Consider the following 46,895-nt stretch of genomic DNA (forward strand, 5'->3'; position numbering starts at 1 on the left):
ATATATAACTGGATTTTATGTATTTCATCTTTCAGTTTGATCCACATGTGCTGGGATAGATGTATTTGTTGTTGTTAACTTCATCAGTAATCGGCTTTTTTACGAGTATTCCCTAATTTAACTGCGTGATTTCCATTAAGATGCGATATAACCCGATGTTTCCTCAACAATAAATGTAGGAAATCCATTTGTCATCACCATAGTAACTCATCATAATCACTCACCATAATCACTCAACTTAGTCACAGCCAGTCAGCCCGGAGAAGCTTACATTTAATCAGGCGCATGCTTTGCGCTACTGGGCGAGGTTGTCGGCCGCATTTCCGTTCAGTCTTATGAATCCTTTACTCACGGGTTGGCTCCAATATTTGAATGTCAAATACATGAATGTCCACCAAAACATGAATTGTATTGAAATTACGATCGTGATATACTCTAAAAAGAAATCGGTTTCTATATGGGTTGATAGCAAGTTTTTTGACAATAACGTTAATTCAGAAAGTATGCAAAGTATCCTGGTTACATCATTACAATTTCTCATTGTTGAGTACTGGGCTAAATCGCGCAATTTCTAGAACTTGACAAGCAATCTGTCTTATTGGACATTATCGTGACATAAGGAGCGGATAGTAAATGAACAATAATGAACTGTTTACTTTTGCGGCTTCTCCCGAGCGTTTGGGAGTTCCATCGTCAGCAATCCTGAACTTCCTTGAGCGGATAGAAAGTGAGCGAGTTTGTATGCATGGTTTTCTGGTGCTGCGTCAGGGGCAGATTGCTTCCGAAGGTTATTGGGCACCGTACACGGAAGATAGCATGCACCGGATGTATTCGGTCAGCAAGAGCTTCGTATCCTTGGCCGTTGGTTTGATGATTGACGAAGGGAAACTGCGGCTGGATGATCGGGTGGCCCGTTATTTCGACGATTTAATACCAGAAGACTTGCATTCCTATTTGGCCGATTCAACTGTGAGGGATTTGTTGATGATGTCCACTGCACATTCTTACACGTCCTATACGCGAACAGATGCTAATTTTGCCAAGACATTTTTTCTGAAGAAGCCTTCGCATCCCCCGGGAACTGTATTTTCCTATGATACTGCAGCTACGGTGATTTTGAATGCGATTGTGGAACGAATAAGCGGCGTCCCTTTCCTGGAGTATATGCGTGATCGTCTGCTTAATCCGGTCGGGTTCACGAAGGAAGCCTGGTGCATCCGTACGCCGGAAGGCACTTCATGGGGAGGTTCCGGTGTCATCTGCAAGCTGAAGGATATGGCAAAGCTGGCATATGTGTGTTTGAACAAAGGTTCATGGAACGGCGTGCAATTGATATCGGAAGATTATATACGCGCAGCGACGTCGAAGCAAATCGACAACTCGCTTGCAGGCAACTACGGTTACGGGTATCAGATATGGATGGAACAGGATAACGGTTTTTCTTTTAGAGGCATGGGTTCCCAGCTCGCGCTATGCTACCCCGAACGGGATCTGCTCTTCGCTTGCATCTCCGATACCCAGGGCCAGGCTAATGGAGAGGCGGCGATCAGGGCGGCATTCCGGGAGGAAATTTGGGCACACATCAGGGATTCCCCCTTGCCTGAGGACACGGCGACTTACGCTAAGCTGCAGAACTGTATCGGGAATCTGGGGATTCTCCCACAGCTGGGGGAACGCTCCTCTTCTTTCACGCAGAAGATCCACGATCAGTGGTATATCCTTGAAGATAATCCGATGGAGATCTCCCGTATGCGTTTCAAGTTCTATGGAGACGAAGGCGTGTGGGAATATTCAAATGCATCCGGAGCGCATACACTCGCCTTCGGCGTTGGAAAAAATGTTGGCGGTCCTTTCCCACAGAACAATTATTTCGGAAATCAGATCGGCTTCATCCCGGGCAGCCATTATCAATGCCTTGCTTCCGCTGCATGGGTCGAAGAGCATAAGCTGAATATGCTGGTCTATGTGACGGATATTTATTTGGGCAGATTTTCCGCATCGTTCGCTTTCGAAGACAATAGGATTTCCGTACATATGATCAAAGCGGCCGAATGGTTCCTGGATGAATACCAAGGCTTTGCCGGCGGAGTTCGGATGGAAGAGACAGAACACACACACTGTTAATTAGATTTGACGGCTCGGCAATAGTGGCCATTGACAGAATTTGATACGGGGAAGATTTTGACGAAGAAGTTGCTGGATGCATCGAGAATCCGCCGACGGCGATAATTGCCTGTAATGACCTGCGGTGATGATTCGGCTAGCAGTAAAGCACAAGCTTCGCGGCTAACCAGCTGCGAAGCTTGTGCTTTTTCGGTGTCATGCATGCTCGAAGAGAATAAATATCGCTACGTCACGAGTGACACTGCTGAAGTTGCTATGTTGAAGTCGCTATGTTGAAGCTGCTACATTGAAGTTGCTATGTTGAAGTTGCAGTGTTGAAGTTGCTATGTTGAAGTTGCAGTGTTGAAGTTGCAGTGTTGAAGTTGCAGTGTTGAAGTTGCTACATTGAAGTCGCTATGTTGAAGCTGCTACATTGAAGTTGCAATGTTGAAGTTAACATGTTGATGTTCTTTTGTTGAAGTCTCTGCGCGTCATATTTTTTTCAGCATTTCGAAGATGTGCAGATCGTTAATCATGTGCACCACCTCGGAGGTGGAAGGCAGCCCGAACTTCTTCAGAATGCTTGTAATCTGCTTCTTGATCGTATCCTGCTCGACGCTTCTCTCCCGGGCAATTTCCTTGCGCGTCTTGTTCTCGCACAGCAGCTTCAGCACCTGCAGCTCGCTAGGCGTCAGCTCGGATATAATCTGCAGCGTGTGGAGCAGGCTGCTCTCGGTCTTCTTGATCCGCATGAACTCGGTGCGGATCTTCTCCGCAATGATAGGCCTGATCGGCGACATGTTGGCATGCGCAAGCCGAATCGCCTCCACAATCTCGACCGGCTCGGCCGTCTTCAGCACATAATCGACGATGCCGCTCTGGAAGGCGGCGAATACGATGCTGTCGTCCTTGTGGACGGTGAGCATGATCATCTTCACCTCAGGCAGCTTCTCGTGAATTTGCTTGGCCGCCTCGATACCGGCGAGCCGGCTCTCCATCTCGATGTCCAGCAGGACGATATCCGGCTGGTGCAGAGCGGCCGCCATGACCGCTTCATAGCCCGACTTGGCCGAGGCGGCGAGCAGCATGTCATCCTGTGCGCCCAATATGCGCTCCAGTCTGCGGCGGTGCGCTTCCATATCGTCGGAGATAATGATTTTGATCGGTCCGCTTGTCATGATGACGTCCCCTCTTTCATGATGCTAGTAATCCCACAATCATAAGTCGTTCGTCTAACGGATCTCGGCGAGCTTATTATGCAGGCATACGTCCTGCTGAATAAGCTAACGGATCTCACAGCACTTATTTACCGGAACACGATTGATTTTCGGCCAGAACGGCAGAAATAAGCTCAGCTGCATCCGTTAGCCTGCAGAATGAGGCAGTTTGTAGCGAATAAGGCTAGTCAGATCCGTAAGAATCAAGCCAGGCAATGGTCACATGCGAACTCAAGGCACTATAGTGCATCACAGTGCACCACAGGCGAACTCAAGGCACTATAGTGCATCACAGTGCATCACACTGCACCACATGCGAACTCAAGGCACCGCAGGGGAATGATTTATTCCCCCCTGAGCGCCTATCCTATCCGTTAATCAAAGGCAGGAGGATGCGGAATACAGCCCCTTCCCCTGGCTTGCTGTCCACTTCGATTTTGCCGTCATGACCGCTGACGATCTGATGGCAGTAGGACAAGCCGATGCCCCAGTTGTTGACGGACGATTTGGTCGTATAGAACGGGGAGAACACCCGCTCCAGCTCCTCGTCGCTCATGCCGGGACCGTTGTCCGCGACCGATATGACGCCCCAATGATTGTGCCGCTCCGTTCCAATGCGCAGCGTTCCCTTGCGGCCGGATTGGCGCAGCGATTCCACGGCGTTCTCGATCATATTCGCGACCGTCTCCTCCATATGGCCGGGGTCCATGTAGACGAGCAACTCCTCCGGGTGATAACGTGCGATGATCTGCGGCTCGTATTGCAGATGCCGGAATCGGTTCATCGCCTTCTCCACCGGCAGCGACAGCGGGTGGGGCTGCAGATTCAACTGGATATGTCCCAGCTTGTTGGCGGCATCGTCAATGCTGCGGAACGAGCGCTCGCATGATTCGAGCATGAGACGAAGACTGTAGGCCGTATCCTCGTCCGAAGCATGCTTGTCCCGCAAATACTCCGCTTCGGAGCGAATGGCGAGCAGATGGTTTTTCAGCGCGTGCGTGAAGGCGCGTACGCCGAGATTCGCAGTGTCGATGCTGTTGTCAACCCGCATGTCCCGGGAACGGTGATAGGCTTCGATCGAGCGGTAACGGAAGAGCAGGTAAAAGATAAAGGCGAACGCAAGTACGACGACGTAAGGAAAGACGGAGAACAACAGCTTGGCGTCGATAATTTGCGGATGCACATAATTGATATAGCCGTCCAGATACGTGGCCCTGACCAGATTCCTGGGCGCCCAGGAGAACATCATGTAATGGATCGCGATAATCGGCATAACGGACAGCGTCTGCACCAAGGCGTAGCGCTTCAAAAACTTGATACGGGGAAATCGGATATAATAAATGGCGAACAGGCTCAACGCGATCATCGGCATGCACCAGTTCATCCACTGCATGATATGTTCGATCCATTGCAGCACATCTCTCCAGATGACAGCGGACGAAGAGGCGTGCGCCCGATTCTGCAGCGCCAGCTGCACCCAGGGATCGAAGAAGCCGATCTGAAGCAGAAGCAGCGCGGTTAGCAGCCCATATATCGGCTTGCTATGCAGCGCGCGGAAGCGGGTGAACGAGAGCGCGAAGCACAAGACGGCGTAATTGTACAGAATGACCCCGCCGTTCAGCATGCGGATCAGCAGCTCCGGGTGAAGGTTGGCCAAGACGAGATAATTCCATGTGCCCGGGCTGAAGTCGAAGAACGCCTGCTGAATCCGGTAATAATAATTGAACTTGCCGATGTACAGAACGAGAGCCACGAACGACAGCACCCATCCCGCAATGACTCCGAACAGGAAGCGGGTAGACAAGCTGTCCCGATTCCGTACAATGAGAAGCACGAAGAAAACGAGGCAAAGAAGCATCACATAGATCATATCGTTCACTCCGAAAGGCGAGATATAGTCCCGGGGGGGAATAAAACTTTCCACTTACCGGGCCGTGTAAGCGCTTATACAATAAAGCCGTAAACTCATCTTAATCGAAACCGAGGGGGAAAGCAAAATGAAAAAAATATGGACCGCCGGCATGGCGTTCATTTTGACAGTGGGATTGCTGGCGGGCTGCAGCGGGGGCAACGGCAATTCGCAGGAGGCAACAGGCGGCTCGCAAGGCGGAAGCTCTTCGTCGGAAGGCAATGCAGAAGGTGGCGGCGGGACGGAGCAAGTGACATTGAAGATGCCCGTGCTTCCTGACGATCTGGAAGCGTTCAAGGCGGCATACGCCGTATTCCAAAAAGAGAATCCCGACATTGCGATCGAATTCGAGACGTATCCCCAGAAGCAATATTACGAAAAACTGAGACTGCAATTGTCCGGCGGAGCCGACTACGACCTGTTCGCCGGCAATCTGGACGTCATGCTGGACACAGGCATTCTGGAGCCGCTCGACGGCTATCTGAAGGACAACAATACGGATATGTCCGGCTACGGCGTGCTGTTGGACAGCATGAAGATCAACGGTCATACGTACGGGCTGCCATACCGCAAGTCGAACTGGATGCTCTATTACAATAAGACGCTGTTCGACGAGTACAACGTGCCTTATCCAAGCGAGGATATGACGTGGGAGGAATTCCGCGAGCTGGCGAAGGCGATGACGCACGGCTCCGGAGCGGACAAGGTGTATGGCGCCTATATGCAGCAGTGGCCGCAGACCTGGTATATGCAAGCGGTGCAGAAGGGCAGCACGATTATCGACAAGGATCTGAGCGAATTCAAGAACGCGCTGCAACTGCGCATGGATATGGAGCAGGAAGGCTCCATTATGAGCTGGTCCGAGCAGAAGTCGACGGGCGCGCATTACAACGCCGCCTTCCAGAAGGGGAATGTCGCAATGAATCTGATCGGCGACTGGCATGTCGCGCAGCTTCGTCAGGCCGAGGATGAAGGCAAGATCGACTTCGACTGGGACGTCGTGCCGATCCCGCATCCGGAAGGCGTATCCGCCAACACGAGTCTTGCGCTTCCCGTCACGCTGATGATCAACAAAAACTCGAAGCATAAGGAAGCGGCGTTCAAGGCTGTCGCCTTCATGACTGGCGCGCAAGGCGCGGAGGTATTCGCCTCCAGAGGCTACTTGACGGGCTTTACGAACGAAGAGATCAAGAAGGCGTACATCGGCGAAGGCAGCCGCAAGCCGGCCAATCTGCATTACTTCCTGGAGCAGAGGGAGTATCCGGAATATCCGATGCTGCCGGGCGTCAAGAACATTATCGTCGGCCAGATCTACACCCAGGAGGGCGAGCTGGCGCTGGCGGGCGAGCAGACGGCGGAGCAGGCGATCAAGCGGATCGAAGAGCGCATTCAAGCGGAATGGGCCAATAAATACGGCGAGGATTTCCAGACGAAATAAACAAGACGGCCGTTAAGCTGAAAGCGAAGGGGAAGGCTTCGGATGGCTGAAGCCTTCCCCTTCTGTCTTTCCAAACTGATGTTGAAGGAGGATGACAATAATGAGAAAGCCGCTGTCCGCGAATGCGCGAAACCGGCTGATCGGTTACTCTTTTTTGCTGCCCAATATTTTAGGCTTTGCGGCGTTTATTCTGCTGCCGGTGCTGGCATCGTTCGTCATGAGCTTCGCGGAATGGAACGGCTTCGGCACGATACGCTTTGTCGGAGTGGACAATTACATCCGGTTAATGGGGGATGCGAACTTTCGCACCTCGCTGATGAACAGCATGCTGTTCACGGTCGTATCCGTTCCGGTGACCTTGTTCCTGTCGATTCTGATTGCTATCGCGCTGAACAAGGGGCTGCGCTGGATTCCGCTATTCCGTACGGCGATCTTCCTGCCGCATATTACGGCTACAATAGCGGTGGCCATCATCTGGCAGCTGCTGTTCAATCCGTCGATGGGGCCGATCAACGAATTGCTGCGCGCCGTTGGCATCGACTCGCCCCCGGGATGGCTATCCTCCACGGATTGGTCGCTGCTGTCGGTTATGATCGTCTATGTGTGGCATTCCATCGGCTATTACATGATTTTATATTTGGCGGGCTTGCAAGGCATACCGTCCCAGTTGTATGAGGCTGCGGAGATCGACGGGGCGGGTGCTGTGAGGAAATTCTTCAACGTGACGCTGCCGATGCTGTCGCCGGTTATCTTCTTCACGACGATTATCGGGGTCATCAATTCGTTCAAGGTGTTCGACCTGATCTTCATCCTGACGCAAGGCGGTCCCGGCCGCTCGACACATGTACTCGTCTACGACATTTACAACACCGCATTCAAGTCGTTCGATTACGGCTATGCCTCCGCGATGGCTTACGTGCTGTTCGTCATTATTCTGCTTATCGCGGTCGTTCAGTTCATCGGACAGAAGAAGTGGGTCAACTACTAACAGGGAGAGGAGGCAACGCCATGAATAGCTATTTGGAGCAAAAAAACGATAAACCGCTCGTAAGCCGCAAGGCCGGCGCAGCGATAAAGAAGGCGTTGTTGTACGGCGTCATGTTGGCAGTCTCGCTGTCGATGATCATCCCATTCGTGTGGATGCTCTCCGCATCGCTCAAGAAGGAGTCGGAAATATTCGGATTTCCGATTCAATGGATTCCGGAGACGTTCTATTGGAGCAATTACGTGGAAGTGTGGACCCGTGTGCCGTTCCTCACTTACTACATGAATACAGTGAAGCTTGCAGTGCTCGTTACGCTGTTCCAGATCGTCACTTGCTCGCTGGCCGCTTACGCATTCGCCAGAGTGCGCTTCCCGGAGCGGGACAAGCTGTTCTTCTTGTACATCGCTACGATGATGATTCCTTATCAGGTGATGATGATTCCGCAATTTATGCTGATGAAGCAGTTCGGTCTGGTCGATTCGCATTGGGCCCTTATTTTGCTCGGTGCCTTCAATCCGTTCGGCGTCTTCCTGTTCAGGCAATTCTACATGACGATACCGGAAGAGCTGTCGGAGGCGGCCCGAATTGACGGATTGAGCGAATTCGGCATTTATTGGCGGATCATTATGCCGCTGACGAAGCCGGCTATTGCCAGTCTCGTCATCTTCACCTTCATGCACTCCTGGAACGACTTTCTCGGTCCGCTCATTTACTTGACCTCAGACAACTTGTACACGCTTCAGCTCGGCATGCAGCACTTCCAGACAGAATACAACACCGAATATGCTCTGCTCATGGCAGCGGCGGTATCCGCGGTTATTCCGACAGTGCTTGTCTATGTGTTCGCACAGAAGTACTTCGTGGAAGGCATGGCCAGCGCCGGAATCAAGGGCTGAGGAGCGCTTGCCCCGGGGTATGTTCATATCTGACACATGGGGTGCGGAATCGACTTATCGCCTGCCGCGGACCGCTTCATTATAATGAATGGAGCTAGGAAAGGGGGGATTGCGGTGCTGCCGCAAACAGCTCAATTAATATATAGCAACCCGCTGCGCTCGGCGTCGGATACGGCTGGCTTCCGGCTGGAAGGGGAGGCGCGCGTCTCGTTCCCCGATGGGGTCATGAGACTGGAGAATACGCTTGATCCGTCGCTTGGGCAGCAATCCAACTTCGTCTATTGGTGTCCGGAGACGTTCCCGTCCGATATCGCCATATCGTGGGAATTCCGTCCGCTGCGGGAACCGGGCCTCGCGATGATGTTCCTGTCGGCTTCGGGTCGGCAAGGCGAGGATTTGTTCGATGCCGGCCTTGCGGAGCGCAGGGGAGAATACGGCCAATATCACAGCGGAGACATCAATGCATTACATGTCTCGTATTTCCGCCGAAGATATCCGGAGGAACGGGCGTTCCATACGTGCAACTTGCGCAAAAGCTACGGGGCCCATCTCGTCTGTCAGGGAGCCGATCCCATTCCGTACGCCGCCGATGCCTCAGCTCCGTACAGGATGCTGATCGTCAAGTGCAAGGAGAAGCTGCAATTGTTCATACAGGAATTGAAAATATTCGAATGGCAGGATGATGGGTTCTCTTGGGGGCCTCTGCTGGGCGGGGGCAAGCTGGGATTCCGGCAGATGGCGCCTCTCGTGGCGGAATACGCCAATCTGCAAGTGTACGATCTTGGGGAGGGAAGGTGAGTCCGATGGATGTCATTGCGCATAACGGCTATGTGTTCTCCTTCGAAGGAGACGTTCCGGAGCAGCTAAGCGCGAGCCCGGGCTCCCGGCTTAGCGTCAGCCGCCTGCATTGCCGGGATGGAGAGCAATCGCTGCGCTGGGACTATCGCCCGGGAGACCGGCTGATCGTCCGTGCACGTATCGGCTACCGGCCGTACGTCTCCAATACGAGGGATCAAGCGATATCGACGTTCGGTCTCTGGATATACTCGGAACAACCGATGAGCGGCAGATTGCAGTTCATATTCGGCAGAGGAGAGCGGGAGGACTGCGCGTTCTCCTGCGGCTTGCAATTCCGAGGCTGGCGAACGGCCAGAGTCGCCTACGCCCGGGATATGGAAGGCGCTCCTGCGGAGGATATGGACACGCTGACGATTCTCGCTCCTGAAGAGGAGGAAGGGACGCTGTTCCTCGACCAGATCATCTCCTGTGCGCCGGTCGATCCCAGGCATCATACGCGCGACGAGCAGGTGCCGTTCGTGAATATGGGGGCGGACGAAGCGGCGAACAGCCATTGGCTCGCTCTGCTGCGCATGGATCGGGCGCTAAGGAGCCGGTTGGCGGAGGAGATGGCGCGGCCGTATGTTGCGGCGGCCGGCTCTCAAGTCGCGGCGGCAAGTCGCAGCGCGGCTTCCGAGCGAGAAGCGCTGGAGACGATGAAGGAACGCTGGGACGAGTGGCTGCTGGACAAATACCGGGACAAGTCTCATTCCTTGGCACAATTGGAAGCGTTCTATCTGGCACTTTGCATTCAACGCAGGCATGATGGGTTAACCGGAAGAACGATCGATGTCGTCCATGTGAAGGATTTCTACCCGTCGTCCGAGCTGAAGAGGCTGCTGGCCTTGAACGATGCGGCGGATCTTCGTCAGGTGACGAACTTCCTGCTGGAGCTGGCCGTTACTTACCGCCAGAGCGGCGACGCCGAGCTGAAGGCGAAGCTGGGACGATGGTTCATCGACACGATGGATCATCTTGAAGACCAGGGCTGGGCTTGGGGCAGCAGCCAGGGAACGGTTCATCATCTGGGCTATAATCTGACCGGCTTATATCCCGCGAGCTATATGATGCGTGAAGAGCTGCGGGAAGCGGGCAAGCTTGAGCGCACACAGCGTGCGCTTCGCTGGTACAGCGGTCTGGGGCGGATCTGCCTGCCGGATGAGGAGACGGAAGGCAACGCGGATATCTTCAATACGACATTGACGGGCATGATATGCTCTCTGTTGCTGATCGAGGAAGAGGACAAGGCGTTCATTCTTATGAAGCGCATGAAGCGGTGGCTGGATCTGAGCTGTCTGCCGGCCCGCGGATTGCGAGCCATGTTCAAGCCCGACGGCGCGGCTTATCATCATGTCAATCATTATCCGGCCTATGCGCTCGGCGGCTTGCAGGGATTGGCGCCGATCGTACGCCTGCTTGCGGGAACGCCTTTCGGCTTGTCCGTCCCCGCGCATGAGACAATCCGCAAGGCTCTTCTCGCGATGCGCTTCTACAGCAATAAGAGAGAATGGCTGCTGGCCATCTCGGGGAGGCATCCTACGGGCAAGTGGGCGCTCGATCCGGAAGTATACGCGGAGATGGCATTGGCAGCAGTGCCCGGCGGCGACAGCGATATCGACCGCGTGATGGCAGCGGCTTATCTGCGCTTGCTGCAGCCGGGCGAAGAGACGGAGACGAGCCGTTATGTTCGTGACCGCGGCGTAGCGGCGGAGTCCGATCCCGTCGGTCACTGGACGATGAATTTCGCATGCGCCGCGTATCATCGGAGAGGGAATTGGCTAGCGGGCGTAAGAGGGTTCAGCCGGTACGTATGGGGCAACGAGACTTACGTGAACTGCAATCTGTACGGCCGATATATCGCCTACGGCCACCTGCAAATATTGGGAGGCGGCGATCCCGTCAATCATCGGGAGAGCGGCTTCGTGCCGGAAGGCTGGAACTGGAACCGGTGGCCGGGAACAACCGCCAAGCATCTTCCCTATGAAGAGCTTCGCGCGGATGTGCGCAATGTCGACCGATTCAGCGGATTCGAGGAGATGACGCTGTCCGACGAAAGCTTTGCCGGGGGAACAAGTCTGGACGGGGCCGACGGCGTATTCGCAATGAAGCTGCATGAGCATGGGAAGTATGACGGCAGCCACCGGGCGCGTAAATCCTACTTCTTCTTCGACCGTCTGATCGTTGCGCTCGGCTCGGATATCGAGAACGACGATGGCGAGCATGCGACGGAGACGACGTTGTTCCAGCACGCGCTAAAGCGGCAGAGCGATCCCACTGTCATTGGCGGGGAAGATGAGGTATGCGCATTCCCGATGCAGACAGTCAGGGAGACAGGCGATGCGTGCTGGCTGATGGACGATTGCGGGAACGGCTACTATGTGCCTGCAGGCCAGACTCTCGGCCTGTCGCGGACCCGACAGACGTCTCCGCATCAGAAGGACGATTCGCCGACGGAGGGGGATTTCGCCACGGCATGGCTGAGCCATGGCGCGGCACCGAGCGGCGGCCGGTATGAATATGCGGTCGTTGTCCAGTCCGATCCGGCAGGGATGGCGCGCATGGCGGAGTCGATATCTTCTGCCGCGACTGCGCCGTACAGCGTACTGCGCCATGACAGGGAAGCTCATATCGTGACGGATCGCCGCAGCGGAACGACCGGCTATGTCCTGTTCGAGAAGACGGAGAATCTGGGAGCGGGCTTGCTGCTCGGCGGGGATACGCCGTGCATCGTCATGCTGCGGGAATGCGATGGCAGCGGGCTTAAGCTTAGTGTAGCCGATCCGGATCTGAGACTGTACGAAGGCGTGGAAGCGGATCAGCTGGAAGAGGACGGCTCGCAGCGGGAGGTCAGTCTGTATTCTCGCGAGTGGGTGCACCATGACGGAGCTGTACACGAGCTGCAGTTGTACTTGGAAGGCATATGGCAGCTGGAACCCGGACATGAACAACTTCGCTTGCAGCACAAGCCAGAGGAGAATGTAACGATCGTGTACGTCAGTTGCAAAGATGCCATTCCTGTAGAGGCGCTGCTGAACAGAAGCCGCACATAGCTGCGGCTCCGGTTCCGGGAACGGGCGGGAGTAAGGGCTGGCCTATCTGGTCGGAATAAAGGCTGGCCCGGCCAGCCTTTGCCATAGGACGTCGTCAGGCTTCTTCTCATCAACATAATGAATACTCCCACCACATACCGATGCTATCGCTTCGGCTGAAGTGGGGGTTTCTGATGTATCATTCCATTTTTCAGGATGCTTGACTAATTCGGATAGAAAGTTGTGGGGGTATTATAAGAAGCTGCGGAAGAGAGCCGATTGGTCTCCCGTGTGGTGCAGGAGCGGACGCTTGCCACAGAGCTATTGGCTCGAAAAGGGTTACTACTTAGGTCCATTCGGTACGAGGTACGCTTGGCGGGGCTATGTGACCAAAATGAGCGATAGCGCACAATTCCCACTACTTTTCCGAGTCTATGTGACCAATTTGAGCGATAGCTCCTACTTTTTGGCGGAATGAGGCTCGCTTGGCGGGGCTATGTGACCAAAATGAGCGATAGCGCACAATTCCCACTACTTTTCCGAGTCTATGTGACCAATTTGAGCGATAGCTCCTACTTTTTGGCGGAATGAGGTACGCTTGGCGGGGCTATGTAACCAAAATGAGCGATAGCGTACAATTCCCACAACTTTTCCGAGTCTATGTGACCAATTTGAGCGATAAGCCCCTACTTGCTCCAGTAGCTAAGTAGTATCCGATAAGGTTGAATTTGCAGACTAGCGGTTGCCCTGGTTATAGTGCCTGGGAAGTGCGATATCGGGTGTCACGGCGAGAAAGAAATAGGCCTCGTTGCGACCGTTACAGCAAAAAAAAGCGGGATTTGAGACGCAATAAGCTCGATGGCCACCGTTAAAACAGTCGTATGGAACGTCCGAAGAACGAATGGGAAAACCTGTCTCCCATCAGGGAGGATTAGTTGGGCTTATAATGCCTGCCGATAATGGGCCATGCTGCAGGGATGGCGATGCGATAGAGAGAAGCTATGCGTCCTTTATTCTGTAAGCGCTTACTGATTGTAGGGGTGAAGCTTCGGAATGCAGAGGAGAGCAGAGCGTGTTGAATAAGGGGGTTGATCTGATGGCAACCGGCAAATCAAAGCTGGAGAACGGCAAATCGAAATCGATATCGGTGTTCTACAAATACTTGCTTTCTTACACGATTGTGCTCGTTGTTCCGCTGCTTGTGCTGGGCGTATTCGGCTATCATCAGCTGGAGGAAGCAATGAATCGGCAGGTGAGAGACAATCAACTGCAATTGCTGGAGAAGCTGGAGGAGGATGTGGACGGCAAGTGGACGCAGATGAACGAGATGGCGGGCAGAATGTCCGTTCATCCCATGCTGACGCCGTATTCGATCCCGGAGTATTTTTCGTCCGCTTTCACGTCCAATCCATTCGTGGATTATTTGATATCGGGCAAGTACTTGAGCGAAATCGTATATTACATTCGCGGAGAACAATATTTGTATTCCTCGGCGAGCACATACCCGCTATCCATGTTCCTGAACGAGGTGTATCCTTACCGCCAGTGGGAGCAGGAGGAGTTCATGGAGGCGATGAACGGAACGCTCAGACCGTTCCTGCAACCCGCCGAGCCGGCGGCGCTGTCCCAGTCGACAAGCGAACGCTACATTACTTATATCGTCCCCGTACCGCTAGGCAGCACCAATCCATACGGTACGGCCGCTTTCGTGATTAAGGAGAAGGAATGGCTGGACGCCGACCATTATCTGTCGGAATACGGGCAGGGCAGTATACTCGTATTCGACGCGGACCTTCGGTTAATTGCCAGCCATGGACAGAGCGATCTGGCGGGGAGCGACGGCATGGAACAGTTCCTTCGTGAGGAGAAAGGGCAATTCGCCATTCGGGAAGAGGGCGGTACGGCGTATTACTGGTCTCAGCAGACATCAGCAACCACCGGCTGGACCTATGTGGTGACGATACCGGTCGGCAACGTTATGAAGCCGATCGACGACACCGTTCGCTCCTGGCTTCAGGCGATGGCGCTTATTCTCGCATTGGGCGGATTCCTTACGTTCGGAGCGCTCTATTACAACTATTATCCCATCAAGAAGCTGGTCAACCTTGCCGAGAAGTATTGGGAGCGTCCCGAAGGAAGCAGGAACGAGCTGGAAGCGGTCGGCTCCGTTATCTCCCGCGCCGCGGAATCGAACAGGGCGCTGGGCCGGAAGATGGAACAGAGCCGCGACGCCGTAAGGGAGCATATGCTGTCGGAGCTGCTCAAGGGACAGATCGAGGACGTCAAGGAATGGAACAGGCATGGCGAGCTGTCCGGCATTCAGCTGAATTGGGAACGGGTGCGCGTCATGGTGCTGGAGGGCGAATGGCTGGACAGGGAGAGCAAGCGGAAGCTGTCCGAGGAGCTGTACGGTCAGCTTAACGAGCATATTCAAGGCTTCTGCAAGGATACGTTGGAGGAGCACCGGCTCATTGTCGTTCTAACGCTCGCCTGCAGCGATGCGGCGCTGGAGCAATGGATCGGCCGGCTTCACCGGCATCTGCAGGCATCGTTCGCCAAGCCGGTCGTGCTCGGCGTAGGGAACGAATACGACAGCTTGAAGCATGCCGGCCGCTCCTGGATCGAAGCCAGTACGGCGGCGGATTACAAGCTCGTCAAGGGCGGAGACAGAGTCATCTTTTTCCGTGAATTGGGACTGCTCGAGGAAGGGGCGTCTCCATATGCCAGACAGGAGCTTGACCGGCTCAGTCTGCTGATCAAGCAAGGGGAGACGACGAGCGCCGGTGATACGGTCAGAGCGATGATGGAACAGATCCGACTGGCGAATACGACGCTCGTCATGGCCCGCTGTCTGTGCTACGACATGATTATTACCGTCATGAACGTCGTGCATGAGCTGAAGCTGGAGTATCCGCGGGCGCAGCTGCAATTCCCCGAAGTATGGACGTTGATGAATTTCGATACGATTGAGGAATTGACCGAACTGATGACGCAAGCATGCACGGGCCTGGCGGAGACGGTTCGGCTCAGCGCGCCTGAGGAGTCTGAGGGGATGATCGACAAGATGGTGGCGTATATTCGGGCCAACGGCAAGAGCTTTCACTTCTCCGTCCAGCAGATGGCGGATGATTTCTCGGTATCGACTTCGTACTTGAGCCGTTACTTCAAGGAGAAGACGGGCAGCACACTCAGCGAGTATGTGCATCAATACCGGATCGAGCAGGCGAAGCGGCTGTTGGTGCAAGACGATCGCCCCGTGAAGGAGCTGATTCAGCATATCGGCTATGCCGATCCGTCCAGCTTCACGAGGAAGTTCAAGCTGGCTGTCGGCATGACGCCTGCGGAATACCGGAAGTGGAAGAGCGCGGACAGGTAAGCGGCTAGTTCACATTTCACCAACGACAGGCGCTTGCTGCATTTCGCACACCGTATCCGCATTTCGCTTATAGCCGGTTGCCGCCGATATGCTTTACATTCGAGAGGAATCATCCGCTGCGGCGGATATCGGCCTGACGAAGGTGACGCCGAACGATAGGCGGAATCCTGCAGGCCATACATGAGCTTGAAGCTGAGGGAGGTGAACCATGTGGAAAATGAAACCGCTATCAAGGGCGAGGTTGAACGAAACGCCGATCGGCAAGCGCGGAAAAAATCCGAAATGTCGGCGGTCAAGAAAATCATGGCTTCCTATCAGCTTTATTTGCTGGTGCTGCCTACGATCGCTTATTTCATCATTTTTCATTATATTCCGATATACGGGGCGCAGATCGCCTTCAAGGATTTCATCGCGATTAAAGGCATAGAGGGAAGTCCCTGGATAGGCTTCGAGCATTTCGAACGTTTTTTCGATTCCTATCAGTTCTGGCTGGTGTTGAAAAATACGCTCGGCATTAACGTATACGAGCTGCTTGTCGCCTTCCCGGCACCGATCGTGCTGGCGTTGCTGCTGAATGCCTTGAGCAATGCCCGCTTCAAGAAGTTCGTCCAGACGGTGACGTATGCGCCGCATTTCATCTCGGTAGTCGTCATCGTCGGCATGCTGAACATCTTCCTGTCGCCGCATAACGGCATCGTCAACGAGCTGATGAGGATGTTCGGCGCGGAGCCGATCTTCTTTATGGGCAGTCCGGAGTGGTTTAAGACCATCTTCGTCTTCTCGGGCATCTGGCAAAATATCGGCTGGTCGACCATCATTTACTTGGCTGCGCTTACGTCGGTCAATCCAAGTCTGCACGAGGCGGCCGTCGTAGACGGCGCAAGCAAGCTGCAGCGCATCGTGTACATCGATCTTCCGTCCATTCTTCCGACGATCGTCATTTTGCTGATTTTGAATATCGGCAACTTTATGTCCGTCGGCTTCGAGAAGGTGTATCTCATGCAAAATTCGCTCAACGTGGACGCATCGGAAATTATTCAAACCTATGTGTACAAGGTGGGCTTGCTCAATGCGCAATACGGTTACTCGGCGGCGATCGGATTGTTCAATTCCGTCATTAACTTTATTCTGCTCCTGTCAGTGAACCGGCTGGCGAAACGATTGAAGCAGAACAGTCTATGGTAGTGGAAGACGATTCATGTTCATGGCGCAAGACGAAGGAGGTGAACGAAGTTGAATTATTCGAACTCGAGGTCGGACAGACTATTCGACTGGATCAATTACGCTGTGCTGGCGCTGCTGTCCCTGTCGGTCATTTATCCGCTGTATTACGTTGCCGTCTCTTCATTCAGCGAACCGAATATGGCTGGCGGAAGTCTCCTGTTCTTGCCGAAGGAATTCACCCTTGAAGGGTACAATCGCATCTTCTCGGACGCATCGATATGGATGGGCTACCGGAATACACTGCTGTATACCGTACTCGGCACCTCCCTTAACATTGTGCTGACATTGACGGCGGGCTATGCGCTGTCCAGGCGAGACATGTACGGCAAAAATGTGTTCATGTTCCTGATCGTGTTCACGATGTTCTTCGGAGGCGGACTTATTCCAACTTACTTGCTCGTCAAGGATCTGAGCATGGTCAATACGATCTGGGCGATGATTATTCCCAATGCCGCTTCGGCGTTCAACATCATCATTACCCGCACCTTCTTCCAGACGACGCTTCCCGGCGAACTGCTGGAGTCGGCGCAAATTGACGGCTGCTCGGATATCCGCTTTTTCCTGCGGATCGCGCTCCCGCTGTCGCTCCCGATCGTTGCCGTCGTCACCTTGTTCTACGCGGTTAACCATTGGAACTCTTACTTCAACGCATTGATATACCTGAAGGATTACGAGTTGCAGCCGCTGCAGATTATTCTGCGCAACATTCTGATCAGCAACGAGATATCGGAGATGTTCGTGGAGGAGGTGCATGATCTGGCCGAGCAGCAGAGAGTGCTGGAGTTAATGAAGTTCGGCGTCATTGTCGTGGCCAGCTTGCCGGTGCTCGTGTTGTACCCGTTCCTGCAGAAATACTTCGTCAAGGGCGTGATGATCGGATCGCTCAAGGAGTAGCGGATGCAGGGGATGGGGCAAAGGGCTTGGCTGCAAGAAGCTACTATTATAATGGGAGGTTATTTCATGAAAACTCGAAAGTCGTGGTTAAAAAGTACAGCCGGTACGGTCATGCTGGCACTGCTGCTCTCTGCCTGCAGCAGCGGTAATGCCGTGAATGAGCCTGCGGGGAACGGACAGAATAGCGAAGGGACCGCGGGTGAGCAGCAAGGTAGCAACTTCAATGTCGAGGGCTACCCGATCGTGAATGAGAAGGCGACATTGAAGCTGGCGGCGTTCCAATCGCCGTCCGGCAAGCATATGAACGATTACTTGTTCTTCAAGGAAGCGGAAGAGAAGACGAATGTGCATATCGATTGGGAGTTGAACCCCGGCGGCAGCGCATGGCAGGAGAAGAAGAATCTGTTGTTCGCGAGCGGCGAGCTGCCGGAAGGCTTCTATGGCCACGGCATCCTGAACGAAGCGACCGATGTCGTGAAGTACGGCTCGCAGGGCGTGCTGATTCCGCTGGAGGAGCTGATTGAGCTGCATGCGCCCAACATCAAGGCGCTGTTCGACGCCAGACCGGATTACCGGAAGGCGCTGACCGCTCCCGACGGGCATATTTACGCGCTGCCGACGATCAATGAAGTGTACGCGGTATCGAAGCCGGCGCTGTTCATCAACAAGAAGTGGCTTGATGCGGTGAATATGCCGCTTCCGGAGACAACGGATGAATTTTATCAGGCTTTGAAAGCGTTCAAGGAGCAGGATGCGAACGGCAATGGCAAGGCGGATGAGATTCCGCTGACGTTCCGCGCGGAGGACTGGAATGCCGATCTCGCTTCCTTCTTCGGCTCATTCGGTCGGGTAGACCGCCGCAACCATATCGTCCTGGAAGAGGGTAACGTCATCTATACGGCGGCTCAGCCGGAGTACAAGCAAGCGATCGAATACTTCCACACGCTGTTCAAGGACGGAATTGCCGATCCGGAGAGCTTCACGCAGGACAGCAAAGTATTCTCCGCCAAGATCAGCCAGAACGATACGGTCGGCGCTTTCATCGCCTGGAACTACAACAGTGTCGGTCTGCCTGAGGACAACGACTTCGTGCCGCTTGCTCCAATGAAGGGACCGGATGGCCATCAGCAATGGGCGGGCTTCATGCCGGGCATCTTGTTCAAGGGCTCCTTCTCGTTGACGAGCGCAGCCAAGCAGCCGGAGGTGGCGATCCGCTGGATCGACTACATGTACGATCCCATGGTCAGCATGCAAGCCGTGCATGGCGTAATCGGTCCCAATCTGGAGGAGCAGGCGGATGGCACATACAAGGTGCTTCCGGTGCCGGAAGGGAAGACCTCCGACGAGTTCAAAGAAGTGCCGAAGACGGCGATGAGCGTATGGGCCCAGACGGAGGATATGCAGGAGAAGGTTGTAAGCGAGAACCAGCAGAAGCTGCCGAAGACGGAGCTGGATGCGCTCTATGAGCCATATCTCGTCTACAATGAATTCCCGAAGGTATACTTCACCGCCGAGGAGGACAGTGAGATCTCCCGCTACATGACGGACATCGGCACTTATACGGATAAAATGTACGCTTCGTGGATGCTGAACGGCGGCAGCGACAAGGATTGGGACGGCTATCTCAAGAAGCTGGAGGATATGGGACTTAGCAAGCTGATCGCAATCTACCAGCAGGCCTACGACCGTTACCAGGCCGGGGAATAGCAAGCATTCATCAACGACATAATAGATTGTACGATCTAGGTCATCCTCGCGCGCCTGTCGACACGTGGCATCAAATAACGGATCATTTATCTAACTGGATTTCATGCTACTGTTACGGCCGAAAATTGCGGTTTTGTGCGATAAAGCCTAATTTACCTGCACAAATTCCATTTGCAGCGTACAACAAGACCGATTCGGCATCAGTAATGACATGGAATCCAATTAGCAGTTATCATCATTGCCGTGTTTCGAATGGATCTGTTAGCTCATGCTAAAACGAGTTGCTGTTCGATTCCATCCCTAATGCGGGAACTTGCAACGGCATGCGCCGCCGGTTGGCGCATGCCGTCTCTTCTGCTGTCCAGCGGGTGGAACAATTCTTTCCCCTTATAGGGGATGCGGCAGGCCGTTATAATGAAGTTATTGGAACGGAGGGGAATGGCAATGAGCAGTGGAAGGCCGAATATCATCTATGTATTCGCCGATCAATGGCGCAGAGGGGCAATGGGATGTATGAAGGACGACCCCGTCATTACGCCGGTCATGGATCGCTTCGCGGAGGACAGCCTGCTATTCACCCAAGCGGTGAGCTGCACGCCGTTATGCTCGCCGCACAGGGCGTCCCTGATGTCCGGACGGTACGCCATGTCTACGGGCGTCTATACGAACTGCAAGCTGGGCGAAGAGATTATGCTGTCGCCGGACGAAGTGTGCATCGGCGACGTGCTGAAGCGGGAAGGATATGCGACCGGCTACATCGGCAAGTGGCATCTTGACCTGCCGGAGCAGAACGTCGAGCAGGAGCCCGCTTCCGGAGCGCGGCATTGGGACGCTTATACGCCCCCGGGATCGAAGCGGCACGGATTCGACTTCTGGTATTCGTACGGCGCATACGATCAGCATCTGAATCCGCATTATTGGACAGACTCGCCGGATATGATCAAGGTGCGCCAATGGTCGCCGGAGCACGAGACGGATGTGGCGCTGCAATTCCTGGAGGAGCGGAGCCGAAGCAAGGAGCAGCCGTTCGCCCTGTTCGTCTCCTGGAATCCGCCTCACTCGCCGTATGAGCTGGTGCCGGAGCGTTATCGCGAATTGTACGAGGAGCTTCCGCTTAAGCTTCGCCCCAATGTATCGGCGCTTGACCCGCTGCAAGTGCATACGGGAGAGACTGTACCTGGCGGCGCTGAGCGTCTGCATCGGATGACGAAGGATTATTACGCGGCGGTAAGCGGACTGGACGAGCAGTTCGGAAGGCTGCTGGACGGATTGCGCCGTCACGGCTTCGACGACAACACGATCGTGGTGCTGACGTCCGACCACGGAGAGCTGCTCGGCTCGCATGGCCTGATGGCGAAGCATTCGTGGCACGAGGAATCGATCGGCATCCCGTTCCTGATCCGCTGGCCGGAGCGGATTGCCCCGGGCACGACCGACGAGCTGCTGAACACGGTGGATATTATGCCGACACTGCTCTCGCTATGCGGGCTGGATGTGCCGGATACGGTGCAAGGCGAGGATCTGTCGGCGGCAATTCGAGGTAATGCCGACAGCAGCGGGGTTGTCCATGCCGGACGATGTGAGCGTTACGCTTATATTAGCGCCTTCCCGGGCAGGAAGGAAGCGATAGACGCCTATCGCGCGGCCGGGCTGGACAACCGGCGTTACGGCTGGCGGGGGTTGCGCTCGCGGCACTATACCTATGTGGTGAACAAGGGCTATGCCCCCGGCGATGCAACAGAGCGATTGCTGTACGATCTGGAGAGAGATCCCCACCAGCTTGAACCGCTGAAGCTGGATCGGGCGGATGCGCATCCCGTTGCCGATCGGATGGAGCGGGAGCTGGCGCTGCGACTGAAGGAGACGGACGACGAATTTACATTATGACGCTATCGGGAGAGGGAGGAATATAGAGATGTGGAAGCAAGCAATTGAGGACGCGGTCGCGAAGACGCAACGGAACGTGTCGGCACATGGACTGACTTACCCGCACATTGACAACGATCAGAAGTATGACTGGGGAGAGAACAACGACTGGATTGAGGGCTTCTATACCGGCATGCTCTGGCTCTGCTACCGCTATACGGGGGATGAAGCGTTCAAGAAGGCCGCTATGGAGCAGGGGAGTGACTTCCGCAAGCGGCTCGACAACGATATCGCGCTGGAGCATCACGATATCGGATTCCTGTACATGCCGTCGGCATTCGCACAGTGGAGACTGGCGGGAGACGAGTCGGCGAAGCGGCTGGCGCTGGACGCCGCCGACAAGCTGCTGGGACGGTGGCGTCCGAAGGGGAACTATATTCAAGCTTGGGGGCCGGCCGGAGATGAGAAGAACGGCGGACGCATTATTATCGACTGCCTGATGAATCTCCCGCTGCTCTATTGGGCGTCCGAGACGACCGGCGAAGCGAAATACAAGGACATCGCCTTCATTCATGCAGAGCAGAGCCTGCGTTATCTGGTGCGGGGGGACGATTCCTCCTATCATACGTTCTACTTCGATCAGGAGAGCGGCATTCCGCTGGGCGGCGGTACGCATCAGGGCTATCACGACGGTTCAACGTGGACGCGCGGCCAGGCTTGGGGCGTATACGGCTTCGCCTTATCCTATCGCTATACGCGCGACCCGCGATTCCTGGAGGCCTCGCGCCGGCTGGCCCGTTACTTCATCGCGCATCTGCCGGAGGATCATGTCGCGTATTGGGACTTCGACGCGCCGATTGAGGCGGGAACGCCGCGGGACAGCTCTGCGTCGGCCATTACCGCTTGCGGCTTGCTTGAGCTGATTGGACATCTGGAAGAGGGAGATGGAGAACGGGCGTACTTCCAGGAGCATGCCCGGCGCATGATGGAATCGCTAGTGAAGCGCTACGCGACCATCGGCGAGGAGGCAGCGGAAGGGCTGATCCGGCACGGCTCCTACAGCGTGCGCACGGGCAATGCGCCGGACAGCTGCATGATCTGGGGCGACTATTATTATCTAGAAGCGCTGTTGCGACTGGAGCGGGGCTTTGCAGGCTTTTGGTATGAGATCAAGTAGAATCCCGCTGTGAAGGCGAGCAATCCCTGAAGCAGTTGTAGATGCTTCAGGGATTTTTTCATCTAATAGTGATAGTCATAGATAAATTGATTTTGCTTTCGATAAGCGGCTTGAGGAGTCGTTCTCATCATTACATTCCGGATGCGACATAGAAGAGGATGTTCAAGCTGTGCCATTACCCCTACTCGTCTGGACATGTTGACGAATTTTTTGGCTCTATGCAATCGCTTTACCTGATAATCCTGTAATCCATGATCCGGGTGGCGGGCTAGAGACAACCCTAAAATGTAGGCATCTTCAATGCCTTGACACGCCCCTTGCCCCAAGTTGGGCGTCATTGCATGCGCAGCGTCTCCGACAAGAGCGATATTGTCAAATACATATTGGTCAATGGCAGGTAGATCATAAATATCATGCTTAAGGATATGTTGGTTTTCAGTAAGCTCTAATATGTCGGTTACCGGCTGGGGATAGTTTTTCAGGCGTTCGATCAAATCTGATACACTGTATTTGGCTATGAGGGGATCATTGGGCCGGGCGTTAATCAGCCAGTACCAGTATGCCATTGTTTTAGAGATCGGCAAGTAACCGAAGCGTCCGTTCGGCCCCCATAATTCATGCAGTTCCTGTGCTATATTCAGACGGTTTTCGATCAGAGCAACTCCCCGCCAACAAGTATAGCCAGCATAACGGGGCGATATTTTCGGGAGCAATTGCTTTCGAATGACAGAGTGAATGCCGTCTGCCGCAATTAATATGTCTCCCGAGACTTCTTCGCCATTATTCATGTACACGGTGACGCCATTTGAATGCTGCTGATAGCCAGCAGCTTCCTTCCCCAAATAAACAGGGACCGTTTTTAATGCCTGAAGAAGAATGTTATGCAGATCCGCACGGTGAATCGCAATGGTTTGTTTCGGGTGATTTTCATTAAGCCTTGACAGGCTCTTTCCTTTATCAGAGAAAATAACAAAACGATCGAGGAATTGCCCATGCTTTATCAGCTGTTGCGTCATTCCCCACTCTTCAAAGATGCGAACGACGTTTGGAGCTAAAATGATCCCTGCTCCGACGGGTTTTAGCTCTGCCGTCTTCTCAAATACCCGTACATCCATCCCAATCCGTTGAAGGGCTATGGCTGTACTTAAACCGGCGATTCCGCCGCCTAAAATAATGACTTTCTTCATATAGAGATGGACCTCCTAATTTGTCAGAAAGACATAAATAAATGTAAAACTAAGCAACAGACAAAGGGGAGTATAGGCGACTGTATCCATTTTGAAAAAGAAAGTCTTTCGTCGTTTTTTAAATAGACCTACATAATTGAAGTCACCGATAGCTCTAAGCCCAAAAACGAGGAAACAGAAAAAGCAAAGGATACGAGCTAAATTCGCTAACCCTGCAAATGGGATAAGAGAGCTTTGAATGCCTAAAATGAGGCATGCACTGAATAGGCAAAGGGCCACTAAAAGAGTTGCCCATTTCCCTGGGGTAAACTTGCGTTGATGATGATCATCTTGAGGAATAACGGCATGTATTCCTTTTGTTCCTCCGAATGCCCAATAAACATGAATGAAAGCGAGTAGGAGCAGGATTAGACACGAAATGATGGGGAGTATGATCATAGTTAGTCCTCCTTCTTCACAATAAATTGTTCAAGAAGCAGTGAAATTCTTCGGTTCACACTGTGAAGAAGTGCGGCTACGGATTGCTCATCATGTGCCCACATCATCACCGTTGAGAAGTAAGTTCCCAGAAGGATCGAGGCGATGTCCTCAAGCTCGCCATGTGCTTTCATTTGCTCGCGCTCCATTTCTTCCTTCAACAAATGTAGGATCAGGTCTTTAAGCTGTTGAATCGCAATGATTTCATCATCCATAATCACCGAGGATTTGAATAGCTCAGCTACAGCAAATTTCATTAACTTTGGATAGTCTTCGAGCCTTGTCGTTAATCGATTGAATAAGGCAATGATTTTCTGTTTTGCATCCAGTTCCATACGCTCTTGGATAGTGGTTATTCGTTCCATTTGCGATTGTCCAACATATAGAAGGACGGATTCCTTCGTGGAAAAGTAGTTGTAAAACGTTCCTTTGGCAATTCCGCATGCTTTCGTAATTTCAGACACGCTGACTTCGGCTATTCCTTTTTCTGAAAACAATTGCATAGCCTCGAAAAAAATCTTCTCTTTTAAATCTTTTTTTCTAGCTTCTCTCAGCACATGAATCACCTCGGTAAAATAATGACCAAGGTCATATTATGACCTTGGTCATTATTTTATCGCAATAGCGTATAGGTTTTCAACTTGTCGAATCATAAAATGCCAGTCATCAAGGGAAGAAGGCTATATGATAGTAAAAATGTAAAGTACAGACAAGATAAAGCAAAATGCTTACATTGGCTTTTGATGCATTTGTTTTAGAATGAAAGTTAAGGATGAAAAACGGTATCTGGAGAGGGAAATGTTAAATGACACCTAAGGTTGAAATCGCAGCGTATTATTTTCCAAATTATCATGAAGACTTGCGCAACGAGATTTGGCATGGAAAGGGATGGACGGAATGGGATCTAGTGAAAAGGGCAACCCCTAGATTCGAAGGGCATGAGCAGCCGAAAATTCCTGAATGGGGGTATGAGGATGAATCGAATCCCACGGTCATGGAACGAAAGATTGCCGCTGCTGCCGATCATGGACTGACCTCTTTTATTTTCGATTGGTACTGGTATGAAGACGGTCCTTATCTCAACAAAGCGCTCGAGAAAGGTTTCCTTGGAGCAGCAAATGTGGAACGTCTGAAGTTCTGCTTGATGTGGGCCAACCATGATTGGTCGGACATTCATCCCGCTCCAAGAAACAAGCCTTATCATACACTTGCCAAAGGGGCCGTTTCGAAAGAAGCGTTTGTCGCGGCTACGGACTATATGATTGAAAACTACTTTTCGCATCCATCTTATATGAGAGTGAACGGCGGGCTCTATTTCTCTATTTATGAATTAATGAGCTTGATCAAAGGAATCGGAGGAAGTCTAGAGATTACCAAAGAAGTGTTGAATGACTTTCGGGCAAGAGTTCATCGAGCGGGTCTAGGCGAGCTTCATCTGAATGCCGTTGTATGGGGAATTCAGAATCTGCCTGGTGAGGAATTGATATCGGATGTGAATGGTTATCTCGATAAGCTTGGATTTGATAGTATCACTTCTTATGTATGGATTCATCACAACGAAATGCCTGATTTTCCTTGCACAGATTACGCGGTTTTCAGGGAAATGAACATATTGGATTTTAAGTTGTTCACAGATCGGTACAGTCTTCCCTATTTCCCTAATGTCACGGTGGGCTGGGATCCCAGTCCAAGAACGATTCAATCAGATCGGTACGACAACATCGGATATCCGTTCACTCCCATTTTGTCCCATAATACGCCGGCAGAATTCAAAAAAGCATTAGAAGCCGTGAAACACTTTATGGAATCAAGCGAGCGAGCGCCATCTATGTTTACGATTAATGCATGGAATGAATGGACCGAAGGCAGTTATTTGGAACCGGATACCGTCTATGGAATGCAATACTTGCAAGCGATTAAAGAGGTCTTTCTGCGATAAATAAAATATCATTGTATAAGGGGATGAGAAGAATGACCCGTTTTAAGAAATGGTGTGTCACAACGGTTTCTTCGCTATTTATGGTGTCTCTCTTATTTTTATTATCCAGTATGGTATTCAAATCGCTTGTCCTTGCGAATTCATACGAGACGGAAACTTGGAAAGTAGTAGAAATAACACTCACTAGCAGCAATACATATGCCAATCCTTATCTTGACGTAGATGTCAACGCTACATTTAGCGGACCCGATAATACGGTGATGACAGTGCCCGGCTTCTGGGATGGCGGTAACACATGGAAGATCAGATTCGCTCCGACAATTGCGGGGATATGGTCATACGAGACCTTATCTTCGGATCCAACGAATGCGGGGCTTCATAATCAATTCGGTACCGTAACGAGTAGTGCCTATACGGGTAACTTGGATATTTACAAGCATGGATGGAGTTTAAAGAAAAGTAGCAATAATCGTTACTTGACGTATACGGATGGGAAGCCGTTTTTCTGGCTTGGTGATACCCATTGGATGGGATTGTCCGGTAGAGAAAGATTGTTTTCCTCTAATGACGGGAGATGGGCCTCGGAGTTTAAGGGAATGGCGGATACTAGAATTTCTCAAGGATATACAGTATATCAAATGAATTTTTTCTCGGGTGAAGTAGGCGACATTAGCTTGAACGGGACGATGAACGAAGGCGGACATCCGTGGAATCGCACTGGTTACGCGAAAGGCCAATCTTCATTTTCGTACAACCTGGCCTCTTCAGCCTCAGGTGGATGGGATTATGCGGCGGGCAAGGCGATTGATGGAAATATCGGAACAAAGTGGGTTGCGGCCAATGGTTCATTCCCTCAGTGGATGTATATCGATTTAGGGCAAGTAAAGACGTTAAGCAAGGTGGAAACGCAATTTGGCATTTGGGATTCATGGCACTACCAAATCGAGGGCTCTGCGGACGGGATCAGTTATTCTACGATTATAGATAGAACATTCGGAATCACTGGGGATGTGTTTACCGATTTGACGACGGCAAGCGCTAGGTACGTCAGACTGCAAATTACAGGTTCGGGATCATCCACTGCCTCAGTGAAAGAATTCAAGGTTTACGATTCCTCTAACGAATTGCTGAATAATCAGGGATTATTTAAAGAGTTGAATCCGTCATTTTGGCAAAATGCTGATCTAAGGATACAGTATTTAGCGGAAAAAGGATTTATCACCGCTCTAGGCCTGGATTGGGGCAGGGCAATGGAGGCAGCCAATAAGGATGATTATAAAAAAATAGCGAAATATATCGTGGCTCGTTACGGAGCATATCCGGTTATGTGGTATACGGCAGGAGAATATGATCTGGGATACTCCGAAGGCTGGAAAGAAGTCGCTTCCCATATTAGAGATAACGATGCCTATAATCGTGCTCTTACGCTTCATAATACAGTTAACAATTACAACAGCTACCGCAATGAAACGTTTTATGATATCGACTTCCTGCAAGGAGGGCACGGGGGATTAAGGGCTAATAGCTATTGGTTGGACCAATATGCGGAATCGCCGACGAAACCTATCATCGAAGCGGAATTCAACTATGAGAATATATTGAACATACCATCTTTCTATACGAGGGAAGTAGCCTATAAATCGTTGTTTAACGGGGCGGCGGGTTATGTCTATGGGGCCAATGGCATATGGCAAGCGACATGGAATCCAGAAGATGAGTGGCAAGCCAACCAGAATAGTCCAACTCCTTGGTATGTAGCAATCGATAATGAAGCTGGCGCGCAAATGCGGTATCTGAGAGATTTGTTTACTAGCCTTGACTGGGCTTCGCTTTCTCCTGGAGCGGCAATCGCATGGAGCGGAGCGCCATCGGGGACGCAAGAGCCCGCCCAATTAGCCAATGAGGATCGTTCCCTCGTGCTGGCTTATCTGCCTTCCAACGTAAGCGCCTATACCGGTATAGTAAACGGGTTATCGCCGTCGTCCACCTATATGGCGCGTTGGTTTAATACGAGGAACGGTAATTATACGATGATAAGCGACGGCTTTCTTCCAAATGGGTCGGGGCAGTGGAGTATTCCGGCACAACCTGACTCTACTAAAGATTGGGTCATCATTATCCAAAACATAACGGACAGAGTCCAAAGACCTGTTCTAAGCATGTCCGGCGGGTCTTTCACAGGAAGCGTGAATCTTTCGTTGTCTACCTCAACGCTGGGGGCTTCGATTTATTATACGCTCGACGGATCAACTCCTACTACAAACAGTACGCTATATAGCTCCGCTATCAGCTTGAGTGATTCGAAAACGCTGAAGGCCATCGCTGTCAAATCGGGTATGACCAATAGCGTAGTGACAACGGAATATTACAATAAGCGAGTTGATTCGCTGCCAACGGCAAGTGAAAGCGGCGGAATGTATACATCCTCGCAAGTCATAGCTTTATCTACGATAGAGAGCGATGCTCAAATTTTTTATACATTAGATGGAAGCGTTCCAACGGATACAAACGGTTTGAACTATCATTCGCCAATTGAGATTGACCGGACGATGCCCCTTAAGGCAATTGTGAAGAAGAGAGGACACACAAGCAGTCCGGTAATGTCACATACGTATACGATTCTTTCGTCGGATTTATTATCTCAAGGCAAACTAGCGACCAGTTCGTCAGCCAATTCGGGGAACGGAGCTTCGATGGCGGTTGACGGTAATACTTCAACGTCTTGGGTGGCATCAAGCGGATCCATGCCGCAATGGATAAAGATCGATTTGGGAGATGTTTACGATCTTACTTACATGGAGCAAACCTTTTTGACGCCGTATTTGACATGGAAGTATAAAATTGAAGGCTCAAATGATGATGTTACTTATACGACGCTTGTGGATCGTACGACGGTTGGAGTCAAAGGTGTAAACCTATTAGAACGATTAAGCGGCTCGGCCAGATACGTCAAGCTGACGATAACGCAATCGTCCACAGGGGATTGGGCGACAAGCAAGGAGCTGAAGATCTATGGAAAAAGGTTGCCGGGTGCGTTGCTCTCACAAGGCAAAACGGTCACTAGTTCAACCTCAAATCCTGGGGCGGAAGCATCAAAAGCATTGGACGGAAACTTCATGACTTATTGGTGCGCGACAAGTGGAGCAATGCCGCAATGGTTAATGGTGGATTTAGGCCAACCTTATGAGTTAGCCTACATCAACCAAATCTTTTATACACCGAATTTAACATGGAAATATAAAATCGAAGGTTCGCTAGATAATATGACGTACTTCACGCTTGTCGATCGAACCGGGACGGGAGTGAACGGAACAGACCTTATCGAAAGCGTAGACGCTACGGCAAGGTTTGTGAAATTGACCGTAACTGAATCATCAACAGGTGACTGGGCGACAAGCAGAGAATTCAGAGTTTATGGGAAGCAAGCGGCGTCCGCCTATTGGAAACTGGATGAGGGCTCGGGCGCAACCGCAAATGATTTCTCCGGCAATCTTAATACGGGGACGTTGGTTAACGGCGCTTCCTGGACAACTGGAATTGTAAACGGAGCAGTAAGTCTGGACGGAATGAACGATTATGTGAATATTCCTGATAGCGTCAGTCTGGATGGTATGGGCAGACTGACTGTCTCGGCTTGGGTAAACTTGTCTCAACTGCCAGCGACTAATTATTTTCCTGTGGAAAAGTCTTCCCTAAGCGGAGCTTACCGATTTGTAATTAATTCCGCGGGGAAAGGTCATTTTGTCATCGCCACAGACAATAATGCCTGGTATTCCACCGGAACGGTGGCTGATTTCACAACCGAGATTTCTCCGAATGTTTGGTATCATCTTGTTGGCGTATATGACGGTACGAATGTACTGGTGTATGTAAACGGACAATTGGCAGGAACAGGCGCGCAGCCGATATCCGGCAGCGTCGTGAACGAGGCTTCCCCGCTTCGATTCGGATACATGTACGGAAGCAATGGCGAATATTTGAAGGGGAAAATCGATGACGTGAGAATATATGGCATCGCGTTAACCCCGGCGGAAGTGCTGCACTTATTCCAACATGGCTCCATGTAAGATGAATGCACGATACCGATTCGACATAAATTCAGCTATTGAGGAGAATGCAAGGATGAACAAAAACATTGTTATCGAATGGAATCATAACCCGAGAAAGGGTGAAATCGTTGTCCAATCAGGAAGTATAGTATATGGCGAGTTTGTAAAGGGCGAGGCGCAGCATGGGGATGGCCGGCTTCTATTCGGCGAGGGTAGTTCCTTCCGCCTGGAGCTGGAGATTGAAGCGCCGAATACCCCAATGACTGCTGACAAACCGATCGTTACGGTCCATACTGCCATCCACTCATTCAGTTTTTTTATACAAGACGTAAACATGAAATGTCCCATTTTTATTCCTTCCTATGGCGTTGTGGTAACCGAAGGGCAGGACACCCGTTCTTATGAACAAATTGAGAAGCGAACGAAGGATATGGAACTTTCAACGAGCTTGAGGAAGATCGAGCGAGAACCTGAGGAATCGTTTGAAAATGCGGCGGTTATGACGAGGAGCCTGACTGCGCCAACTTGGCTGGGGTTGTCCAGAGACGTGCGCATTTTCGAAGTAGGCTTGCGGAACGTGGATGACACCGAGAAGCTGTGGGATTGGATTCAACCCCGGTTTCACGGTGAACCGACCACCCTGCCCGAAAACGAGAATAAGCAGGTGCGATACCACTACATGCTCGGTCGTGGTATCGGCTGTGAGGAACGCATCTCGCGAAGGTTGGACGAAGGAATACATCCCATATTGCATGGTCGAATCGAGGAAGACGAAATGGTCTATGAGACGACATCTTTTGTCTCCTTGGAACATCAAGAATTACGGCCAGCTAATATAAAAGGCACCCCTTATCTGGTTGCTGATGGGTACGGACATGGTTATATGCTTACGGAAGAGCAGCAGGCCGAGCGTCAGAGACAGTTGGCCGAAGCCATAAATGAGGAGGAAGAGACAGTGCTTTACACCCGGGCCAGTGCGACGAATACGGCATCCGTCCCGAGGTACGCATGGTTCAAAAATCCGATTCCGAATGCGAACGTACTAGCTCAAAGTTTGCCTTACGTCTTCGACGGTGTATCCGGATACGCGATGTATACGGCTGATCGAATTTATTGTGTAAGCAGGCTGAACGGAGAGCCGTTGGCCAACGAAGAAATGGCGATATTGCTTCTTCCAGGGGAAACGGCCGTTTTCGAGTTGTTTGTTCCGCATCGTCCAATCTCCAGGGAAAGAGCCGATGCGTTAAGCGGACAAAACTTCGATAAACGGTTGAAGCAATGCCGCGAATATTGGAGAGGCAAGTTTTCCAGCGCCACTCAGGTTCGTCTTCCGGAGAAGAGGCTGGAGGAAATGATTCAAGCTGGACTGCTTCAATTGGATTTGATCACTTATGGCACCGAGCCGGAAGGAACCCTCTTGCCGACAATTGGTGTCTATACCGCAATAGGTTCGGAAAGCGCGCCGATCATTCAATTCATGGATTCATTCGGGTGGGGCGGCATAGCCGCAAGATCGTTGCAATTTTTTTTAGATAAGCAGCATGACAACGGTTTTATCCAAAATTTTAACGGTTACATGCTTGAAACGGGCACTTTCCTCTGGTGCGTCGGGGAGCACTATCGTTATAACGGTGACGATTATTGGATCAGCCGCTATAAAACCAAATTAATGAAGGCGTACGAATATATTGTGGAGTGGAGAGAACGGAACAGGACGGAAGCCTTTATCGACCGCGGATTCGGAATGATCGACGGCAAGACCGCCGATCCGGAAGATCCCTTTCATTCTTTTATGCTTAACGGTTACGCCTATATGGGATTAAGCCGATTGTCGGAAATCTTCAAAGCTTCCGATCCGATTCTATCCTCATCTATCAATGAAGTGGCGGAAGCCTTCAAGCTCGACATCAGAACGGCGTTTACGAGCTCTATGATCCATTCACCCGTCGTGCCAATCGGCAATGGAACCTGGGTGCCAACGGCAGCCCCCTGGGCCGAATATCGCGGTCCTGTAAGCTTGTTTGCCGGGGGAGGAAAATGGCTTACGCATGGTTCGGCTGTAGGAAGGGATTCGTTGCTTGGACCTCTTTATTTGGTCTTTCAAGAGGTGCTGCAGCCGGACGAACCTTCGGTTTGCCATATGCTCGATTACCATAATGAGCTGATGTGCTCCCGCAACGTAGCGCTAAGTCAGCCTTACTATAGCGTCCACCCTTGGATTCATCTGAAGAGAGGGGAAGTCAAGCCTTTCCTGAAAGCCTATTACAATGCTGTCGCATCGTTGGCCGATCGCGAAACCTATACATTCTGGGAGCATTATTGGCATGCAAGCCCACACAAAACGCATGAAGAAGCCTGGTTTCTAATGCAAACCCGCTGGATGCTCTATATGGAGGAAGAGGAAACGTTAAATCTGCTGCCGGGAATTCCGCGAGCATGGCTGGAACATGGGAAAGTGATCGACATTCAGGGCGCGAGAAGTTATTTTGGCGTATTTTCACTAAAGGTCGAATCTTTTCTTGAGGAAGGATATATATCAGCCCGAGTTGATTGTGATCCTTTAAGAAAACCGCGCTCTATAAATATACGTTTGCCGCATCCGGAAGGAATACAGGCCATGCGCGCAGATATTGGAGTGTATTGTCCAGAGCGAGAAGCAGTAACAATAGATGACATTGCAGCGGGAAGCGTTGAATTTAAATTATATTTTGAAAGACAGGTGTAAGTCATGGAGAAATATCCATTCATTCCCGTTGCGAAGTCGATTCAAGAAAAGAAGGGTCAAACTTCATTGCGAAACGCTCATATTGTGGCGGTAGATGCTGAATTAAAGCCAATTATCCCCATTCTTGAAGAAGAGTTTGCGCTCTTGATTGGTTCAGGTTTGGAAAGACAAGACGAAGAAATCGTGAAGATTGAGCTTATTATAGACGGGACTTTGCGGGAAGAGCAAATGAAACTCACAATAGGTCGTCATATTGTTGTTCAGGGGGGAAGCTATTCAGCTGTAGCGGGAGGCACGGTCCTGCTGCTGCAGCTAGCAACGGATGCGGGAGAAGTGCCAAATTGCATTATTGAAGACGAACCAGATCTTCCATATAGAGGACTTATGCTGGATCTGGCCAGACATTGGCATTCTATCGATTGCGTGAAGAAGGCTATCGAGCTATGCCGATTTTATCGATTGTCACATTTGCAGTTGCATTTATCGGACGATCAATCGTTCACCTTCCCATTAACCTGCTTCCCTAATATCGCTACTCCTGGTAGGCATTACACAAGACAACTGTTGGATGAACTGGTGGAGTTTGCGCATCAACGCGGGATCGAGCTTGTCCCGGAGATCGACCTTCCGGGGCACTCTGAAATTCTGAATCGGTCTGAGCCGGAGCTATTTACTTCCGGAATAGGCGGCGAACATGAAAATGCCATATGTCTAGGGAATGCAGCCGTCTATGAAGCCGTAGAACAAATCATGAGCGAGCTTTGCGAGGTGTTCAAATATTCCCGGCATATCCACCTTGGGTGCGATGAAACAAAGATGAGTATTTTTGAGCAATGTCCAACTTGCCGAGAGCGCATGAAGGAATTGGAGGTGACAAGCGCGGAAGGATTGCTCCGATCCTTTATCGTTCGTGCAGCCGAAATGGTCGAGCGCAATGGCAGGAAGCCGATCGTTTGGGAAGGTTTCTCCCCTGAGCCTGGAATCGAGATTCCAAAAGACATAACGGTTGTTGCCTGGGAATCCTATTATCATTCGGCCGATGAACTGGCTGCGGCAGGTTATCCATTAATTAATGCATCATGGCAGCCGCTTTATGTGACGCCTAACGCAGGCTGGTCTCCTGAACATATTTACGGTTGGAATGTACGGCGATGGGAGCATTGGTGGGAAAAGTCGAAGGCGCATCTCTCTCCCATTCAGCTGGATAAAAGTGCAAACGTAATCGGCGCACAATTTTGTTCTTGGGAGAACGAAGAGGAGAATGTGCTCGATTTATTGCGTCTTCGCGTTCCGACCATGGTCGAGCGCATATGGAACGAGGAACGGAAAATAAGGTGGGAGCAATTTTCTGAAAGGTTGGACAGGCTCGACATCAAAGCAATGAGACTAGTAGAAGGCATTATACGAGATTAAGAAAAATTCAGCCTAGAAATAGTAAAATGAACGAATTCTACGAATCGCAAATTGGTGTTAATTTATTTTCATGGCTAATGTTTAAATGAGCCAGAACAACATAATGGGGGGCTTACAATCATGAAGAAATCATGGATGCTGTTGCTTGCGCTCACGATGCTAGTAAGCATTATCGCGGGTTGCGCGGGAAAAAACGAGAAGAAAGAGATTCCGAAGGCAAGCGATCCGCCCGCGGAGGAATCGGGCGCTCCGGTGAGTGACTCGGCTAACGAAGAAGCCTTCACCATTCGCCTTGGAGCTTGGTTTATCGACGATCGCCCGCATATGCAGCAATTCAAAAACGATGTTGACAAGCGCTATAAAGAAAAGTATCCGAATGCCACGATACAATGGGATATTTTGTTGGGCGCAACGTACTTTGATAAGCTCAAGGCGGAGCTAGCTTCGGAAACAGCTTCTGACGTCATGTTCATCCAAGGGTTGGCGCAATATGCTGAAGCCGGTTATTTAGCCGATTTGTCGGATCAGCCGTGGGCTAGTCAGCTGCAGCCCGGCGGGAAAAAAGACGCCATGCATCTGGGGAAAACATACGCGGTTCCGATGGGGCTAGCGACCAGCGGCGTATGGTACAACAAAAAAATCTTCTCCGATCTCGGAATATCCGCGCCCGCAAACGCAAAGGAGTTTATGGCTGCAGCCGAAAAGATTAAAGCGGCGGGAATAACGCCTGTCGCGGCAGGATTTAAAGACGCGTGGACGGCATCATTGTTTTACGGCTTGTGGTTGCAATCCTATGGTTACGAAAGCAGTAAAACGTACGGCAAGGATCTATATGACGGCACCAAAAAAATCGATGGCCCGGAAGTGCAGGCCGTCATGAATCACATTCAAGAAATGGCGCAAAAAGGATATTTCAACAAAACGGCATTAAGCATCGATTGGCCACAATCAGCAGAGTTGTTTACTTCAGGACAAGCGGCGATGATCGCTCAAGGACCATGGATGCCGGGAACCGCGCAAGAAAACTTCAAGACAAAAGGCCATAACGAATTCGAGATGGGCTACATCCCATTATCTACGGAATCGGGCTACTACAACTTGTCGCTTGGCGCTGACGCTTCTCTGGGCATAAACGCCAAAACGGAATTGATGCAGCCTGCCAAGGATTTGATCGCAACCATTGTTAGCCCTGAGATTTACGGTCCGTACAATGTAGGCAACGGCAACATTCCAGCCATTAAAGGAATTGATGTTACGTTTCCGGATGCGGCTATGAACGATCTGCTTGCTGCGGTAAATAGCGGAGAAGCAAACTTTGGATTCGGTTCATATATTGCGCCGTCGGTAGATACCGCGTTAACGGAAACGGTCACGAAGATCTTATCTGGCCTCAAGTTTAACACTAACGATCTTGCGGAAGTTCAGAAGGTGCTGGAGAAAGATAAAGGCGTGGTCATACTGCCGCCGGAATAAATAATGAACAAGTCCGGTCAGTCCTCTGGCCGGACTTGTCCGTAAAGGTGAGGAAACTTCATGATGAACAAAAAAGCATGGATAACCGGACTCATGTTTGTATTTCCAGCAGTTATAATTTTCTCTATTTTTGTCTATTATCCCTTTATTTTAAGTATCTATTATTCCTTTACGGAATGGGATTCGATTCGTCCGCCGAAATTCGTAGGATGGGATAACTACGCATTCCTGTTCGAGGATTCCAAGATTAAACAAGCGGCGAAAAACACGTTATTATTAACCGTATTCGGCATTCTTGTTCAGAATTCTCTTGCTCTGTTGCTCGCTATTTTATTAAATCGAACATTTCGGACTCGTTCCTTTTTGAGAATTGCGTTCTATATGCCAGTGGTCGTTAGTCTTGTCGTCACCTCGGTCGTATGGGGCAACATTCTTCAATTCGATGGAGTGATCAATTCGTTGCTGAACGTGATCGGCTTGGAGAGTTTAACTAAGGATTGGCTAGGGAACATCTCGACCGTTTTCCCATCGATCATATTGCTGTCGCAATGGCAAGCGCTCGGTTATTGCGCAGTTATCTATCTTGCCGGTCTGCAAGCCATTCCAGGAGAGATCTATGAAGCCTCTACAATAGATGGCGCCAGCGGATTCAAGCAATTCAGGTATATTACGCTTCCCCTCTTAATGCCGTCTGTGACCATCGTTGTGTTTATGACCATCGTTGGAGGGCTTAAATTTTTCGATATCCCTTATGTTTTGACGAATGGCGGCCCCGGAACGGCGTCCTATACCATCACTTTGGCCATCTATAATGCCGCTTTCCGTGGAAATACGTATGGGTATGCAATGGCAGCTGGTATTACGCTTATGGTATTCATTATGCTTGTCACTTTCGTTCAATTAAAGTTTACACGAAAACGGGAGGTAGAGTTATAATGAAGTTGACGTCCAATACGGAGGGCCAAAAAGCCGGAATTTTTACAGAAATCATTATGATCGCATTTGCGCTCATTTTTCTTTATCCGATTTTCTACCTGGTTACGACTAGTTTCAAGAAGCCTGAACATTTTTACGATCCACTATCTCTTCCGACGTCGTTATATTTGGGCCACTACGAAAAAGCGTTCGCGAAAGTGGATGTGTTGCAAGGATTCTTGAATACGGGAATCATTACATTTGGTTCACTTATTTTGATCGTAATTGTGTCCTCCATGGCAGGGTATACGATCGCCCGAATGCCGCACAAGTTTTTCCAGGGTCTCTTGTTATTCTTTCTGTCTGGCATGGTCATTCCTTTGCAGACGGGAATGATTCCGCTGTTTAAGCTGGCGGTAGCGACGCATTTGATTGATACTAGAACTTTTCTGATCTTGTTGTATACGGCGGGAGCGATACCATTTGCCTCATTTATCTATACGGGTTTCACAAAATCGATTCCGAGAGAAATGGAAGAATCAGCGAGTATGGATGGCTGCGGAAAGTGGAGAACCTTTTGGACCATTATATTTCCATTGCTGCTCCCGGCTACCGGGACCGTATTTATTCTAAACATATACGGATTTTGGAACGATTTGTTTAGTCCGCTGCTATTTCTGAAAGATCCGAACAAGCTGACGCTTATGTCACAAATTGTGCAGTTCAAGGCCAATAATCAATCCGTCGATTATGGTCCGGTATTTGCGCTTAGTGTCATTGCGACGCTCCCTTTATTTCTATTGTTCTTCTTTACTCAGAAATACATCTTCAGGGGCCTTGTCGTTGGCGCGGTTAAAGGATAAAAGGTCAATTACAGGGGGTAGAGGGTCATCCTGCAGCTTATTCGCTCTAAGATCTTGTACAAGATGGTGGTTGTCTATTCCTTGCTTACATTAATTCCTCTACTCATCATCAGCTCTACTTTTTATTTACGTTCCAAGGAAGTGATTGAAAAAGGAATTGTTCAATCCCGGACGGTTAACCAACTGGTAGCCGAAACGGGAGAGAAAATCGATCGGTTGTTGCTGCAACACGAGCAGAAAATGAAGGATATTATAAACAACGCTTCTGTTGTTCGCCTTTTGCATAATGATTTGATGCCGGAACGTTACCCATTGGATACGGAGGAGCGAGCATTCGTGGAAACGATTGTCGAAGAACTGTTGGCATTGGAATATGAGAATATGCGTGAAAATATTGGAGATCTCGTCGATGCCATCGTTTTGTTCAATAAACAAGGAGATGTCTATTCGCCAGACCCTTCTTGGACGATAGAGTTCAGATCGGCGCTTGAACTAATGCCTTATGAAAGAGAAGGAGAGCCTGCATGGGCTTTTTTTCTCGATAAGGGGAGAATAATTGGAGCGGTAAAACGATTCGGCGGAGGGGAAAACGTTGAATTGGGTATGCTTGCCGTCACTTTAAACGAAGACAAAGTTCAAAAGCTATTTTCTGAATTTCCTAGTCATTTTCAGATTGTTACGAAGTCCAATATTATTTTGTCAAGCAACGAGCCGGACAAACTTGGAAAACTATATCGAAGAGAGGAGAACCCGAACAAGATCGAGCATGCTTACCAGTCGTCGGTATCCGAATATCGATATATTGGGTTAGAAGAAAGAGGTTTGGCGATACAACAAATCGATCGTCAAGCCTGGTTCTCCATCAGTATCACGATCGGCGCATGGATATTGGTTATGGTTATTACTTTTTTTATTCTTCGAAGAATTACCCGACCGATTTTAACGTTAAGCCGGTTGATGGAACTCGCGAAAAAAGAAAACTACCAATTGATCGAGAACATACACACAGTCGATGAAATTGGTATCTTGGCCCAAAGCTATAATAAACTGATTTCCCGTACTAAACATTTGATTGAAACGGTGTACATGAGCGAAATTAAGCAAAAAGAATCGGAATTAAAGGCGATTAGAATACACTTTAATCCACACTTTTTATATAATACGCTGGAGTATGTCAGTATTTTGGCCCAACAGAATCGAAGCAGAGAAATCCCTTCAATCGTTCACAAGTTGTCGCGTATCTTTCGGTTTTCTATTTCCTCTGATGAGCCGTTTGTTTCGCTGGAATTGGAGCTTGTGTTTAGCGAAATATATTTGCAAATACACAAGCATCGTTATGAAAATCGATTAAACTATAGCATTGAAATAGCGGAGGAATTAAAGAGCTTGCTCATTCCTAAGCTTATTCTTCAGCCTGTAATTGAAAACGCGTTCATTCACGGCATTGACCATTTGCCCGACAATGGAGAAATCTCGATTAAAGTATACGAGAAGGAATACCGGCTCTATGTTGATATTACGAACAATGGCCCAAATCCGGAAGAGATAGAGTCCGTCCAGTCTGCTGGTACCGGGACGGGACTTGCTAACGTACGTTCCCGAATTCGATTGCATTTTGGTGAGGAATATGGACTGGAGCTTCTGAGGAACGATAAACGACTTACGGTGGCCAGAATTTGTTTGCCTATTATGTTTCCCAATAACTAGAGCGAGGTGGTCGAATTGAACGTTATTGTTGTGGATGACGATCATTTGATACGAAACCATATCGTGGAAATCATTGATTGGCAATCGCTCGGCTGCACTGTCGTCGGCCAAGCTGAAGATGGGGTTGCGGCGCTGAAGCTGCTTTCCGAGCGGGATGTGGATTTGCTCATTACCGATATCCGCATGCCGGGGATGGATGGATTGGAGCTGATACGGAGATCAAAAGCCGTTGCGCCTCAATTATCTGTGCTTCTGCTGTCCGCGTACAATGAATTCGATTATGCAAAACAGGCGATGAAATTGGGAGTAAGCGATTTTATCACGAAACCGTTTCTACCATCAGAATTAATTGAATGCGTGCGTTATGTGAAGACTCACAGCCTAGAAGGCAACAGTGAGTGGATTAGACAAGATGAAACGATTCAAATGTTGCAGAACCCAGAGTGCAGCAAGGAAGAGAAAGAACAAAGGTTGGATAAGGTAGGGTTATTGGCTCGTCCGGTTACTATGTTGGCGCTGGAAATTGACAATATTGAGCTTCTCTATCATTCAGGTATGCCGTTCTCTAAACTTGCGCTCAGGGAAACGGTTATAAATTTGTTGAAGGAGTTTTTAATCCATCATTGGGCTGTCTTATCGCAGGAGGGGTTGCACGTTTATGTCTTCTCCGGTCCCGATATGCGGGAGAATGAATTCCGGGATTTACTGTTCGAAGCAGCGAGACAATTGCTAAAGCTATGCAATGAGAGGTTCTCATACAGCATATCTATCGGAATTAGCAGGTTAGTGCCTTCATTACTTTATTTGGAGGATGCCGTAAAGGAAGTTCGGCAATGCCTTGATTATCGAATCTTGCTGGGCAAGGGGTCCATCATTTCCTACGAGGCGATTATATCGGCCGATATCTGGGGAAAAGTAGGAGAGCGGGAATGGAATCTGGTCGAAATTCAAAGAATGTTCAAATCGGGCTCTGACGTGGACGTATCTCTTTTTATCCGAAATTGTTACAAGGAAACGCTGCAGAAGGGAATGAGCAAGCAGCAGGTTCAACGGATGGTGTCAGACCTATTGGATATAGCGGAGAACATTCTGCTAGATTACTCAGTAGAATACAATTGGTTTGAGATTCGCAAAACCGTCATGCAATTTAACGTGCTCTCGGATTTGCTTCGGTATTTGGAAGAACAATTAAAGAATATGACGGTAGCGATAAGGGAGCAGATAAAGGACCCCCAGTATCGAATCGTCCTGCAAGTGCAAAATCTCATCAAGTTCCATTATCATGAAGAAATTACGCTGCAAATGATCGCGGAGCGCCTTTATATGAACTACTCGTATCTGAGCAGAATACTGAAGCAAAAATCAGGGAAGTCGTTTCGTGAGCTTCTATGGAGCTATCGGATCGAAATGGCTAAAAAATTGCTGGCTGCGGGAGATAAAAAGGCGTTCGAGGTTGCCTACGAGGTCGGTTTCAAGGATCCTGCGCATTTCAGTCAGTTATTCAAAAAACATGTAGGCGTCAACCCTATGGAACATGCCGTTCTAAATCGGCAGCAACTATTGGAGCGACAAGATATCTAGCGTCTTCAGAAGCAAACCAAGTTTGCACATCTGCTAGACTCATCAACGTTTATCCGGCTTGAGGAGAAGATGTATCCTATCTATTGCGGGGAATGTTTCGAACTTTGTATTGGCGATAGTGGCATCCCATGCCGATTAGAACTTGATCGTTATTGGTAGGCGATTTTATATGGTTCCAGTTCTCCTTGTATTAAATTCTAGATAACGAATTAATCATCAGAGTAATCAGGATGGTATACACCACTACATCTATATGTCAGCGACTGCTACTCAAGCCATGTAGAGTGCGTAGTGGGGGATATGTCGGGCCGATACCTAGAAGTCTATAGTTATCAATATTCGGTGAAGTATTTCTCCTTTGCACAGGATACGAGCGACTCTAAAAATAAGGTGTTGCGAGAGCGGGCAAATACAATTTGCGCAAGGAGCCGTTCCGCATCGGTGCGCTGGCCGGATCGCTGACGGATAAAATGTTCGTGGAGCTGAAGAAGAGGGTCGTCTGTGCGGTCGAGCTAAGCGCGGACGCGTTCGTGTTCGGGGATGAATTCCGCATCGTCCAAGTGCTGACCAATTTGCTCGGCAATGCGATCAAGCACACTCCCGAAGGCGGCCAAATCCGCATCAGCACGGAAGAAGGGCCCGGCAGCGGAGTACCGGGCGCGAACGGATGCGTGCGCATTGAAGTGTACAACGACGGCGACCCGATTCCCGAGGCGGACTTGCCGTATATTTGGGATACGTTCTACACCGTCGACAAATCGGGAAGCCGGGAAATCGGCGGCGGCTCCGGCATCGGTCTCGCCATCGTCAAAAACATACTGACGCTGCACGGCAGCGACTTCGGCGTCCGCAACGTAACCGGCGGCGTGCTGTTTTACTTTACGCTGCCATTGGTGGACGAAGATGGGTAATCGGTCAAGCGATGGATGTCGGAGCGCCGAACGGACTGCCGTACTCCGGAATTGCCGCCAACAGAGCGCGCGCCTCCGCATCGTCCATCGTACCGAACTTCTCGACGGCTGCGGCGATTTTCGGGAATAGTTGTATATCGCCGGCGCTTGCGAAGCCGTGGATGCCTTCATGGGATAAGGCGTAATGAACGCAAGCGTCGATCGTCCGCTGGTCGTCGAATGGCTCGTACCAGGTCGCATGATTGCGCGTCTGGCCGACCGCCCACGGGCCTTTCGCCACAGCCTTGATGACCCGCAGCGGGACTTCCCTGCGCTTCGTTTCTTCGACAAGAGCATCGAACGATTGGCGGTATTCCGGCAATCCGTACAAGTAATAATTGAACGGTGTAAGCACCGTCTCGAAGGCGAAGCGGCGGAGCGCCTCCAGATGGACCGCGGGTGCGGAATGCCCGTGCCCGGTTATGCCGATATGGCGCACGAGCCCTTCTTCCTTCGCTTCGAGCGCCGCTTCCAGAGCGCCTCCCGCCGACATGCATTTGTCCAGCTCCTCGATCGTGCCGACCGCATGAAGCTGCAGCAGATCGATCGTATCGGTGCGGAGCCGCGTAAGCGAACGGTATATTTCCTCCTTCGCTTCCTTCCATCCGCGATGTGCCGTTTTCGTCGCCAGAAATACGTCTTTGCGTATTTCCGGCATCCATTTGCCAAGCCTCACCTCCGAATCTCCATAGCTGGCTGCCGTATCGATGTGGTTGACTCCGTGCTCCAGCGCGAACGCGATCGAACGGTCCGCCTCGTCCTGGGTTACGCTGCCCAGCTTCGCTCCGCCGAACAGCAGCACCGAGCTCTCGAAACCGATATTTCCCATCTTTCGCCTCAGCATGTATACCCGCCTCCTTTATCCCTACTATACGCCTTGAATCCCGGAATGAAAAGCCCCTCCGAGGATCGCGATCCATATAACCGTTCGTATGTTAAACTGCGGTGTATTCATGTATACTGAAGGTACATGTACCCAACATTACCTTTTATCTCATGCCGGAAGGAGATTCATCCCAGAAGTATGCGCAGAGCAAGCGATTTTCTGTACGTTCGATTATATAAGACGTTGAAAGAGCAGATTTTAACCGGACTGATCAAGCCGGGAGAGTATTTATTGCCGGAAAACGAATTGTGCAAATATTACGGTTTAAGCCGGAATTCGGTTAGAAAAGCGCTGGAGGAGCTGAATAAGGAGGGACTTGTCGTCAAGCGGGTCGGGTTGGGCACGATGGTGCCCGCCGATGTGTCGTTTCAACACGGCTACCGGAAGACGCTGCGCATCGTCGCCCCTTTTCCGGCCTATTTCGTCGATAACGGTCTGCACGTCATCTGCGACGCATTCCGCCAAAAGTACCCTCATGTAGACGTCCATGTCCTAAGCTTTCCCGCGGATAAGTTCATCGAATCGATTCGCCGTAGCGACCGGATGGGATTCTGCCCGGACATCGTGCTGATCGGGGAAAGCCAGCTGGCGGTTGCGGAGGAACAAAATGTGTTTGTCGATCTGGGGCCGGCAGTCGGCGGTTCGCTAGACGGGATGTATCCGAAGCTGCGTGACTCGTTTTGCCCGAACAATGCGATTACGGCGGTGCCGATTACGTTCTCGCCGACTTGTCTCGTCTACAATCCGGAATTGTTTGCCGCCGCGGGCGTTCCTTTGCCGGGTCCCCATTGGACCGTCGACGATTTCACATCGGCCGCCGAACGCGTCACATCGGCAACCGACGGCCGGATCGACCGATTCGGCTTCAGCCTGTTCCCATCGCTTAGCCGATGGCTCGTAGTGGCCCTGCAGAACGGGATGCGGCCCGACTCCGGGGACAATCGGCCCAAGATCGCCAAGGCGCTCGACAAGCTGCAGGATTGGCTTCACCGCAAACGGATCGCCACCGTGTACACGGAAAGCAAAAACTTGATCAACCCTTTTACTTACGGGAAATCGGCCATGACCTTGACAACGCTGTTCGAGATGTCGACTTGGACGGAGCGCGGCATCGATTTCAAGCCGGAAATCGCGCCGCTGCCGTTCGGCGAGACGAAGTCGACGCTGATGCAGGCCAACCTGCTGCTCGTACCGAGTCAATGCGCCGACCCCGGCCTGTCGTCGGAGTTCGTAAGGATGGCGTTGCAGGTCGATGTACAGCGGACGATGTGCGAAAGTACGAATTTTTTGTCCGTTCTCGAAGCGGTGAACGATGCGACAAGATCGGAAGCTTATATGCACGCCATCAACATCGGCGGCGGCTTGATCGACAACAACTATTTTCTGCATGAGCTTCTGGATCATCAGATGGACCAGACCGACCTCATGGCCGAGATGAGCCTGTTCTGGCTTGGTCTGGAGGACCCCCGCACGATCGCCGAACACTTCTGAGCAGGCGATTTCCATAGAGCCTTTCGCATGAAGAGCGTGACACGCAGGGTATATTATTCGATCCCGAGCAACGCGGCGGCATGCCCCCGGCACAAGGCGGCGCGCTTATCCGCCCCAATATCCGCTGCGGCGAGCTGCAGGGCAGTCGCTTCCGGCACCTGGATCGGGAAGCAGGAACCGTAGCCGAGCCGGTTCTCCAAGCTGCCGCGGCTAAGCGAAGCAATAGCGCCTATTGGCCCATTCGTAAACCATAGGTCGAGCAGCACCTTATCCGTCTGATGCCCCGCGTTCAGATGCTCGCTCACGCTGTCCCATTCCCGGGCGCGCAATCCGCCGAGAATGACCGGCATATCTTCTCCGGTCAGATGGAGCAGCTCCGCGATCTCGTGAAACGGTACCTGCACGATCGGAAACCCAGGATGGACCAGCCTATCATCCTCCAGCCTCGCACATATATGGAGCGGTAGCTGCCGCCCGCTAAGCCGCGCGATCAGCTCCGCCACCTGCGGCGACGTCAAGCTGTACCCGTGATAGCCCGGAACAAGCCTGATACCTTGCGCACCTTCCTTGACGGCCCATTCGAGCTCCGGCTCCCATCCGGGCTCCGCCGGATTGAGAATCGCGAATGGCAGAAGCCGCTCATCGCGGGCCGCCTCGCGAAACAGCTCCTCGTTGCCGGAACGCGTGTCGAAGCCGAAGATCGAAGCGATGTGGCTGACGCACATCGCGCTTAATCCGAGCCGGTCCGCCATGACGCTCATTTCCTCGGCTGACGCCCGAATTTGCAGCCGTGTCGGCCACTGGCCCATGAACGCCGTCAAGTCGATCGCCCGCTCCTTCATAAAGGGCTCGAGCAGCAGCATGGCGGGATGAGCAGCATCCTCGCCGCGAACCGCCTGAACTATCCCGAACGTTGATTCCGTGCTACTCGTCATCGTCCAAACCTCCAGTCGACTCCACAAATTCATCGCAGGCGCGTTCGAGCCGTACATGCGCTTCGGCGACATCTTCATCCCGATGGCTGTAATTGACATACGAGACGTTCCATACCGCCTCCCCCTGCCTCCACAAAAATCCGCTCACATCGTAGCGCCGATACGTATCCATGCACGCCTTCGCCGCCGCAAGCGACAGCGTCTCGCCTCCGAAGGTGGAAGAAATGACGACTTTGCCCGGCGAGCAGTATGACATCACTTCTTTGCGTCCGGCGTATACGGACAGCGGCATCCCGTTCGCGATTCCTTTGCTGAATACGGCGAGGTCGGGTGTTACGCCGAAGTATTGTTGAGCCCCGCCGATAGCGATGCGGAAGCCCGTGACGATCTCGTCGAATACGAGCAGTGAGCTATGCTTGTCGGCAAGCGCCCGGACGGCCGGATAGAACGTGTGGCCGGCTTCCATCGAGCCGTAATCCGCCGCGATGACGATCGCGGCAATTTGTCCGCCGAACTCGTCGAGCAGCCGCTCCAAGGCCGCGATATCGTTCCAGCGGCAAGCATGATGGAGACTGCTCACCGCTAGAGGCACGCCCGGCAGCATTTGCGCCGTCCGTCCGGGCAATGCCGCTCCGCCGACTGCGTTGCTGTTCAGCCACCCGTTGTAGCCGATCTGCACGATATGGTCGCGGCCCGTATAAGCGCGCGCCAGCTTGATGCATGCGGCGATCGCTTCCCCGCCCGTCTTCAGAAACCGCGCCTGCTCCGCGCAAGGAATGAGCTCGCATACCATCTCCGCCACCTCGCATTCGAGCGTATGCGGATGACCGTAGATGATCCCGTTGTCGAGCTGACGGCGAATCGCCTCATCGACGGCCGGGTAGCCGTAGCCGAGCGTTACCGGACCGAGTCCGTTGCGGAAATCGATATAGTCTCTGCCGTCGGCGTCCCACACCCGGCAGCCTTTGCCCCGCACGATTACCCCCGGCTCCTCCGGCGCGTACAACGGCGCTTTCGAACCGGTGCTCGAACCGCAAGGGATCGCCTTGTTCAATCTTTTCGTCCATTGTTCAGATACGGTAGCTTTTATGTCTTGCATCGTATGTCTCCCTCCTTATTCCGCCTTAAGCTGATCTTCCATCCACGATAAATTCATCTATTTCCAAATAGCTTTTCCCCTCCGGCTCTAAATGCTTCGAATATTTTATTATCTACTCCTATTTTAAATTGCCCTTTAAATCCATATTCCAGGAAGCTGTCCACTTCATAACCGCCTTCCGGAATAAGCTTATCTGTCGGAATATAGGCAACCGCATCTGAATATCCGGAAAATATCACTTTCTTGCCACCAAGAGATCTTTCTACAATCTCCTCTACTTCAAAACACGGTTCCCCTCCCATATGCGTTATACAAAGCTCGGATGATAGCTTCAATATCCCGGCATATAGCATTAATTTGTTTTCCATAGTATCATAGTTTTCCAGTGTTTTTCTGGCATTATGGTCCAATAATGGTTTTGATGGCCTTTTCCCGATGGAACTTATGAAATACTCCTTTGGAGCAGGTTCTATTTCTATTGGTATCTCAAATTCTATACCGCCTATATCAAGGCATGCTGTTGAAAAAGAATTATTAAAAATAGTCT

At 51.2% G+C, this 46,895-nt stretch carries 33 protein-coding genes; 24 read left to right on the forward strand and 9 right to left on the reverse strand.

Annotated elements, in window-relative coordinates; translation table 11 throughout:
- Positions 1-741: 741 nt before the first annotated feature.
- Positions 742-2,124 (forward strand): serine hydrolase domain-containing protein, encoded by a 1,383-nt coding sequence (locus M6D81_RS28615; RefSeq protein WP_262680746.1) that lies wholly within the window; start codon positions 742-744, stop codon positions 2,122-2,124.
- A gap of 470 nt (positions 2,125-2,594) precedes the next feature.
- Here the strand turns inward: M6D81_RS28615 and M6D81_RS28620 are convergent, their stop codons facing one another.
- Both M6D81_RS28620 and M6D81_RS28625 read right to left on the reverse strand, forming a co-directional pair.
- Positions 2,595-3,281 carry a response regulator transcription factor gene (locus tag M6D81_RS28620; protein WP_262680747.1) on the reverse strand — a complete coding sequence of 229 codons (687 nt, stop codon included), beginning with the start codon at positions 3,279-3,281 and terminating at the stop codon, positions 2,595-2,597.
- 406 nt (positions 3,282-3,687) lie between these two features.
- Positions 3,688-5,190: a sensor histidine kinase gene (locus M6D81_RS28625; RefSeq protein WP_262680749.1), complete on the reverse strand. Its 1,503-nt coding sequence runs from the start codon at positions 5,188-5,190 to the stop codon at positions 3,688-3,690.
- Between the two features lie 127 nt (positions 5,191-5,317).
- Between M6D81_RS28625 and M6D81_RS28630 the strand changes: the two genes are divergently transcribed.
- The 11 genes from M6D81_RS28630 to M6D81_RS28680 all read left to right on the forward strand — a co-directional run bounded on the left by M6D81_RS28630 (position 5,318) and on the right by M6D81_RS28680 (position 22,658).
- On the forward strand, positions 5,318-6,667 hold the full coding sequence (locus M6D81_RS28630) for an ABC transporter substrate-binding protein (RefSeq protein WP_262680751.1): 1,350 nt from the start codon (positions 5,318-5,320) through the stop codon (positions 6,665-6,667).
- Positions 6,668-6,767: 100 nt separating this feature from the next.
- Positions 6,768-7,655 (forward strand): carbohydrate ABC transporter permease, encoded by an 888-nt coding sequence (locus tag M6D81_RS28635; RefSeq protein ID WP_262680753.1) that lies wholly within the window; start codon positions 6,768-6,770, stop codon positions 7,653-7,655.
- Between the two features lie 20 nt (positions 7,656-7,675).
- Positions 7,676-8,548 (forward strand): carbohydrate ABC transporter permease, encoded by an 873-nt coding sequence (locus tag M6D81_RS28640; RefSeq protein WP_262680754.1) that lies wholly within the window; start codon positions 7,676-7,678, stop codon positions 8,546-8,548.
- An 84-nt stretch (positions 8,549-8,632) separates the two neighbouring features.
- On the forward strand, positions 8,633-9,346 hold the full coding sequence (locus tag M6D81_RS28645; RefSeq protein WP_262680755.1) for a DUF1961 family protein: 714 nt from the start codon (positions 8,633-8,635) through the stop codon (positions 9,344-9,346).
- 5 nt (positions 9,347-9,351) lie between these two features.
- A complete protein-coding gene (locus tag M6D81_RS28650) occupies positions 9,352-12,435 on the forward strand; it encodes a chondroitinase family polysaccharide lyase (RefSeq protein ID WP_262680786.1) in 3,084 nt (1,027 codons plus the stop codon).
- A gap of 1,051 nt (positions 12,436-13,486) precedes the next feature.
- A complete protein-coding gene (locus M6D81_RS28655; RefSeq protein ID WP_262680757.1) occupies positions 13,487-15,790 on the forward strand; it encodes a helix-turn-helix domain-containing protein in 2,304 nt (767 codons plus the stop codon).
- A 282-nt stretch (positions 15,791-16,072) separates the two neighbouring features.
- Positions 16,073-16,975, forward strand: coding sequence for an ABC transporter permease (locus M6D81_RS28660; protein WP_262680788.1), 903 nt, complete (start codon positions 16,073-16,075; stop codon positions 16,973-16,975).
- A gap of 48 nt (positions 16,976-17,023) precedes the next feature.
- The gene (locus M6D81_RS28665) at positions 17,024-17,908 is read left to right on the forward strand and encodes a carbohydrate ABC transporter permease (protein ID WP_262680758.1); all 885 of its coding nucleotides are present in this window, start codon (positions 17,024-17,026) and stop codon (positions 17,906-17,908) included.
- Positions 17,909-17,974: 66 nt separating this feature from the next.
- Complete coding sequence (locus M6D81_RS28670) at positions 17,975-19,615, forward strand: type 2 periplasmic-binding domain-containing protein (RefSeq protein ID WP_262680760.1); 1,641 nt, start codon at positions 17,975-17,977, stop codon at positions 19,613-19,615.
- 444 nt (positions 19,616-20,059) lie between these two features.
- Positions 20,060-21,502, forward strand: a complete 1,443-nt coding sequence (locus tag M6D81_RS28675) for a sulfatase family protein (protein ID WP_262680761.1) — start codon at positions 20,060-20,062, stop codon at positions 21,500-21,502.
- 28 nt (positions 21,503-21,530) lie between these two features.
- On the forward strand, positions 21,531-22,658 hold the full coding sequence (locus M6D81_RS28680) for a glycoside hydrolase family 88 protein (protein ID WP_262680762.1): 1,128 nt from the start codon (positions 21,531-21,533) through the stop codon (positions 22,656-22,658).
- A gap of 62 nt (positions 22,659-22,720) precedes the next feature.
- Here the strand turns inward: M6D81_RS28680 and M6D81_RS28685 are convergent, their stop codons facing one another.
- Genes M6D81_RS28685 through M6D81_RS28695 form a run of 3 tightly spaced genes read right to left on the reverse strand, consistent with a single transcriptional unit; the run spans position 22,721 to position 24,879 of the window.
- On the reverse strand, positions 22,721-23,845 hold the full coding sequence (locus M6D81_RS28685) for an FAD-dependent monooxygenase (RefSeq protein WP_262680764.1): 1,125 nt from the start codon (positions 23,843-23,845) through the stop codon (positions 22,721-22,723).
- 15 nt (positions 23,846-23,860) lie between these two features.
- On the reverse strand, positions 23,861-24,283 hold the full coding sequence (locus M6D81_RS28690) for a DUF3995 domain-containing protein (protein WP_262680765.1): 423 nt from the start codon (positions 24,281-24,283) through the stop codon (positions 23,861-23,863).
- 2 nt (positions 24,284-24,285) lie between these two features.
- Complete coding sequence (locus tag M6D81_RS28695) at positions 24,286-24,879, reverse strand: TetR/AcrR family transcriptional regulator (protein WP_262680767.1); 594 nt, start codon at positions 24,877-24,879, stop codon at positions 24,286-24,288.
- Between the two features lie 248 nt (positions 24,880-25,127).
- Between M6D81_RS28695 and M6D81_RS28700 the strand changes: the two genes are divergently transcribed.
- From M6D81_RS28700 to M6D81_RS28745, 11 genes are all read left to right on the forward strand, one after another.
- Positions 25,128-26,261 (forward strand): glycosyltransferase WbsX family protein, encoded by a 1,134-nt coding sequence (locus M6D81_RS28700; protein ID WP_262680769.1) that lies wholly within the window; start codon positions 25,128-25,130, stop codon positions 26,259-26,261.
- A gap of 32 nt (positions 26,262-26,293) precedes the next feature.
- On the forward strand, positions 26,294-30,328 hold the full coding sequence (locus M6D81_RS28705) for an apiosidase-like domain-containing protein (RefSeq protein WP_262680771.1): 4,035 nt from the start codon (positions 26,294-26,296) through the stop codon (positions 30,326-30,328).
- 55 nt (positions 30,329-30,383) lie between these two features.
- A complete protein-coding gene (locus M6D81_RS28710; protein WP_262680772.1) occupies positions 30,384-33,035 on the forward strand; it encodes a glucosidase family protein in 2,652 nt (883 codons plus the stop codon).
- A gap of 3 nt (positions 33,036-33,038) precedes the next feature.
- Positions 33,039-34,448: a beta-N-acetylhexosaminidase gene (locus tag M6D81_RS28715; RefSeq protein WP_262680773.1), complete on the forward strand. Its 1,410-nt coding sequence runs from the start codon at positions 33,039-33,041 to the stop codon at positions 34,446-34,448.
- Between the two features lie 120 nt (positions 34,449-34,568).
- Positions 34,569-35,921: an ABC transporter substrate-binding protein gene (locus M6D81_RS28720; protein ID WP_262680774.1), complete on the forward strand. Its 1,353-nt coding sequence runs from the start codon at positions 34,569-34,571 to the stop codon at positions 35,919-35,921.
- Positions 35,922-35,981: 60 nt separating this feature from the next.
- A complete protein-coding gene (locus M6D81_RS28725) occupies positions 35,982-36,857 on the forward strand; it encodes a carbohydrate ABC transporter permease (RefSeq protein ID WP_262680775.1) in 876 nt (291 codons plus the stop codon).
- The gene (locus tag M6D81_RS28730; protein WP_262680776.1) at positions 36,857-37,699 is read left to right on the forward strand and encodes a carbohydrate ABC transporter permease; all 843 of its coding nucleotides are present in this window, start codon (positions 36,857-36,859) and stop codon (positions 37,697-37,699) included. The genes M6D81_RS28725 and M6D81_RS28730 overlap by 1 nt, the downstream gene beginning before the upstream one ends.
- Positions 37,700-37,780: 81 nt before the next feature.
- Entirely contained in the window at positions 37,781-39,406 is a 1,626-nt protein-coding gene (locus tag M6D81_RS28735) for a cache domain-containing sensor histidine kinase (protein ID WP_262680777.1), read from the forward strand.
- Between the two features lie 15 nt (positions 39,407-39,421).
- Positions 39,422-40,987 (forward strand): response regulator transcription factor, encoded by a 1,566-nt coding sequence (locus M6D81_RS28740; RefSeq protein WP_262680778.1) that lies wholly within the window; start codon positions 39,422-39,424, stop codon positions 40,985-40,987.
- 51 nt (positions 40,988-41,038) lie between these two features.
- Positions 41,039-41,146, forward strand: coding sequence for a DUF5348 domain-containing protein (locus M6D81_RS31935; RefSeq protein ID WP_486187840.1), 108 nt, complete (start codon positions 41,039-41,041; stop codon positions 41,144-41,146).
- 257 nt (positions 41,147-41,403) lie between these two features.
- A complete protein-coding gene (locus M6D81_RS28745; RefSeq protein WP_262680779.1) occupies positions 41,404-41,898 on the forward strand; it encodes a sensor histidine kinase in 495 nt (164 codons plus the stop codon).
- 4 nt (positions 41,899-41,902) lie between these two features.
- On the opposite strand, the gene M6D81_RS28750 is transcribed toward M6D81_RS28745, so the two are convergent.
- Complete coding sequence (locus tag M6D81_RS28750; protein ID WP_262680780.1) at positions 41,903-42,781, reverse strand: aldo/keto reductase; 879 nt, start codon at positions 42,779-42,781, stop codon at positions 41,903-41,905.
- A 180-nt stretch (positions 42,782-42,961) separates the two neighbouring features.
- Here M6D81_RS28750 and M6D81_RS28755 point away from each other — a divergent pair, with 180 nt between their 5' ends.
- Positions 42,962-44,314, forward strand: coding sequence for an extracellular solute-binding protein (locus M6D81_RS28755; RefSeq protein ID WP_262680781.1), 1,353 nt, complete (start codon positions 42,962-42,964; stop codon positions 44,312-44,314).
- Positions 44,315-44,367: 53 nt separating this feature from the next.
- On the opposite strand, the gene M6D81_RS28760 is transcribed toward M6D81_RS28755, so the two are convergent.
- The 3 genes from M6D81_RS28760 to M6D81_RS28770 all read right to left on the reverse strand — a co-directional run.
- A complete protein-coding gene (locus M6D81_RS28760) occupies positions 44,368-45,249 on the reverse strand; it encodes an amidohydrolase family protein (RefSeq protein ID WP_262680782.1) in 882 nt (293 codons plus the stop codon).
- Entirely contained in the window at positions 45,239-46,348 is a 1,110-nt protein-coding gene (locus M6D81_RS28765; protein WP_262680783.1) for an aminotransferase class III-fold pyridoxal phosphate-dependent enzyme, read from the reverse strand. Before M6D81_RS28765 ends, M6D81_RS28760 begins: the two co-directional genes overlap by 11 nt.
- A 53-nt stretch (positions 46,349-46,401) precedes the next feature.
- Positions 46,402-46,895, reverse strand: a 494-nt coding sequence (locus tag M6D81_RS28770; RefSeq protein WP_262680784.1) for a hypothetical protein, incomplete at its 5' end; no start/stop codon positions are given.

It is taken from the genome of Paenibacillus sp. J5C2022, from assembly GCF_025567625.1.
Classification (GTDB): domain Bacteria; phylum Bacillota; class Bacilli; order Paenibacillales; family Paenibacillaceae; genus Pristimantibacillus.

Coding starts and splice junctions, on each gene's coding strand:
- M6D81_RS28615 (WP_262680746.1), top strand. CDS start 742: ATGCATGGTTTTCTGGTGCTGCGTCAGGGGCAGATTGCTTCCGAAGGT.
- M6D81_RS28620 (WP_262680747.1), bottom strand. CDS start 3,281: ATGACAAGCGGACCGATCAAAATCATTATCTCCGACGATATGGAAGCG.
- M6D81_RS28625 (WP_262680749.1), bottom strand. CDS start 5,190: ATGATCTATGTGATGCTTCTTTGCCTCGTTTTCTTCGTGCTTCTCATT.
- M6D81_RS28630 (WP_262680751.1), top strand. CDS start 5,318: ATGAAAAAAATATGGACCGCCGGCATGGCGTTCATTTTGACAGTGGGA.
- M6D81_RS28635 (WP_262680753.1), top strand. CDS start 6,768: ATGAGAAAGCCGCTGTCCGCGAATGCGCGAAACCGGCTGATCGGTTAC.
- M6D81_RS28640 (WP_262680754.1), top strand. CDS start 7,676: ATGAATAGCTATTTGGAGCAAAAAAACGATAAACCGCTCGTAAGCCGC.
- M6D81_RS28645 (WP_262680755.1), top strand. CDS start 8,633: ATGAATGGAGCTAGGAAAGGGGGGATTGCGGTGCTGCCGCAAACAGCT.
- M6D81_RS28650 (WP_262680786.1), top strand. CDS start 9,352: ATGGATGTCATTGCGCATAACGGCTATGTGTTCTCCTTCGAAGGAGAC.
- M6D81_RS28660 (WP_262680788.1), top strand. CDS start 16,073: ATGTCGGCGGTCAAGAAAATCATGGCTTCCTATCAGCTTTATTTGCTG.
- M6D81_RS28670 (WP_262680760.1), top strand. CDS start 17,975: ATGAAAACTCGAAAGTCGTGGTTAAAAAGTACAGCCGGTACGGTCATG.
- M6D81_RS28675 (WP_262680761.1), top strand. CDS start 20,060: ATGAGCAGTGGAAGGCCGAATATCATCTATGTATTCGCCGATCAATGG.
- M6D81_RS28680 (WP_262680762.1), top strand. CDS start 21,531: ATGTGGAAGCAAGCAATTGAGGACGCGGTCGCGAAGACGCAACGGAAC.
- M6D81_RS28685 (WP_262680764.1), bottom strand. CDS start 23,845: ATGAAGAAAGTCATTATTTTAGGCGGCGGAATCGCCGGTTTAAGTACA.
- M6D81_RS28690 (WP_262680765.1), bottom strand. CDS start 24,283: ATGATCATACTCCCCATCATTTCGTGTCTAATCCTGCTCCTACTCGCT.
- M6D81_RS28700 (WP_262680769.1), top strand. CDS start 25,128: ATGACACCTAAGGTTGAAATCGCAGCGTATTATTTTCCAAATTATCAT.
- M6D81_RS28705 (WP_262680771.1), top strand. CDS start 26,294: ATGACCCGTTTTAAGAAATGGTGTGTCACAACGGTTTCTTCGCTATTT.
- M6D81_RS28710 (WP_262680772.1), top strand. CDS start 30,384: ATGAACAAAAACATTGTTATCGAATGGAATCATAACCCGAGAAAGGGT.
- M6D81_RS28715 (WP_262680773.1), top strand. CDS start 33,039: ATGGAGAAATATCCATTCATTCCCGTTGCGAAGTCGATTCAAGAAAAG.
- M6D81_RS28720 (WP_262680774.1), top strand. CDS start 34,569: ATGAAGAAATCATGGATGCTGTTGCTTGCGCTCACGATGCTAGTAAGC.
- M6D81_RS28725 (WP_262680775.1), top strand. CDS start 35,982: ATGATGAACAAAAAAGCATGGATAACCGGACTCATGTTTGTATTTCCA.
- M6D81_RS28730 (WP_262680776.1), top strand. CDS start 36,857: ATGAAGTTGACGTCCAATACGGAGGGCCAAAAAGCCGGAATTTTTACA.
- M6D81_RS28750 (WP_262680780.1), bottom strand. CDS start 42,781: ATGCTGAGGCGAAAGATGGGAAATATCGGTTTCGAGAGCTCGGTGCTG.
- M6D81_RS28755 (WP_262680781.1), top strand. CDS start 42,962: ATGCGCAGAGCAAGCGATTTTCTGTACGTTCGATTATATAAGACGTTG.
- M6D81_RS28760 (WP_262680782.1), bottom strand. CDS start 45,249: ATGACGAGTAGCACGGAATCAACGTTCGGGATAGTTCAGGCGGTTCGC.
- M6D81_RS28765 (WP_262680783.1), bottom strand. CDS start 46,348: ATGCAAGACATAAAAGCTACCGTATCTGAACAATGGACGAAAAGATTG.